The sequence below is a fragment of the Nocardioides sp. NPDC057767 genome (assembly GCF_042798275.1).
Lineage (GTDB): Bacteria > Actinomycetota > Actinomycetes > Propionibacteriales > Nocardioidaceae > Nocardioides.
Genome location: NZ_JBHVKJ010000001.1, coordinates 1 through 57,545 on the forward strand (window position 1 = coordinate 1; position 57,545 = coordinate 57,545).

General features: G+C 69.2%; 49 protein-coding genes (1 of these 49 running past the window's edge). 29 read left to right on the top strand and 20 right to left on the bottom strand.

Annotated features, from left to right (window positions below; genetic code table 11):
- Nucleotides 1–40: 40 nt before the first annotated feature.
- The gene (locus ACFVDI_RS00005) at nt 41–1,384 is read right to left on the bottom strand and encodes an FAD-dependent oxidoreductase (RefSeq protein WP_378899013.1); all 1,344 of its coding nucleotides are present in this window, start codon (nt 1,382–1,384) and stop codon (nt 41–43) included.
- A gap of 308 nt (nt 1,385–1,692) precedes the next feature.
- On the opposite strand from ACFVDI_RS00005, the gene ACFVDI_RS00010 reads away from it, so the two are divergent.
- Both ACFVDI_RS00010 and ACFVDI_RS00015 read left to right on the top strand, forming a co-directional pair.
- Nucleotides 1,693–3,738, top strand: coding sequence for an ArnT family glycosyltransferase (locus ACFVDI_RS00010; protein WP_378899015.1), 2,046 nt, complete (start codon nt 1,693–1,695; stop codon nt 3,736–3,738).
- A complete protein-coding gene (locus ACFVDI_RS00015) occupies nt 3,735–4,964 on the top strand; it encodes a glycosyltransferase (protein ID WP_378899017.1) in 1,230 nt (409 codons plus the stop codon). The genes ACFVDI_RS00010 and ACFVDI_RS00015 overlap by 4 nt, the downstream gene beginning before the upstream one ends.
- On the opposite strand, the gene ACFVDI_RS00020 is transcribed toward ACFVDI_RS00015, so the two are convergent.
- Nucleotides 4,961–5,785: a helix-turn-helix transcriptional regulator gene (locus ACFVDI_RS00020; protein WP_378899019.1), complete on the bottom strand. Its 825-nt coding sequence runs from the start codon at nt 5,783–5,785 to the stop codon at nt 4,961–4,963. The two genes, ACFVDI_RS00015 and ACFVDI_RS00020, sit on opposite strands and share 4 nt — an antisense overlap.
- 101 nt (nt 5,786–5,886) lie before the next feature.
- Here ACFVDI_RS00020 and ACFVDI_RS00025 point away from each other — a divergent pair, with 101 nt between their 5' ends.
- Nucleotides 5,887–6,888: an aldo/keto reductase gene (locus ACFVDI_RS00025; protein WP_378899021.1), complete on the top strand. Its 1,002-nt coding sequence runs from the start codon at nt 5,887–5,889 to the stop codon at nt 6,886–6,888.
- An 8-nt stretch (nt 6,889–6,896) separates the two neighbouring features.
- Here ACFVDI_RS00025 and ACFVDI_RS00030 read toward each other — a convergent pair whose 3' ends face one another.
- Nucleotides 6,897–7,976, bottom strand: coding sequence for a citrate synthase (locus ACFVDI_RS00030; protein ID WP_378899023.1), 1,080 nt, complete (start codon nt 7,974–7,976; stop codon nt 6,897–6,899).
- Between the two features lie 114 nt (nt 7,977–8,090).
- Between ACFVDI_RS00030 and ACFVDI_RS00035 the strand changes: the two genes are divergently transcribed.
- From ACFVDI_RS00035 to ACFVDI_RS00050, 4 genes are all read left to right on the top strand, one after another.
- Nucleotides 8,091–9,092 (top strand): DUF2332 domain-containing protein, encoded by a 1,002-nt coding sequence (locus tag ACFVDI_RS00035; protein ID WP_378899025.1) that lies wholly within the window; start codon nt 8,091–8,093, stop codon nt 9,090–9,092.
- Nucleotides 9,093–9,398: 306 nt separating this feature from the next.
- A complete protein-coding gene (locus ACFVDI_RS00040) occupies nt 9,399–10,928 on the top strand; it encodes a Re/Si-specific NAD(P)(+) transhydrogenase subunit alpha (protein ID WP_378899029.1) in 1,530 nt (509 codons plus the stop codon).
- Between the two features lie 2 nt (nt 10,929–10,930).
- Nucleotides 10,931–12,331: a Re/Si-specific NAD(P)(+) transhydrogenase subunit beta gene (gene pntB, locus ACFVDI_RS00045; protein WP_378899031.1), complete on the top strand. Its 1,401-nt coding sequence runs from the start codon at nt 10,931–10,933 to the stop codon at nt 12,329–12,331.
- Nucleotides 12,332–12,426: 95 nt separating this feature from the next.
- Nucleotides 12,427–13,062 carry a YitT family protein gene (locus ACFVDI_RS00050; RefSeq protein WP_378899033.1) on the top strand — a complete coding sequence of 212 codons (636 nt, stop codon included), beginning with the start codon at nt 12,427–12,429 and terminating at the stop codon, nt 13,060–13,062.
- 8 nt (nt 13,063–13,070) lie between these two features.
- Here ACFVDI_RS00050 and ACFVDI_RS00055 read toward each other — a convergent pair whose 3' ends face one another.
- On the bottom strand, nt 13,071–14,309 hold the full coding sequence (locus ACFVDI_RS00055) for a hypothetical protein (protein WP_378899035.1): 1,239 nt from the start codon (nt 14,307–14,309) through the stop codon (nt 13,071–13,073).
- A gap of 169 nt (nt 14,310–14,478) precedes the next feature.
- On the opposite strand from ACFVDI_RS00055, the gene ACFVDI_RS00060 reads away from it, so the two are divergent.
- Nucleotides 14,479–15,093 (top strand): nitroreductase family protein, encoded by a 615-nt coding sequence (locus ACFVDI_RS00060; protein WP_378899036.1) that lies wholly within the window; start codon nt 14,479–14,481, stop codon nt 15,091–15,093.
- Nucleotides 15,094–17,250: 2,157 nt separating this feature from the next.
- Here ACFVDI_RS00060 and ppgK read toward each other — a convergent pair.
- Nucleotides 17,251–18,006, bottom strand: coding sequence for a polyphosphate--glucose phosphotransferase (gene ppgK, locus ACFVDI_RS00065; RefSeq protein ID WP_378899038.1), 756 nt, complete (start codon nt 18,004–18,006; stop codon nt 17,251–17,253).
- Nucleotides 18,007–18,083: 77 nt separating this feature from the next.
- Between ppgK and ACFVDI_RS00070 the strand changes: the two genes are divergently transcribed.
- The 7 genes from ACFVDI_RS00070 (at nt 18,084) to ACFVDI_RS00100 (ending at nt 29,368) form a co-directional block, all read left to right on the top strand.
- On the top strand, nt 18,084–19,505 hold the full coding sequence (locus ACFVDI_RS00070; RefSeq protein ID WP_378899040.1) for a fatty acid desaturase: 1,422 nt from the start codon (nt 18,084–18,086) through the stop codon (nt 19,503–19,505).
- Nucleotides 19,506–19,532: 27 nt separating this feature from the next.
- A complete protein-coding gene (locus ACFVDI_RS00075; RefSeq protein ID WP_008355812.1) occupies nt 19,533–20,102 on the top strand; it encodes a TetR family transcriptional regulator in 570 nt (189 codons plus the stop codon).
- 61 nt (nt 20,103–20,163) lie between these two features.
- Nucleotides 20,164–21,381 (top strand): M15 family metallopeptidase, encoded by a 1,218-nt coding sequence (locus ACFVDI_RS00080; RefSeq protein WP_378899042.1) that lies wholly within the window; start codon nt 20,164–20,166, stop codon nt 21,379–21,381.
- 51 nt (nt 21,382–21,432) lie between these two features.
- Nucleotides 21,433–23,385 (top strand): M13 family metallopeptidase, encoded by a 1,953-nt coding sequence (locus ACFVDI_RS00085; protein WP_378899044.1) that lies wholly within the window; start codon nt 21,433–21,435, stop codon nt 23,383–23,385.
- 165 nt (nt 23,386–23,550) lie between these two features.
- Nucleotides 23,551–25,233, top strand: coding sequence for a M4 family metallopeptidase (locus ACFVDI_RS00090; RefSeq protein ID WP_378899046.1), 1,683 nt, complete (start codon nt 23,551–23,553; stop codon nt 25,231–25,233).
- Nucleotides 25,234–25,627: 394 nt separating this feature from the next.
- A complete protein-coding gene (locus ACFVDI_RS00095) occupies nt 25,628–27,256 on the top strand; it encodes an ABC-F family ATP-binding cassette domain-containing protein (protein ID WP_378899048.1) in 1,629 nt (542 codons plus the stop codon).
- A gap of 27 nt (nt 27,257–27,283) precedes the next feature.
- Nucleotides 27,284–29,368 (top strand): RecQ family ATP-dependent DNA helicase, encoded by a 2,085-nt coding sequence (locus tag ACFVDI_RS00100; protein WP_378899050.1) that lies wholly within the window; start codon nt 27,284–27,286, stop codon nt 29,366–29,368.
- A gap of 22 nt (nt 29,369–29,390) precedes the next feature.
- Here ACFVDI_RS00100 and ACFVDI_RS00105 read toward each other — a convergent pair whose 3' ends face one another.
- Entirely contained in the window at nt 29,391–30,071 is a 681-nt protein-coding gene (locus ACFVDI_RS00105) for a response regulator (RefSeq protein WP_378899052.1), read from the bottom strand.
- Nucleotides 30,068–31,270 (bottom strand): sensor histidine kinase, encoded by a 1,203-nt coding sequence (locus ACFVDI_RS00110; protein ID WP_378899054.1) that lies wholly within the window; start codon nt 31,268–31,270, stop codon nt 30,068–30,070. The genes ACFVDI_RS00105 and ACFVDI_RS00110 overlap by 4 nt, the downstream gene beginning before the upstream one ends.
- A gap of 167 nt (nt 31,271–31,437) precedes the next feature.
- Between ACFVDI_RS00110 and ACFVDI_RS00115 the strand changes: the two genes are divergently transcribed.
- From ACFVDI_RS00115 to ACFVDI_RS00125, 3 genes are all read left to right on the top strand, one after another.
- Nucleotides 31,438–31,743, top strand: a complete 306-nt coding sequence (locus ACFVDI_RS00115; RefSeq protein ID WP_378899056.1) for a hypothetical protein — start codon at nt 31,438–31,440, stop codon at nt 31,741–31,743.
- Entirely contained in the window at nt 31,730–33,022 is a 1,293-nt protein-coding gene (locus tag ACFVDI_RS00120; RefSeq protein WP_378899058.1) for a cytochrome P450, read from the top strand. The genes ACFVDI_RS00115 and ACFVDI_RS00120 overlap by 14 nt, the downstream gene beginning before the upstream one ends.
- Nucleotides 33,023–33,406: 384 nt before the next feature.
- The gene (locus ACFVDI_RS00125) at nt 33,407–33,793 is read left to right on the top strand and encodes a hypothetical protein (RefSeq protein WP_378899060.1); all 387 of its coding nucleotides are present in this window, start codon (nt 33,407–33,409) and stop codon (nt 33,791–33,793) included.
- 18 nt (nt 33,794–33,811) lie between these two features.
- Here the strand turns inward: ACFVDI_RS00125 and ACFVDI_RS00130 are convergent, their stop codons facing one another.
- Complete coding sequence (locus ACFVDI_RS00130; RefSeq protein ID WP_378899062.1) at nt 33,812–34,126, bottom strand: hypothetical protein; 315 nt, start codon at nt 34,124–34,126, stop codon at nt 33,812–33,814.
- Between the two features lie 452 nt (nt 34,127–34,578).
- Between ACFVDI_RS00130 and ACFVDI_RS00135 the strand changes: the two genes are divergently transcribed.
- The gene (locus ACFVDI_RS00135) at nt 34,579–35,844 is read left to right on the top strand and encodes a hypothetical protein (RefSeq protein WP_378899064.1); all 1,266 of its coding nucleotides are present in this window, start codon (nt 34,579–34,581) and stop codon (nt 35,842–35,844) included.
- A gap of 76 nt (nt 35,845–35,920) precedes the next feature.
- On the opposite strand, the gene ACFVDI_RS00140 is transcribed toward ACFVDI_RS00135, so the two are convergent.
- From ACFVDI_RS00140 to ACFVDI_RS00170, 7 genes are all read right to left on the bottom strand, one after another.
- Nucleotides 35,921–36,499, bottom strand: a complete 579-nt coding sequence (locus ACFVDI_RS00140) for a hypothetical protein (protein ID WP_378899066.1) — start codon at nt 36,497–36,499, stop codon at nt 35,921–35,923.
- A complete protein-coding gene (locus ACFVDI_RS00145) occupies nt 36,493–37,317 on the bottom strand; it encodes a hypothetical protein (protein ID WP_378899068.1) in 825 nt (274 codons plus the stop codon). Before ACFVDI_RS00145 ends, ACFVDI_RS00140 begins: the two co-directional genes overlap by 7 nt.
- Nucleotides 37,314–37,583: a hypothetical protein gene (locus ACFVDI_RS00150; RefSeq protein WP_378899070.1), complete on the bottom strand. Its 270-nt coding sequence runs from the start codon at nt 37,581–37,583 to the stop codon at nt 37,314–37,316. The genes ACFVDI_RS00145 and ACFVDI_RS00150 overlap by 4 nt, the downstream gene beginning before the upstream one ends.
- Nucleotides 37,584–37,643: 60 nt before the next feature.
- Nucleotides 37,644–38,213 (bottom strand): hypothetical protein, encoded by a 570-nt coding sequence (locus ACFVDI_RS00155; protein WP_378899072.1) that lies wholly within the window; start codon nt 38,211–38,213, stop codon nt 37,644–37,646.
- Nucleotides 38,214–38,411: 198 nt separating this feature from the next.
- On the bottom strand, nt 38,412–39,203 hold the full coding sequence (locus ACFVDI_RS00160; protein WP_378899074.1) for an endo alpha-1,4 polygalactosaminidase: 792 nt from the start codon (nt 39,201–39,203) through the stop codon (nt 38,412–38,414).
- A gap of 77 nt (nt 39,204–39,280) precedes the next feature.
- Nucleotides 39,281–40,888 (bottom strand): DHA2 family efflux MFS transporter permease subunit, encoded by a 1,608-nt coding sequence (locus ACFVDI_RS00165; protein WP_378899076.1) that lies wholly within the window; start codon nt 40,886–40,888, stop codon nt 39,281–39,283.
- Nucleotides 40,889–40,933: 45 nt separating this feature from the next.
- Nucleotides 40,934–41,647: a molybdopterin-dependent oxidoreductase gene (locus ACFVDI_RS00170; protein ID WP_378899078.1), complete on the bottom strand. Its 714-nt coding sequence runs from the start codon at nt 41,645–41,647 to the stop codon at nt 40,934–40,936.
- Between the two features lie 108 nt (nt 41,648–41,755).
- Between ACFVDI_RS00170 and ACFVDI_RS00175 the strand changes: the two genes are divergently transcribed.
- The 5 genes from ACFVDI_RS00175 to ACFVDI_RS00195 are packed head-to-tail and all read left to right on the top strand — an operon-like array spanning nt 41,756 to nt 49,204.
- Nucleotides 41,756–44,470 carry a DEAD/DEAH box helicase gene (locus ACFVDI_RS00175; protein ID WP_378899080.1) on the top strand — a complete coding sequence of 905 codons (2,715 nt, stop codon included), beginning with the start codon at nt 41,756–41,758 and terminating at the stop codon, nt 44,468–44,470.
- Nucleotides 44,467–45,129, top strand: coding sequence for a hypothetical protein (locus tag ACFVDI_RS00180; RefSeq protein ID WP_378899082.1), 663 nt, complete (start codon nt 44,467–44,469; stop codon nt 45,127–45,129). Before ACFVDI_RS00175 ends, ACFVDI_RS00180 begins: the two co-directional genes overlap by 4 nt.
- Before the next feature lie 33 nt (nt 45,130–45,162).
- Nucleotides 45,163–45,726: a TetR/AcrR family transcriptional regulator gene (locus ACFVDI_RS00185; protein ID WP_378899084.1), complete on the top strand. Its 564-nt coding sequence runs from the start codon at nt 45,163–45,165 to the stop codon at nt 45,724–45,726.
- 56 nt (nt 45,727–45,782) lie between these two features.
- On the top strand, nt 45,783–47,324 hold the full coding sequence (locus ACFVDI_RS00190; protein ID WP_378899086.1) for a carboxyl transferase domain-containing protein: 1,542 nt from the start codon (nt 45,783–45,785) through the stop codon (nt 47,322–47,324).
- Nucleotides 47,324–49,204, top strand: a complete 1,881-nt coding sequence (locus ACFVDI_RS00195; RefSeq protein WP_378899088.1) for an acetyl/propionyl/methylcrotonyl-CoA carboxylase subunit alpha — start codon at nt 47,324–47,326, stop codon at nt 49,202–49,204. Before ACFVDI_RS00190 ends, ACFVDI_RS00195 begins: the two co-directional genes overlap by 1 nt.
- A gap of 4 nt (nt 49,205–49,208) precedes the next feature.
- Here the strand turns inward: ACFVDI_RS00195 and ACFVDI_RS00200 are convergent, their stop codons facing one another.
- Entirely contained in the window at nt 49,209–49,712 is a 504-nt protein-coding gene (locus ACFVDI_RS00200; protein ID WP_378899090.1) for an RICIN domain-containing protein, read from the bottom strand.
- Nucleotides 49,713–49,839: 127 nt separating this feature from the next.
- On the opposite strand from ACFVDI_RS00200, the gene ACFVDI_RS00205 reads away from it, so the two are divergent.
- The 4 genes from ACFVDI_RS00205 (at nt 49,840) to ACFVDI_RS00220 (ending at nt 54,351) form a co-directional block, all read left to right on the top strand.
- Nucleotides 49,840–50,814 carry a hydroxymethylglutaryl-CoA lyase gene (locus ACFVDI_RS00205; RefSeq protein WP_378899092.1) on the top strand — a complete coding sequence of 325 codons (975 nt, stop codon included), beginning with the start codon at nt 49,840–49,842 and terminating at the stop codon, nt 50,812–50,814.
- A 100-nt stretch (nt 50,815–50,914) separates the two neighbouring features.
- A complete protein-coding gene (locus ACFVDI_RS00210) occupies nt 50,915–52,024 on the top strand; it encodes a hypothetical protein (RefSeq protein ID WP_378899094.1) in 1,110 nt (369 codons plus the stop codon).
- An 86-nt stretch (nt 52,025–52,110) separates the two neighbouring features.
- Nucleotides 52,111–53,142, top strand: coding sequence for a hypothetical protein (locus tag ACFVDI_RS00215; RefSeq protein WP_378899096.1), 1,032 nt, complete (start codon nt 52,111–52,113; stop codon nt 53,140–53,142).
- A 12-nt stretch (nt 53,143–53,154) separates the two neighbouring features.
- Nucleotides 53,155–54,351, top strand: a complete 1,197-nt coding sequence (locus ACFVDI_RS00220) for a hypothetical protein (RefSeq protein WP_378899098.1) — start codon at nt 53,155–53,157, stop codon at nt 54,349–54,351.
- 11 nt (nt 54,352–54,362) lie between these two features.
- Here the strand turns inward: ACFVDI_RS00220 and ACFVDI_RS00225 are convergent, their stop codons facing one another.
- Nucleotides 54,363–54,965 (bottom strand): AAA family ATPase, encoded by a 603-nt coding sequence (locus ACFVDI_RS00225; RefSeq protein WP_378899099.1) that lies wholly within the window; start codon nt 54,963–54,965, stop codon nt 54,363–54,365.
- A gap of 92 nt (nt 54,966–55,057) precedes the next feature.
- Complete coding sequence (locus ACFVDI_RS00230) at nt 55,058–55,756, bottom strand: EcsC family protein (RefSeq protein ID WP_378899101.1); 699 nt, start codon at nt 55,754–55,756, stop codon at nt 55,058–55,060.
- Nucleotides 55,757–55,812: 56 nt separating this feature from the next.
- Here ACFVDI_RS00230 and aat point away from each other — a divergent pair, with 56 nt between their 5' ends.
- Complete coding sequence (gene aat, locus ACFVDI_RS00235) at nt 55,813–56,541, top strand: leucyl/phenylalanyl-tRNA--protein transferase (protein WP_378899103.1); 729 nt, start codon at nt 55,813–55,815, stop codon at nt 56,539–56,541.
- Here aat and ACFVDI_RS00240 read toward each other — a convergent pair.
- A complete protein-coding gene (locus ACFVDI_RS00240) occupies nt 56,538–56,864 on the bottom strand; it encodes a rhodanese-like domain-containing protein (RefSeq protein ID WP_141802158.1) in 327 nt (108 codons plus the stop codon). The two genes, aat and ACFVDI_RS00240, sit on opposite strands and share 4 nt — an antisense overlap.
- Nucleotides 56,865–56,873: 9 nt before the next feature.
- Nucleotides 56,874–57,545 carry the 3' portion of an Fpg/Nei family DNA glycosylase gene (locus ACFVDI_RS00245; protein ID WP_378899105.1) on the bottom strand. The gene runs 192 nt beyond the window's last position, so only the last 672 of its 864 coding nucleotides appear in the window; its start codon lies beyond the right edge, outside the window — the gene reads right to left on this strand; its stop codon occupies nt 56,874–56,876.

Consider the following 57,545-nt stretch of genomic DNA (forward strand, 5'->3'; position numbering starts at 1 on the left):
GCTCGCCGTGTGGTGGCCGGCCCGCTGCGTACTCGCTTGGTCAGGCGTTGGAGATCTGGATCATCTCGTCACGGGGGACGACCTTGATCCGCTCGCGACCCTGGGCCTCGCCGAGGGAGCGCTCGTGGTTGTCGAGCTTCTCCCAGCCCTCGATGGTGGTGAACTCGACGCCCTTGCCGGACAGGTGCTCGAGGACCGCCGCGGGCGAGCCGTGCTCGGCCGGCTCGAGCTTGTCGAGGTCGTGGAGGAGGTTGTCGATGGTCTCCTTGGCGTCGGACTTGGTGTGGCCGATGAGGCCGACCGGTCCGCGCTTGATCCACCCGGTGACGTACGTCCCGTTGATGTGCTCGCCGTTGATGCCGAGGACGCGGCCGCCATCGTTGGGGATGACGCCGTTCTCGCCGTCGAAGGGCACGTCGGGGAGCGCCTCGGAGAGGTAGCCGACGGCGCGGTAGACGGCCTGGACCGGGGTGTCGGTGAACTCGCCGGTGCCGGAGACGGTGCCGTCGCCGTTGTATTCGGTCTTCTCGCTGCGCAGCGCGACCACCTGACCGTCCTCGCCGAGGATCTCGACGGGGTTCTGCATCATGTGGATGACGATCTTGTGCGGCTTGTCGGCGCTGGGCGCCTCCATGTACTTCAGGAGGATGTCGGCCACGAGCTTGGTCGCCTTGTGGCTCTGGATCGCCTTCTCGCCGGCCTCGTCGATCTCGAAGCCCTCTTCCTTGACGACGACCTCGACCGACGGGGAGTGGGAGAGCTCGCGCAGCTCCATGGGGCTGAACTTGATGTGGGCCGGGCCGCGGCGGGCGAAGACGTGGATCGTCTTGGCAGGGTTCTTCCGCAGGCCCTGGTAGACGTTGTCGGAGACCTCGGTGACCAGTTGCTCGTCGGCGGGCTTGGCCAGCATGCGGGCGACGTCGAGCGCGACGTTACCGGCGCCGAGGACGGCGACCTCCTCGGCCTCGAGCGGCCACTCGCGGGAGACGTCGGGGTGCCCGGCGTACCAGCTGACGAAGTCGGCCGCGCCGTAGGACTGGGGCAGGTCGATCCCCGGGATGTCGAGCTCGCGGTCTGCCATCGCGCCGGTGGCGAAGATGACGGCGTCGTAGAACCGGTGCAGGTCGTCGAGCTTGAGGTCGGTGCCGAAGTCGACGTTGCCGATGAACCGGATGCTGTCCTGGTTCAGGACACGCTTGAGCGCCTTGATGATCTCCTTGATTCGCGGGTGGTCAGGAGCCACGCCGTAGCGAACCAGGCCGTATGGGGCAGGCAGACGCTCGATGACGTCGACGCGCGCACCAGGGTGCTCCTTCGTGAGGATGTCGGCAGCGTAGATGCCGGCCGGGCCGGCACCGACGATCGCAACGCGGATGTCACGCATAAGGGAGTTCAACCTTCCGTGGAGTACTAAGGCAAGCCTAAAGGGGGTCGTGTAACCCTCCGAATCCGTTCCACCAGGTGGTTACGTGGCCGCACGCGGGTTCAGCGCTCAATTCTAGAACGTGTTCTCGTTTCGGATGGATGTCGGGGAGTGATCTCCAACACGTACGGCGCGTCGTCGAGCCTTTCTCGATGGTGTTCCGGGGGATCGCCCGGAGTCAAGGGCGGGCCGGCTGTGAAGCACAGCACACAGGACGCGCACAGTCCCGCCGTAAGGCCTGCACAGACCCGCGTCCGAATCTCGTCGGCATGACCCAACTCCTGGACCAGCCCACGAGATCGGCGCCCGAGCCGACCCCGACACCCACGACGAGCCGATGGCGTCCGACCCCCGAGCGGGCGTCCCTGATCGTTCTGCTCGCGCTGACAGCGGTCGCGTACCTGTGGACGCTGTCGGAGTCGGGCTATGCCAACCAGTACTACTCCGCGGCTGCCCAAGCCGGCGGCGAGAGCTGGAAGGCGTGGTTCTTCGGAGCGCTCGACGCGAGCAGCTCGATCACCGTCGACAAGCCGCCGGCGTCGCTGTGGGTGATGGGCCTGTCCGTACGCCTCTTCGGGCTGTCCTCGTGGAGCATCCTGGTCCCGCAGGCGCTGATGGGCGTGGCCACGGTAGGCCTGGTCCACGGTCTGGTCAGGAAGGTCGCGCCGTGGCAGGCGGGGATCGCGGCGGGGGCGTTCACCGCGCTGACCCCGGCGGCGGCGCTGATGTTCCGGTTCAACAACCCGGACGCGCTGCTGCTCCTGATGCTGGTCGGTGCCGGGTTCTCGACGCTCGAGGCGATCGAGAGCGGCAAGGGCCGGTGGATGATGCTGGCCGGGGTGCTGCTCGGCTTCGGCTTCCTCACCAAGATGCTGCAGGCGTTCCTGATCATCCCGGCGATCGCGGTCGTCTACCTGATCGCGGGCCAGGGCTCCTTCGCCAGGAGGATGGCCCACGGCGCCGCGTGCTTCGTGGCGATGGTCGTCAGCGCCGGCTGGTACATCGCGATCGTCGAGCTCATCCCCGAGTCCTGGCGCCCCTACATCGACGGCTCGACCGGCAACTCGCTCCTGGAGCTGACGCTGGGCTACAACGGCGTCGGCCGGCTCAACGGCGGCGACTACGGCGGCCTCGGCAACGCCGGCTTCTCCAGCGCTGCCGGGACCCTGCGGCTCTTCCAAGGCGTCTCCGGCGGCATGGTCTCCTGGCTGCTGCCAGCGGCGCTGCTCCTCCTCGTGACCGGCCTCGTCGGGCTGCGCAAGGCGCCCCGCACCGATCTGAGCCGCGCCACGCTGATGCTCAGCGGCGCCACGACGCTCGTCACCGGCCTGGTCTTCTCCTTCATGGAGGGCATCTACCACGACTACTACGTGGTCGCGCTGGCTCCGTGGATTGCGGTCACCGCGGTCGTCGGCACGGTCGTCATGTGGCGCGACCGCGACAACCTCTTCGCCCGGATCACCCTGGCGGTCGCCATGGCCGGCAGCTCCGTGTGGGGCTGGGTGCTGCTCGGGCAGTCGGGACAGCAGCCGTACGACGCGCTGCGCTGGCCCGTCCTGATCATCGGCCTCGGCCTCGCCGCCGTGTTCATCCTCGCGGACAGGTTCACCCGCCGGGCCGCGGGCGCGGTGCTCGCGGCAGCAGCCGTGACGCTGGGGATCGGCCCGGCTGCGTACGCGATCCAGACGATCGGCACCGCTCACACCGGCTCGATCGTGACGGCCGGTCCCCTCCAGAGCGGGATGGGCGGGATGGGCGGGATGGGAGGGCGCGGGATGCCCGGTGGTGGTCCCGGGGCCCAGTTCAACGGCACTCCGCCGACCGGCACCCCGCCCAACGGCGCGCCCGGTGCAACGAACGGGCAGATGGACGGCCAGCCCCAGCAGCTGCCCGGCGGAGACGGCGGCATGCGCGGCGGTGGCGGAATGATGGGCGGCGGCGAGGTCGACGCCGAGCTGGCCGAGGCGGTCAGCACCAACGCCGGCAACTTCACCTGGGTGGCCGCGACGATCGGCTCTCAGACCGCTGCCGGCCTTCAGCTGGAGACCGGCGAGGCCGTGATGGCGATCGGTGGCTTCAACGGCACCTCGAACAGCATCACGCTCGAGCAGTTCCAGGAGTACGTCGCCGCCGGCGAGATCCACTACTTCATCTCCGGCGGTGGGCTGGGCGGCATGCGCAGTGGCACCGACGAGACCTCCAGCGCCTCCGAGATCAGCGCCTGGGTGGAGGAGAACTTCACCCAGACCACCATCGGCAACAGCACCGTCTACGACCTGGTCTCGACAGGCTCGACCACCGGGACCGACTCGTGACCGCGGGAACGGAGCTCTCGGACGGCGGGTGGCTCCGCGACGAGCAGCGGCTGTTGACGGCGGTCGAGCTGGTGATCCCGGTGCACAACGAGGAGAAGGACCTGGAGGCATCCGTCCGCCACCTCGACGGCTACCTGCGTACCCTGCCCTTCGCCACGACCATCACGATCGCCGACAACGCCAGCACCGACGGCACCTGGGAGATCGCGGAGCGACTCGCCACCGAGTTCACCCGGGTCCGCGCGATCCACCTGGACGAGAAGGGCCGAGGGCGAGCGCTCAAGGCGGCCTGGTCCACATCGAGGGCGGAGGTGGTCGGCTACATGGACGTCGACCTCTCCACCGACCTGCGCGCTCTGCCGCCCCTCCTCGCGCCGCTGCTCTCCGGCCATTCCGACATCGCGATCGGGTCTCGGCTGGCCCGCGGCAGCCGGATCCAGCGGGGCCCGAAACGGGACTTCCTGTCCAAGGGCTACAACCTGCTGCTCCGCGGGGTGCTCTCCGCGGAGTTCACCGACGCCCAGTGCGGATTCAAGGCGATCCGTCGTGATGTGGCCGAGCAGATGCTCCCGCTGATCGAGGACGACAGCTGGTTCTTCGACACCGAGCTGCTCGTGCTCGCGTCCGAGGCCGGGCTGCGCATCCACGAGGTGCCGGTCGACTGGGTCGACGACCCGGACTCCCGGGTCGACATCGTCAAGACTGTCGAGGAGGACCTCCGCGGCATCGCCCGGCTGATGCGTGGCCTGGTGTCGGGCCGCATCGACCTGCGCGGCGTCGCCTCGACCGGTTCGGCCGCCACCGTCGCCGGCCCGAAGCGAGGACTGCCCGAGCAGCTGATGCGGTTCGCCGGAGTCGGGGCGATGAGCACCCTGGCGTACGTCGTCCTCTACTCCCTCCTCCGGGTCACGGTCGACGCCCAGATCGCGAACCTGGTGAGTCTGCTGGTGACCGCGGTCGCCAACACCGCCGCCAACCGCCGGCTGACCTTCGGGATCACCGCGCGGAAGGGTGCCGTCAAGCATCACGTCGCCGGGCTGCTGGCCTTCGGGCTGGGGCTGGCGCTGACGTCGGGCTCCCTCGCGCTCCTCCACCTGGCCTCCTCGATGCCGGCCAGACCGACCGAGCTGGTGGTGCTCGTCGTCGCCAACGCCACCGCCACGTTGGTGCGATTCGTGATCCTGAGGGTGGTGATGGCTGCGCCGCGCTCCGCGATCACGGCCTAGAAGGCCTGGGTGCCGATCACCCGGAGCAGGTCGAGCTTCTCGGCCGCGCCGGTGCCTTCGGCGGGGAAGTAGGCGACCAGCTGGATCTCCTGTCCCTCGCTGAAGAGCACCTCGCAGCGCACCTCGATGGCACCGACCTCGGGATGGAGGAAGGTCTTCCGGTCGGCACGGCGTACGCCCACCTCGTGGCGCTCCCAGAGTTCGCGGAACTCCGCGCTCGCGACGAGCAGATCGTCGACGAGGCCGGTGATGTCGGGGTCGCCGGCGCGACGGGCGTGGGTCGCGCGCAGGTCGCTCACGTGGACGGCCGAGATCCGGCCCCAGTCCTCCTCGGGCATCTGCCGGAAGGCCGGGTCGGTGAACCAGCGCCACACCATGTTCTCGATCTTGCCGCCGCCGCCACGCAGATGTCCCACCAGCAGCTCGGCCATCGGGTTGGTGAAGAGCACCTCGCCGAGGTCGTTGCAGATCATCACGGGCAGGTCGGTGAGCCGGTTGGCCAGAGCGACGAGTCCGGGGCGTACGTGGCCTCGACGGGGCGGTGGGGTCATCCCGGCCAGGTAGTAGAGGTGGTCGCGCTCGTCGAGGTCGCACTGCAGCGCCCGCGCGATCGCGGAGAGCACCGATTCCGAGGGTGCCGACCCGCGGGCCTGCTCCAGCCGTGTGTAGTGGTCGGTCGAGACCCCGGCGAGCGAGGCGACCTCCTCGCGGCGGAGCCCGGGGGTACGCCGCCGCAATCCGTCCGCGAGACCGACATCGGAGGGCCGGAGCAGCTCCCGGCGACGGCGGAGGAAGTCGGCGAGCTCGCGGCGGTCGGTCACGCGCCCATCCTCTGTCGGTCGTGGCCGGTTATCCAGGGACGGCTCGTCCCTGGATGTGCCGTGCCTGCCGCGGGCCCGCCACGCGCCGCAGGCTGGATGGCATGACGACATTCACCAGCCGACAGCTCGGCAAGAACGGTCCCATGGTCACCTCCCCCGCGCTGGGCGGGATGAGCCTCTCCGGCGCCTACGGCGCGGTCGACGAGGAGGAGGGCGTACGCGTCATCCATGCCTATCTCGACGCCGGCGGCACCCTGATCGACACCGGCGACTTCTACGGTGCCGGACACAACGAGATGCTCATCTCCCGGGCGCTGCGCTCACGGAACCGGGACGACGTGGTGCTCTCGGTGAAGTTCGGCGCCCTGCTCACCCCGGTCGGGCTGCCGGTCGGATTCGACGGCCGTCCCGAGGCGGTGAAGTCCTTCCTGACCTACTCGCTGCAGCGGCTCGGGACCGACCACATCGACGTCTACCGTCCCGCCCGCCTGGACCCCCAGGTGCCGATCGAGGACACCGTGGGTGCGGTCCGGGAGCTGGTGGAGGCGGGCTACGTACGCCACATCGGGCTGAGCGAGGTCAGCGCCGCCACCATCCGGCGAGCCGCCTCGGTGGTCCCGATCAGCGACCTGCAGATCGAGTACTCCCTGCTCAGCCGTGAGATCGAGACCAACGGCATCCTCGACACCTGCGACGAGCTGGGTATCGGCATCACCGCCTACAGCGTCCTCGGCCGCGGCCTGATCGGCGGCAGTGGCGCGCTCGGCGGCGCCCTCGCGCACATGCCGCGCTTCCAGGGCGACAACCTCGACCACAACCGCGCTCTGCTGGTCACCCTGGAGGAGATCGCCGCGGCCAAGGGCGTCACCCTGGCGCAGCTGGCGATCGCCTGGGTCGCGGCCCGGGGCGAGCGCATCGTCCCGGTCATCGGCTCGCGTCGGGTGAGCCAGGTCGAGTCCATGGCCGGGGCGAACGCCGTCGAGCTCGACGAGGCCGACCTCTCCCGCATCGACGCCGCTGTGCCCGTCGGTGCCGCGCGCGGCGACCGCTACCCCGCCCAGTTCATGGACCAGCTCGACAGCGAGCGGCCGGCCGCGGGCTGATGCACGGGTCAGGCGGTGGGATCGGTCGCGCGCCAGCGCAGCGGATCCTCCGCGGACTCCTCGGCGACGTGCGCCGCGAGGCCGACCGTGCGGCCGACCTGGAAGAAGAGCTCTGCGGCGGTGTCGGGCAGCTCGCAGGTGAGGACGAGCGCCGCGAGCGCCCCGTCGATGTTCGGCCGGCGATCGGTGCGGTCGGCGATCTCGGCCAGGTGAGACAGGGTCGGCGCGGAGCCGTCGACGAGGGCGAGCCGCGCCAGGATCGCATCGGCCCGCGGATCACCCTCGGGATGGCGCCAGTGCCCGAAGCCGGGCACCGGGCTGCTCGGGTCGGCCGGCGGGCCGTCCCGCAGCACGGCGAGAGCCGACCGGCCGATCCCGCCGTGCAGCTGCCCGGAGAGGGCTGCATAGCCGGCGACCAGGCAGTCGTACGCCGAGGCCCGCGCGGAGGCCGCGACCCGGGCCGCCACCACCGAGGCGGCCAGGCCGTGGTCGACGAGCGCGACCAGCGTGGTGCTGAGCGTGGCCACCTCCCGAGGGCTTCCCGGGCGCCCGGCGACGGCGGCGAAGATCGCCTCGGGCACCGGCCGGTCCGGGCCGGCGCGGCCGCCGAGCGCGCGGGGTGCCGCCCGCAGCAGGCCCTTGGCGGCACCGGCAGCCGCGGCCGGCCCGATCCATTCGCCGTGGGACCCCGCCCACTGCGCCAGTGCGGGGAGCCGGCGGTGGAGCGGCAGCGCGCCCAGATGGTCCGGCACCTCGACGGCCACCGTCGGGGCCGGGCCCAGGACGAGATCGACCACCTCGTCCATCGGCTCGTCGGCGAGGTCGGCGAGGGGCACTCCGCGCACGAACAGCTCCCCCTCGCGTACCTCGCTCACGCTCGAGCGGACCGTGCGCATCGGCAGCACGCCGGCCGGAGAGCCGGGATGGTGACGGGAGCCGGCCAGCGCATCGATCTCGGCGCGGTCGAACAGGCTCTCGCCACCGCTGCGTCGCCGGGTGAGCAGCTGCCGGCTGACGTAGGTGTAGAGCGTCGTGCGCTTCACCCCGAGGCGCTGAGCCGCCTCCCGCGTCGTGATCCACTCCGTCACGACCACACTCTCGCCCACGGACCGGCTCCGGCGCCATGTCGACTCGATCGACATCGCGCCAGCCGGTGCCGCGGCGGCACGGTGAGCTCCCGACCCGTCCGAGGAGGAGGCGCCATGCTGCCGCTGAACGACCTGACCGACATCCGTAGGAGCTATCTGCTTCACGCCGAGGAGATGTCCACCTCGCCCTGCTATCTCGCCTGGGCGAGCGGCGTCGCCGACGACCCGGAGGTGCTCCGGGTGCTGGGCGACCTGCCGACGCTGAAGCAGCAGGCCAACCTCGTCTTCGCCGCGGCTCGTTGGCACGGCCTGGAGCCCGGGCCCTACGCCGACCTGCGGGCGATGCTCCTGGGCAAGGAGTGGCCGGCGGTGCGCGAGACGATCCTGACGCGGCGAACGCAGACCAACGAGGTCGCCCGGCTGACCGCGCTGGCCCCGGCGCTCGGCATGCTCGGGGACGGTCCGCTCGCCCTCGTCGAGCTCGGTGCCAGCGCCGGGCTCTGCCTCTACCCCGACCGCTACGACTACCTCTGGGACGGCGCGGGCGAGCTCCGCGACTCGGGCGGGCCGACGCTCCGGATCCCGTCGCTCGGGCCGGTCCCGGTCCCATCCGCCCATCCGCGCATCACGGCCCGCGTCGGGATCGACCTCAATCCGCTCGATCTGACCGACGAGGAGGACATGAGCTGGCTGCTCACCCTGATCTGGCCGGGTCATGACGATCGCCGCGACCGTCTGGCCGCGGCGATCGAGGTGACCCGGGCCGAGCCTCCTCGGCTCCTCGCCGGGGACATGCTCGACCGGCTGGACGACGCGCTGGAGATCGCCGCCACCTCGGGCGGGACCCCGGTGGTCCATCACAGCGCAGCCGCGGCCTACCTCGACGAGCACGATCGCGCCGAGCTCGAGAACCGCATGCGTACGCTCGTGGCGGCCGGCCGCTGCCACTGGATCAGCCTGGAGGGCCCACGGGTGATTCCGTCCCTCGCCGTCGGGGCGGCGAACCTTCCCGATCGGGACCATCACTTCTGTCTCGCCGTCGACGGCCAGGCGGTCGGCTGGCTCCGGGGCCACGGCACAGCACTCTGCTGGGACGCGAGACGCACCGACGGGTGAGTACCCCAGTAAATAGTGGGTACTCCCGTATCCGCCGATGAGACGCCACGATGGATGCGTACCGCTCGAGCAGCGGCGGGAGCCTCAGCCGTGAGACCGTGAGGAAGACCACAGGTCTTGGACCGATACAAACGCACAACCCTGGTGTCCACGTGCTGATCTGCCCTACCGTTACCGGCCGGTAACCAGCACGGTGGGGTTCCGGTCCGGCGCCGGTCATCCATCGGTCACACGCAGATCGGCTGACCGGAATCCCGCCATGCTGGAGACTGAAGACACTGCGCAGCTAGACCCAAGGAGTCGAGGATGCTCATCGGAGTGACCCGAGAGACGAAGCCCGGGGAGACCCGGGTCGCGGCCACCCCCGCGACCGTCAAACAGCTGACCGGTCTGGGCTATGACGTCGTCATCGAGGGTGGCGCCGGGGAGGCGTCCAGCTTCAAGGACGAGGCGTACGCCGAGGCCGGCGCCCGCATCGGCACGGCCGCCGACGCGTGGGGTGCCGACCTGGTCTTCCGGGTCAACGCCCCCTCCGTCGGCGAGGTCGAGCTGCTCAAGAGCGGCGCCACGCTGGTCGCGCCGCTCGCGCCGGCGCAGAGCGGTGAGCTGCTCGACGCCCTGGCCGCCCGCAAGGTCGACGCCTTCGCGATGGACGCGGTGCCGCGTATCTCGCGAGCACAGTCCATGGACATCCTCTCCAGCCAGGCCAACATCGCCGGCTACCGCGCCGTCGTCGAGGCCGCCCACCACTTCGGCCGCTTCTTCACCGGTCAGGTGACCGCGGCGGGCAAGGTGCCGCCGGCGAAGGTGCTCGTGGCGGGTGCAGGAGTGGCCGGTCTGGCCGCCATCGGGGCCGCGAGCTCGCTGGGCGCGATCGTGCGCGCGACCGATCCCCGTCCGGAGGTCGCCGACCAGGTCAAGTCGCTCGGTGGCGAATACCTGAAGGTCGAGGTCGAGGTCGAGAAGTCGACCGACGGCTACGCCAAGGCGACCTCGGAGGCCTACGACCAGCGCGCCGCGGAGATCTACTCCGAGCAGGCCGAGGACGTCGACATCATCGTCACCACCGCGCTGATCCCGGGCCGCCCGGCGCCCCGCCTGATCACCGCGGCCGACGTGGCCTCCATGAAGCCCGGCTCGGTCATCGTCGACATGGCCGCCGCGATGGGCGGCAACGTCGAGGGCACAGTCAAGGACGAGGTCGTCACCACGCCCAACGGCGTCACGATCATCGGCTACACCGACCTGCCCGCGCGCCTCCCCGCGCAGTCCAGCCAGCTCTACGGCACCAACCTGGTGAACCTGATGAAGCTGGTCACGCCCGAGAAGGACGGCGTGCTCGCCCTCGATCTCGAGGACCAGGTCCAGCGTGGCCTGACCGTCGTGCACGACGGCGGCGTGCTCTGGCCGCCCCCGCCGGTCCAGGTGTCCGCGGCTCCGGCCGCAGCCGCCCCGGCCGAAGTGGCCACCAAGGAGGAGAAGAAGCCGCTCTCCGCCTCGGCCAAGCTCGCGCTGGTCGGCACCGGTGCGCTCGCGCTCTTCCTGATCAACGCGGTCGCTCCTGCCGAGATCACCCGGCACTTCACCGTGCTGACGCTCTCGGTGGTGATCGGGTTCTACGTGATCGGCCACGTGCACCACGCGCTGCACACCCCGCTGATGTCGGTGACCAACGCGATCTCCGGGATCGTCGTGGTCGGTGCGCTGCTGCAGCTGACCGTCTCCGACAACGTGGTGCTGGCGCTCGCAGGTGTCGCCACCCTGCTGGCGAGCATCAACATCTTCGGTGGCTTCGCCGTGACCCGCCGCATGCTCTCGATGTTCCGGAAGGCCTGATCATGGATATCTTCTCGATCGCCGGCGCCGCCTACCTCGTCGCCGCCCTCCTCTTCATCCTGTCGCTGGCAGGTCTGTCCAAGCACGAGACCGCCTCCCAGGGCTGGCTCTACGGCGTCGCCGGGATGGCCCTGGCACTGATCGCGACCGTCATCCAGGTCGTCGACGGCGGCACCACCACCGCCGTGCTGATCCTGGTCGGCGCGGTCGCCGTCGGTGCCGTCATCGGCCTGTGGCGTGCCAAGGTCGTCGAGATGACCGGCATGCCCGAGCTGATCGCGCTGCTCCACTCCTTCGTGGGTCTGGCCGCCGTCCTGATCGGCTGGAACGGCCACCTCGAGGCCGCCGCCGGTCACATCCACGGGGGCGCCATCCACTCCGCCGAGGTCTTCATCGGCGTCTTCATCGGTGCGGTGACCTTCACCGGCTCGATCGTCGCGTTCCTGAAGCTCTCGGCGCGGATGAAGTCGGCGCCGCTGATGCTGCCCGGCAAGAACGTCATCAACATCGGCGCGCTGGTCGTCTTCGTGATCCTCACGGTCGTCTACGTCATCAACCCGACGCTTCCGCTGCTGATCGCCGTCACGGTCGTCGCCCTGGCGCTCGGCTGGCACCTGGTCGCCTCCATCGGTGGCGGTGACATGCCGGTCGTGGTCTCGATGCTCAACAGCTACTCCGGGTGGGCCGCGGCCGCGTCGGGCTTCCTCCTGAGCAACGACCTGCTGATCGTCACCGGTGCCCTGGTCGGGTCGAGCGGTGCGTACCTCTCCTACATCATGTGCAAGGCGATGAACCGCTCGTTCATCTCGGTCATCGCCGGTGGGTTCGGCATCGAGGCCGGGCCGTCCGGTGACGTCGACTACGGCGAGCACCGCGAGATCAACGCCGAGGACACCGCCGAGCTCCTCGCCGGCGCCTCCTCCGTGGTCATCACCCCGGGCTACGGCATGGCCGTCGCCCAGGCGCAGTACCCGGTCGCCGAGCTCACCCGCATCCTGCGGGACAAGGGCGTGGACGTACGTTTCGGCATCCACCCGGTCGCCGGCCGTCTCCCCGGCCACATGAACGTGCTGCTGGCCGAGGCCAAGGTGCCCTACGACATCGTCCTGGAGATGGACGAGATCAACGACGACCTGGCCGAGACCGACGTCGTCCTGGTCATCGGTGCCAACGACACCGTGAACCCCGCCGCCGCAGAGGACCCCAGCAGCCCGATCGCCGGCATGCCCGTCTTGCGGGTCTGGGAGGCCAAGAACGTCGTCGTCTTCAAGCGGTCGATGGCCGCGGGCTATGCCGGTGTGCAGAACCCGCTCTTCTTCCGGGACAACTCGCAGATGCTCTTCGGCGACGCCAAGACCAAGGTCGACGAGATCGTCGGCGCCCTCGCCCGGGTGCCTGCCTGACCTGGAGAAACACAGATAAACACCGTCTGACCAGCGAAAACGTGACGCAGGTCTCGCCCTGGTGAATTCTGCCCGGCTCGGGCACGGCACACAGAATGAGTGTCGTGTCCGAGCCGTTCGCAGATTCCCTCGAGTCGATCCGCGTCCCCCACACCGTGCTGGAGGACGCGCTCGGCTACGTGACCAGCATCGTGGTGACCTCGCTGGGTCTCTACCTGATCCAGTCGGTCGGGTCGGTCACCGGCGGCACTGCCGGCCTGAGCCTGTTGGCCAGCTACTGGACCGGGCTGCCGTTCGAGGTGCTGTTCGTGCTGGTCAACCTGCCGTTCTTCGGCCTCGCGCTCTCCAAGAAGGGCACCTGGTTCACGGTCCGGTCGCTGGGCTGCGTCATCGCGGTCTCGGCGATGACGCGGGTCCATGCCGACCTGCTCCCGCTCGACGGCCTCGACACGATCTACGGCGTCGTCGCCGGCAACCTGCTCGTCGGCCTCGGGCTCCTGGTGATCTTCCGTCACGGCGCCTCGCTGGGCGGGTTCAACATCCTCGCCCTGGTCCTCCAGGAGCGGCTCGACCTGCGCGCCGGGTACGTCCAGATGGGCCTCGACCTCGGCGTCATCCTGCTCGCGCTCGTCGTCGTCTCGCCCGTGACTGTCCTGCTCTCCGCCCTCGGTGCGGTCGTCCTCAACATCATCCTGGCGTTCAACCACCGCCCCGGCCGCTACCTCGCCTGACCCGGTGGTCAGCGGTAGAGACGAACGGACGTCTTGTCGTTGACGTAGAGCCCGTGCTCCGATGCGCCGACTCGTACGTCCTCGGGGTAGTAGTCATCGGCCATCGAGTCCACTCCCTCGAGGTCCAGGGTCCAGGCGGGTTTCTCGTTGCCCCAGGCGCGGTAGCCGATCGTGGACCCGTCGACGGTGTAGGCGCCGTCGTCGAAAGCCACGGTGACGTGGTCATAGCCCTTGTCGATCACTGCGCCGTCGGCATCGAAGAGAGTCCCCGAGGACTGGTGGAAGTTGACCGGTCGGCCGTCGAGCTCGATCACGTCCATGGTGAGGTAGGCACCACTGGTGGCGAGATCGATGTCGCCGATGTGGCCATCCGGTCCGAAGATCGGGAACGGCCCCTCCAGAGGCCGCTTCGATCCGGTGACCGGATCGGGCTGAGCTCTCGGGACGACGACGTACCGGTCGTTCGCGGCGTGGATCACTTCGCCAGACGTCGTCTCAGTCCAGAGCTGCTGCCCGCTGTCCGGGGAGAACGCCAGGAGCGAACCGGACGCGACGAGGAGCATCTGGTCGGAGGCGTAGAGATAGGTCAGGTCGTACTCGTCGAGGCCGTCGTCGTACCCCGCGGGTAGCGCCCTGCGCCACTCCTCCGTGCCGTCGAGGCTGTAGCGGACGATGTCGCCCTGGTCCAGCGCGTAGATCGCAGAGTCGGTCGGGGAGACCCAGGTGCCCTCGATCGTCCAGCTCTCCTCATTCGTCTTCGGATCGAGCTTGGTCATGCTGTCGTCGTCGTAGACGAGATAGTTGCCGTCCTCCTCGATGGAGTAGAGGTCGACCCCCTCGGGCGCTTCCCAGATCTCCTTGCCCTCGAAGTCGAACAGGATCGTTCCGCTGTCGCTGGTGCTGCCGCTGCTCGATGCTTGCGCGACGTACCAGCTCGCCTCGATCAACTGCTCCTTCTCGTGGACTCTGACCATGTTGTACGGGTGTCTCTCGTCCCGCCACACCTCCTTGCCGTTCGTGTCGAGGGCGACGACTCCGTCGTCTTCCCCGCTGAGACTGACGAGCGTTCCGCCAGTCGGCAGGTCTTGCGCGTACGCGACCTCCTGGGCCGAGGTCCAGGACCAGACCTCCTTCGGTTCTGAGGTCACCGGTCCTGGCCCGGACACGTCGCCATCACCTCGCAGCTCGGCGTAGACGAGATTGCCGGCGACGGCGACGATCAGGGCAAGGATCAGACCACCGATCACCCACAGAGCGATGAGGTGTGAACGCCTGGCTGAGTAAGGCCCATCTGGATTCATATTCATATGATTGCCATGGTTGGTAGCTGCTTGAGTGGCAAAACGTTGCATTGCATGAATATGGCCTGTTCGGTCAGCGAGAATGAGACTGGCGTGGATGGTGCAGAGTGGATGCATGACTGCCGCGAAGCGCGCGCCCCAGGCCGGCGCCGAGGACCTGACCGAGCACCTGCGTGACCGCTGGTCGGTGAGCGTCTTCGACCCGGCCCACGAGCTCACCGACGCCGAGACCAGGCTGCTGCTGGAGGCGGCCCGGTGGGCGCCGAGCGCGGGCAACAGCCAGCCGTGGTCCTTCCTGGTCCTGCCCCGCGGGTCGGCGGGGCACCAGACCTTCGTGGCCCACCTGTCCCGCGGCAACTCCGGCTGGGTGCCACGGGCCTCGGCCGTCTTCGTCGCCGTCGCCCAGGTCGGCGTGGGCCCGGACGGCAACGGCCCGAAGTGGTCGGACTACTCCCACTACGACCTCGGCCAGGCGGCTGCCCATCTCACCGTCCAGGCCGCCTCCCTCGGTCTTTCCTCCCATCAGTTCGCCGGGTTCGACCACGACGCCGTGGCAGCTGCCTTCGGCGTACCGGACTGGTGGAAGGTGATGACCGGCATCGCGGTGGGCCTCCACGGTGACCCTGCCGAGGTCGACCCGCGCGATGCCGAGCGGGAGGAACGCGAGCGCGTGCGGCGTCCGCTCGCGGAGATCGCGTACGCCGACAAATGGGGCTCGCCCTGGGCGTGATGCCCTGCGTGGCCGTCCGGGGAGCGGCCGAAAAGGGTCGTACCCAGCGGGGCATCGGTCTAAGGTTCCGGGGTGGAGAGTGGTCAGTTGGCAGGTCGGCTCCGGCGCGTGGCAGCGGGTCTGCTCGTGCTGGGGATGCTGGGTGCTGGGCTGGTGATGACCGCGCCGACAGCGGTCGCCGCGCCTGGTGACGGCGTCGGTGAGTCCTCCCGCACGCGCTACGTGCTCGACGAGAAGGCCAGAACCGTCAAGGTGAAGGCCGAGGTCACGGTCACCAACCAGCAGCCGAGCACGGCCACGACCTATTACTTCCTGACCGGTCACGCGATCCCGATCCCGGCGGGGGCGAAGAAGGTCAGGGCGACCAGCAACGGGGCGAACCTGCCGGTGAGCACCGAGAAGGTCAAGGGCACCGGTCTCGAGGTGGTGACCGTGTCCTTCCCCAACCTCTACTACGGCAAATCGCGCACGATCACCTGGACCTATGAGCTGAAGGGCGCCCCGATCCGGGCGAAGAAGAACCACATCCGGATCGGTGAGGGCTACGCCGTCTTCCCCGTCATCGGCCTCGGCGACGACGGACAGGTGACCGTCGACGTGGTGCTGCCGAAGTCGATGACGTTCACCGCCTCCTCGGGCGACTTCACCAAGCAGACCAAGGGCAACACGACGACCTGGCACTCCGAGGGCGACTTCGTCGACGCCGGCGTCTCGGCCCGCGACCCGAAGGCCTTCGACGAGAAGGAGATCGAGGTCGGCGACACGAAGCTGTCGCTGCAGAGCTTCCCCGAGGACAAGGCCTGGCTCGACTTCGTCGAGAAGCGCGTCACCGAAGGCATGCCGGTGCTGGAGGAGCTGATCGGCAACGAGTGGCCCGGAGGTCTGGAGACGATCCGTGAGGACGGCTCGGCGGAGGCGGTCGGCTACGCCTGGTTCGACTCCGACGCCGACGAGATCGTCGTCTCCGAGGACCTGGACACCGCGATCCTCTACCACGAGATGACCCACGCCTGGATCAACCCCGACATCGTCAACGGCCGCTGGTTGAGCGAGGGCCTGACCGAGGTCATCGCCCAGCGTGCGACGAAGAACGTGGGCGCGAAGGGGCAGAAGTACGACAAGGTGAAGCGTCGCAGCAAGGCCGCGTTCCCTCTCCTGGCCTGGGACTCCGAGGGGTGGAGCCAGGAGAACGATGCGTACGGCTATCCGGCTGCCTACACCGCTGTCTCGGCCATGCTCGCGGACCTCTCCGACGAGCAGCTCACCCGGGTGATCGACGACGTCTACGACGGCCGCAGCGGCTACGACGCCGCCGACGACGAGATCACCCGAGGCCGGGTCGACTGGCGCTTCTTCCTCGACATCGTGCAGAGGTACGACACCGACGCCTCCGCGGAGAAGCCGCTGAAGACCTGGGTGCTCACCCGCGACGAGGCCAAGCAGCTCGAGCCCAGGGCCGAGGCCCGCAAGACGTACGCCGAGATCGACCGCGTCAACGGCGAGTGGCTGCCGCCGCAAGGACTCCGCGAGGTCATGGCCGAGTGGACCTTCGAGGACGTGGACGACGTCGTGGGTCTGATCGGTGAGGCGAACGCGGATGCCGCCGCGGTCCAGGAGGCTGCCGAGAAGGCCGGCCTACCGGTGCCCGCAGCGGCCAGGAAGGCCTACGAGGGGGCCAACGAGGAAGCCCTCTACCGCGAGCTCTCGACGACGCTTCCCCGCACCGCCGAGGTGATCACCGAGGTCGGGGAGGCGACGGCCGACGTCGAGGGCATGCAGAACCCGCTCACCGAGCTCGGCGAGCTGGTGCTGTTCCTCGACGTGGGCGCGGCCAGCGCTCGCGCCGACCTGGACGACGGCTATCTCGAGGACGCCTCGGCCACCGCGGCCGGCGTCCGCGCCCGAGCCGACTGGGCCTTGGTCACCGGACTGGTCGCCCTGCTCGTGCTCGTCGCCGGGGCGTACGCGGTGTTCCGGGTGTTCTGGAACCCGAGGGCGCGGCATCGGCGCGCGGAGCGCAGGGCCTTCCTTGCGCAGGCGAAGCAGACCAGGAGAGCGGGAGCTCCTTGGGAGCACCGCCAGGCGCTGCCGCCTCAGGCCCTACCGCCTCAGGGGTTGCCGCCGCAGATGCCGCCGCAGATGCCGCCGCAGCCTCCGTCAGTCGGTGGCGAGCTCTTCGGCGTACAACGCGGCCCCTACGGCCCCGGCGGTGTTGAGCAGCTTCGCCGGGATGATCTCGGTGTCCAGTTCGAGCAGCGGCAGGAACTCCGCGGCTTCCTTCGAGACCCCTCCGCCGACCAGGAATAGGTCGGGCGAGAAGAGCATCTCCAGGTGGCGGTAGTACTTCTGCAGCCGCTTGGACCACTGCTTCCAGGAGAGCTCCTCGCGCTTGCGGGCGACGTTGGAGGCGCGGGTCTCGGCGTCGTGGCCGTCGAGCTCGAGGTGGCCGAGCTCGGAGTTGGGCACGAGCACGCCGTCGTGGAGCAGAGCCGTGCCGATGCCGGTGCCGAGCGTGGTCATGATGACCAGCCCGCGCCGGCCCTTGGCGGCGCCGTAGCGGACCTCGGCCAGTCCGGCCGCGTCGGCGTCGTTGACCACGTGCACGTCGCGCCCGGTGGCCGCCGTGAAGATCGCGTCCGCGTCGGCACCGATCCAGGACTTGTCGATGTTGGCCGCCGAGTGGACCACCCCGTGGCGTACGACGCCGGGGACGGTCACGCCGACCTTCCCGTCGTAGTCCGGGAACTGCGCGAGCAGGTCCACGAAGATCTCGGCGATGGCGTCGGGGGTGGAGTGTTCGGGGGTCGGGATGCGTACGCGTTCCTCGGCGAACTCGCCGGTCGCGAGGTCGATCGGGGCACCCTTGATGCCCGTGCCGCCGAAGTCGATGCCGAAGGGCAGGCTCGTCGTCATGCGGCCATCCTATTTACAACCACCGACGTGACGTACGACACTTGACAGATCATCCTTAGTTGTCAAGGGGGCCGACGATGGAGACCGCCAACAGCACCGTGCCCGACGGGTCGACCGAGCAGTGGCGCGACAAGAAGCGCTATCTGTGGCTGCTAGGCCTGGTCGTCCCGATTCTCGGGTTCATCGCGATCGGGGGCTGGCATCTCACCGACATCGGCGCGTTCCTGTGGACCGGACCGATCATCATCCTCATCGTGGTGCCGGCGATCGACCTGTTCGCGGGGCTCGACCAGTCCAATCCGCCCGACGACATGATCGAGGCGCTGGAGAACGACCGCTACTACCGCTGGATCGTCTACTCCTACCTCCCGCTGCAGTACGCCGTCTTCGTCGGCGGCATGGCCATCGCCGCCCACGGCGCCCTCGACGGTCACACCCTGAGCATGATCGACCGGATCGGGCTGGCGATCTCGGTCGGCTGCGTCGGCGGCATCGGCATCAACACCGCCCACGAGCTCGGCCACAAGCGCGAGGACGTGGAGCGCTGGCTGTCCAAGATCGCGCTCGCGCAGAGCTTCTACGGCCACTTCTACATCGAGCACAACCGCGGCCACCACGTCCGTGTCGCGACCCCCGAGGACCCGGCATCCTCGAAGGTCGGGGAGTCCTTCTACGCCTTCTGGCCGCGCACGGTCTCCGGCTCGCTGAAGAGCGCCTGGCGGCTGGAGAAGAAGAGGTACGCCCGCCGCGACCAGCATCCGTTCCGGATCGGCAACGACGTACTCAACGCCTGGCTGATGTCCGCGGTGCTCTGGGGTGCGCTGATCGTGTGGCTCGGGCCGGTGGTGATCCCGTTCCTGCTGATCCAGGCGGTGGTCGGGTTCTCGCTGCTCGAGGTGATCAACTACATGGAGCACTACGGGATGCTGCGGCAGAGGACCGGCCGGCGCTACGAGCGCGTCGACCCCAGCCACTCGTGGAACTCCAACAACATCGCGACCAACGTGCTGCTCTACCACCTGCAGCGCCACAGCGACCACCACGCCAACCCCGTACGCCGCTACCAGACCCTGCGCGACTACCAGGAGTCCCCGGTGCTGCCGACCGGCTACGCCGGGATGATCCTGCTCGCGATCCTGCCGCCGATCTGGCGCCGGGTGATGGACCCGAGGGTGCTCGCGCACTTCGACGGCGACATGTCGCGGGCCAACATCGTGCCGCGCAAGCGGGAGAGGATCCTGGCGAAGTATCCGCCGCCTGCCGCCGACCGGGCCGAGGCCGGCGACGACACCGTCGCCCAGGTCATCGCGGCCGAGGTGCTGGCCGCGCGCTGCCCCGGCTGCGGCTACACCTACCGCGTCGAGGAGGGCAACGAGGCCGAGGGGTTCGCCGCCGGCACCGCCTGGGTGGACGTACCCGACGACTGGTGCTGTCCGGACTGCGGTGTCCGGGAGAAGGTCGACTTCGTTCCGCTGGCGTCGGACTCGGTCGAGTCCTAGGGGCCGGGCGCACTAGACTCTGGCCCCATGGCGGCCGGAGTACCTGAAACCACCCGTCAGCGGATCCTCGACGCTGCCGTCGAGATGACGACCGAGACCGGGTGGGCGAGCGTGACGATGTCGCGCATCGCGGAGCGCTGCGGCGTCAGCCGGCAGACCGTCTACAACGACATCGGCGCAAAGCCGGCCCTGGCCAAGTCGCTGATCCTGCGTGAGCTGGAGCAGTTCCTCGCCGTCGTGAGCGCGGCCTTCGACGAGGAGGACGACTTCCTCGGGGCGATCCGGCAGGCGACGTACGGCGTGCTCGACCGTGCCCAGGACAACAAGCTGTTGCACGCGGTCGTCTCGGCCACCCACGGCGCCGACACCGAGCTGCTGCCCTACCTGACCAGTCACAGCGAGGGGCTGCTCGGCTACGCGATCGAGATCATCCACCAGCACATCGACAAGTTCGACCATGGGCTCAGCGACCATCAGGCCGATGTCGCCATCGAGATGGTCGTGCGGGTCGTGCTGAGCCACGTCATGCAGCCCACCAAGTCGCCCGACGAGACGGCCGACGACATCGCCTGGCTGGCGTCGCGGGTCCTCGGCTGACTTACCCGCGAGTTGGGTCGTCACCAACCCTCGCCTAACCTTCCTGCGGGGAGGTGACTGGATGCGACAGGTCTCGTTGAGAGCGGCCGCGGCGATCGGGGCGGTCCTCGTGGTGACCCTGGCAGCCTGTGCGGGCGAGCCGTCCACGTCGGCCTCCTCCCCGAGCGCGAGCCCGAGCACGAGTGCCAGCGGGGCGGCCAAGGACGAGAGCCCCGTTGCCGATCCCTCGCACGCCGTGGAGATGCCCGGCAAGCGGGAGGGCACGCTGCACTCCACGGACCTGCTGATCCTCTCCGAGGACACCCTCTCGTCCGGCGACGTCAAGAAGATCCGTGGGCTCGACGGCGTCTCCGGGGTCGAGCAGATCTCGATGGCCCAGGTCAGTGTCGAGGGACGGCTGGTGAAGGTGGTCGCGGTCGACCCGTCGACCTACCGCAACTTCGCCCCCTTCCAGAGCGCCGACTCCGACGAGGTCTGGCAGCGCGTGGCCGGAGGCGAGGTGGCGATCGATCCCGAGCGCCAGGACGAGCTCCCGGCCGACAAGGACGGCTTCGTCACCCTCGGGTCCAAGAAGGACGCGACGACGATCCACGTCGGTGCCTACGCTCCCCAGCCGCCGGGCCTCGCCGCCGCCGTCGTCAATCACAAGTGGGGCGAGGAGATGGGCATGGAGAAGGGCAACGCGCTCATCGTCTCCACCGCCGCCATCGCCCCCAACCGGGTCGTCGCCCCGATCCAGAAGGTCGTCGGCTCGGACGCGTCGGTCCAGCGCCTCGACGTCGTCGCCCGCGCCGGCCTCGACCCCAACGCTCCCCAGAAGGCCTACGTCGTCGGCACCGTCGCCGAGGCCGTCGGCAACTACACCTACCGCGCCAACGGCGACGGCACCATCACCCCGGCCGCGAGCTGGGTGAGCTCCCACATCGTGACCGCCCAGGTGCCGATCCTCGGCTCGGTGACCTGCAACAAGGTGATGATCCCGCAGCTCCGCGCGGCCCTGCAGGAGGTCGTCGACCGCGGCCTGGCCAGGAAGATCGACCCGTCGCAGTACGCGGGCTGCTACTACCCGCGCTTCATCGCCAACACCACCCAGCTCTCCAACCACGCCTTCGGCACCGCGGTCGACCTCAACACCGCCGGCAACCAGCGTGGCACCGTCGGCGAGATGGACCGCACCGTCGTCTCCATCTTCGAGCGCTGGGGCTTCACCTGGGGCGGCAACTGGAAGTGGACCGACCCCATGCACTTCGAGATGAACCGGATCGTCAAACCGGGCTGACCCTGGGGTTGTTGCCCACCCGCTTGGGGCGCCGCATCTACGCTGGGGCCTGTGACGATTCTTGATGACGCCCGCCCGGGCATGGACGACAACATCCGGCCGCAGGACGACCTGTTCGGGTTCGTCAACGGCACCTGGCTGCGGGAGGTCGAGATCCCCGCCGACCGGTCCAGCTGGGGGCCGTTCGTGATGCTGGCCGACCAGGCCGAGAAGGACGTGCGCGCGATCATCGAGGAGCTCGCGGCGTCCGGCGGCGAGCCGGGCAGCGACGCCCAGAAGATCGGTGACCTCTTTGCGAGCTTCATGGACGAGGCGGCGGTGGCGGAGCGCGGCGTACGGCCGCTGGATGGCCTGAGGGCCGCCGTGGACGGGCTCCGCGACGCGGACGACCTGGCGGCGTTCCTGGGCGAGGTCGAGCGGATCGGCGGTCACGGGCTGTTCGGGTCCTACGTCGACAACGACGACAAGCAGTCCGACCGCTACATCTTCAACCTGCTCCAGGGTGGCCTCGGGCTGCCCGACAAGGACTACTACTTCGACGAGAAGTTCGCCGAGGTGCTGGCGAAGTACGCCGACTACCTGACCCGCCTCTACGAGCTCGCCGAGCACCCGGACCCGCGTGCGGCCGCCGAGACCATCATCCGGATCGACACCCGCCTGGCCGAGGGCCACTGGGCGCGCGAGCAGACCCGCGACAAGCAGAAGACCTACAACCTGCTGACCCTCGCCGAGCTGCGCGAGCTGGCCCCCAACTTCAACTGGGATGCCTACGTCCGCAACCTCTCCGGCTCGAAGCTGACCACCGAGGCGGTGCTCGGTGAGGTGGTCGTGCGGCAGCCGTCCTACTTCACCCACCTCTCCACCGTGCTCGGCGAGGTCGACATCGACGACTGGAAGCTGTGGCTCTACTTCCACGTGCTTCGCTGGGCCGCGCCCTACCTGACCGACGACTTCGTCGAGACCAACTTCGACTTCTACGGGCGCACCCTCAACGGCACCCCTGAGCTCCGGGAGCGCTGGAAGCGCGGGGTGGCGATCGTGGAGGGCGCGATCGGCGAGGCGGTCGGCAAGGAGTACGCCGCGCGGCACTTCCCGCCCGAGGCGAAGGCCCAGATGGACGAGCTCGTCCACAACCTCCTGGAGGCCTACCGCAAGTCGATCTCCGAGCTCGACTGGATGGGCGAGGAGACCAAGGAGAAGGCCTACGAGAAGCTCGACAAGTTCACGCCGAAGATCGGCTACCCGTCGAAGTGGCGCGACTACTCAGCGTTGACGATCTCCAAGGACGACCTGATCGGCAACGTCTCCGCGGCGAGCATCTTCGAGACCGACCGGCAGCTCGGCAAGCTCGGCGGCCCGGTCGACCGTGACGAGTGGTTCATGCTGCCTCAGACGGTCAACGCTTACTACAACCCCGGCACCAACGAGATCTGCTTCCCGGCCGGCATCCTGCAGCGCCCGTTCTTCGACAAGGACGCGCACCCGGCGGAGAACTACGGCGGCATCGGCGCGGTGATCGGCCACGAGGTCGGCCACGGGTTCGACGACCAGGGCGCTCAGTTCGACGGCGACGGCAACATGCAGGACTGGTGGTCGCCGGAGGACAAGGCGGCCTTCGAGGTGAAGACCAAGGCGCTGATCGAGCAGTACTCCAAGCTCTCTCCGCGGGACCTGCCCGGCGAGTTCGTCAACGGTGCCCTGACCGTCGGCGAGAACATCGGCGACCTCGGCGGCCTGACGATCGCTCACACCGCCTACATGCTCGCGACCGGCGGCTCGGCGGAGATCGGCGATCGGCAGCGGCTCTTCCTCAACTGGGCCTACGTGTGGCGCACGGTGCGCCGCAAGGAGCAGGCGCAGCAGTACCTCACCATCGACCCGCACAGCCCGCCCGAGTTCCGCGCCAACATCGCGCGCAACCTCGAGGAGTTCCACGAGGTCTTCGGCACCGCTCCGGGCGACGGTCTGTGGCTCGATCCGGAGGAGCGCGTACGGATCTGGTGACCCGTGTGGGTAGGGGTATCGGTGAATATTCGATAACAACGTAAAGGAGTTACGCGGGAGGGCGGCCTCACAAATTCGCATTGCAGGAACTTGTTTCTCCACGCTATCGATTCTGGTGCAAGGATTCCGTCAATCCTGGCCCCCACAATCGAGGAGAACCCCACGATGCGTACCGTTCGAGTAGCGGGAGCGGCGACCGCTGCCGCTGTTGCAGGAACTGCCTTCATCGCCTCCTTCGGAAGTCCCGCCGGCGCCGCCCCTGCCGACTCCGCCTCCACCATCACCCCGGCGAGCGTCACGGCGACCGGCCTGGCTGCCCAGCAGATCGTCGACGACGAGTCGATCGCGGACAAGGCCATCAGGGCGCTGAGCAGCAAGCCGTCGACCTGGAAGGTCGGCGCAGGCCAGGAGCTGGTGCCCGTGGTGACCCTGAGGGACACCACCGGCGCCACCCACGTACGGATGAACCGGACCTATGAGGGGCTCGAGGTCGTCGGCGGCGACCTGGTCGCCCACCAGAGCAGGTCGGGTGCGGTGACCTCGGTCTCCCAGGGGCTGGCGACGATGCTCGACCTCTCGGTGAAGCCGACCGTCACCGAGGCCGCGGCGACCAAGGCCGCGCTGACCCTGGACGCGGTCACCAAGACGATCACGGGTCTCGCGGCCGACAAGAAGTACGCGCCCGAGCTCGTCGTCGATGCGGTCGACGGCGCGCCGACGCTGGCCTGGCGGGTGACCACCAAGGGCACGCAGGCCGACGGCACCCCCTCGCGCCTCGCGACCTACGTCGACGCGGGCACCGGCACGGTGCTGCGCCGGGTCGAGGGCATCCACACCATCGACGGCGAGGGCAACACCCTCTACTCCGGAACCGTCCCGCTGCAGGTGAAGCAGAACGGCTCGACGTACGAGCTGCGTGACGACACCCGTGGCGGCACCTACACGACCGACATGAACAACGCCCAGGACAGCATGTCGTGTCAGCTCCTCGGCCTCGGCTGTGTCGCCGGCGACGTCGTCACCAGCCCGACCACGACCTTCGGCAACGGCTCCAACGACGACCGGGCGACCGCGGCGGCCGACGCGCAGTACGGCACCAACGTCACCTGGGACTACTTCAAGAACGTCCACGCCCGCGACGGCATCTTCGGCGACGGCTCGGGCTCGTTCAACCGCGTCCACTACGGCAAGAACTACGTCAACGCCTTCTGGGACGGCGAGAAGATGACGTACGGCGACGGCGACGGTGTCGGCTACGGACCGCTGGTGTCGCTCGACGTCGCCGGCCACGAGATGACGCACGGCGTCACCGAGAACACCTCCGGCCTGGAGTACTCCGGTGAGTCCGGCGGCCTCAACGAGTCGACCTCGGACATCTTCGGCACGGCGGTCGAGTTCTACGCGAACAACGCCGAGGACAAGGGCGACTACCTGATCGGTGAGTCCTTCATCCTCGACGGCGGCGACCCGCTGCGCCGGATGGACAACCCGTCCTCCGACGGCAACTCGGTCAACTGCTGGTCGTCCTCGACCGGCAACCTCGACGTCCACTACTCCAGCGGCGTCGGCAACCACTTCTTCTACCTGCTCTCCGAGGGCTCGGGCACGAAGACCATCAACGGCGTCGAGCACTCGAGCACGACCTGCGACGGCTCGACGATCGCCGGCATCGGTCGCGACAAGGCCGAGAAGATCTGGTTCCGCGCCAACTCGACCTACTTCACCTCGACGACCGACTACGCCGGCGCGCGCGACGCGACGGTGAAGGCGGCGTCCGACCTCTACGGTGCCTCCAGCGCCGAGGTCGCGGCCGTCGAGGCGGCGTGGACCGCGGTCTCCGTGAGCTGACCTGCCAACAGAACCGGTCTCGACGGCGCCGTCCCTTCCAAAGACGGCGTCGTCGACCGCTTTTGGTAACTAAAGTACGAATTCGGGCGTGTGGTTATGCCGGTGCGGCGATTGGACGCATACTGGAGAGGCCGGGCCGGTTCTGCGGGTCCCCGTGGGGGAGGACCAACAGCGCCGGCTCGGCGTTATTTCCATCGCCTGGTGAATAACGGTTCGCGTGGACGGTTCGTCCCTGTCTACCCTGGAGGCATGTACTCCGGTATCGCCTACATGCGCCTGCGCTCCGTCGCCTGACGGCGGCGCTGCGAGGCATACTCACGCCGCTGTCCGGCCAGACGCCGGGTAGCTGCTCTCGCTTTCCCGGCTCCCGTACGCGAGCTGGAAGTTCACTTTCGTGTCTGTACAGACCCATCACACCTCTGCCCATCTGCGCGCCGAGGACATCTCGGTCACTCGGGGCGGTCGCCCCGTCCTGCGCGGCGTCTCCCTGACCGTCTCCGCCGCCAACCGGTCCCGGCTGGCCGTCGTCGGCGAGAACGGCCGCGGCAAGACCACCCTCCTCCATGTCCTGGCCGGACTGCTCGTCCCCGACTCCGGGCAGGTTCAGCGGCACGGCAGTCTGGGGATCGCCCACCAAGCCCTGGACGTACGTCCCGGGGACACGGTCGGCACCCTCACCTCCGCCGCTCTGGCGGAGTCCTACGAAGCGCTTCGGATGCTCGACGCGGCTGCCGAGGCGCTCGCCGAGGACCCGACGGACTCCGCGGGGACGTACGCCGCCGCGCTCGAGCGCGCGACCGCGCTGGACGCCTGGGACGCCGAGCGCCGGGTGCAGATCGCGCTGGAGGCGCTCGGCGCATGCACCGATCCCACCCGGGAGCTGGGGACGCTGTCGGTCGGGCAGCGCTACCGGGTGCGGCTGGCCTGCCTGCTCGGGGCGCACCACGACCTGCTCGTGCTCGACGAGCCGACCAACCATCTGGACGCCTCGGGGCTGGCGTTCCTGACCGAGCGGATCCGGAGCCATGCCGGCGGGGTCGTCCTGGTCTCCCACGACCGTCTCCTGCTGCGCGAGACCGCCGTCGAGTTCCTCGACCTGGACCCGAGCGAGGACGGCCGGGCCCGGACGTACGCCGGTGGCTATCAGAGCTGGCAGGAGGGCCGGCGCCGCGAGCGCGAGCGCTGGGAGCAGGACTTCGCGGCGCAGCAGGAGGAGCACCGTCGGCTGCAGGACTCGGTCTCGGCGGCCCGGGACCGGTTGAGCACGGGCTGGCGCCCGCCCAAGGGGACCGGGAAGCACCAGAGGCAGACCCGCGCTCCCGGGTTGGTGCGGTCCTACAACCGCGACCTCGCGGCACTCGAGGCGCACCGCATCTCGGTGCCGGAGCCGCCGAGGTCGCTGCGCTTTCCCTCGCTCCCCTCGGATGTCGGGGGGACGCTGCTGCGTTGTGAGGACGTCGGTGTTCCCGGCCGCCTGTCCGCACCGGTCTCCTTCGCTCTCGACGTCGGTGAGCGGCTGCTCGTCACCGGCCCGAACGGGGCGGGCAAGTCGACGTTGCTGCAGGTGCTGGGCGGCGGGCTGGTGCCGTCGGCCGGGTCGGTGTGGGTCTCGCCGGGGGCACGGGTGGCGCTGGTCGGTCAGGAGGAACCGGACTGGACGCCGGGCCTGACCGCGGCCGAGATCTATGCGGAGCACTGCGGACGGCTGGTCGCCTCCGGGGCGGTGTCCGAGCGGGCGGTCGTCTCGCTCCGGTCGACGGGGCTGATGGACGCGGAGGCGCGGCGTACGCCTGCGGCGCGGTTGTCCCAGGGGCAGCAGCGACGGCTCGAGCTGGCGCTGCGGCTGGCCTCGCGCCCGCACCTGCTGATCCTGGACGAGCCGACGAACCACCTGTCGGCCGGGCTGGTCGACGAGCTCACGGCTGCGCTGCGGGTCACGTCGGCGGCGGTGGTCGTGGCGACTCATGATCGGCAGATGCTGGCCGATCTCGCCGACTGGCCGACGTTGGCGCTGGGGAAGTAGTCGGTGGTCCCTGGTAGACCTGAGTCCATGACTGATCCGGCCAGTGACGTACGTGCTCGTGCAGAGGCGCATCTGCGTGCCCTGGTGGGCCGCGACGACGCCACGCTGCGCGAGGACCAGTGGTCCGCGATCTCGGCGCTCGCCGTCGAGCGCCGGCGGGCGCTGGTCGTGCAGAAGACCGGGTGGGGGAAGTCGGCGGTCTACTTCGTGGCGACGCTGTTGCTGCGTGAGGCCGGTCTCGGGCCGACCGTGATCGTCTCGCCGCTGCTCGCGCTGATGCGCAACCAGATCGCGGCGGCGCAGCGGGCCGGGATCCGGGCGGTGACGATCAACTCGACCAACCCCGAGGACTGGGTCTCGATCGAGGAGGCCATCCACGCGGGCGAGGTGGACGTCCTGCTGGTCTCTCCCGAGCGGCTCAACAACCCCAAGTTCCGCGACGCGGTGCTGCCTCGGCTGGCTGCCGAGTGCGGCCTGCTGGTGGTCGACGAGGCCCACTGCATCTCCGACTGGGGGCACGACTTCCGGCCCGACTATCGCCGGATCCGTACGCTGCTGGCCGACCTTCCCACCGGGATCCCGGTCCTCGCGACGACCGCCACCGCCAACTCCCGGGTGACCGCGGACGTGGCCGAGCAGATGGGCTTGGGGGTTCTCGTGCTTCGAGGATCGTTGGACCGGGAGTCGCTGCGGCTCGCGGTGGTCTCGCTGAAGACCCCCGAGCAGCGGCTGGCCTGGCTCTCCGACCACCTCTCCGAGCAGCCGGGATCGGGCATCGTCTACTGCCTGACGGTCGCCGCGACCGAGGAGATCGCCGACTACCTGCGCTCGCGTGGTCATGACGTGGCCGCCTACTCCGGACGCACGGAGGCGGCCGAGCGGGCCGAGCTGGAGGAGTCGCTGGCGGCCGGGAAGGTCAAGGCGCTGGTCGCGACCTCGGCGCTCGGGATGGGCTTCGACGCGACGCTCGGGTTCGTGGTCAACATGGGCGCGCCCTCCTCCCCGGTCTCCTACTACCAGCAGGTCGGCCGCGCCGGCCGCGGCACCTCCGACGCCTCGGTCGTGCTGCTCCCCGGCGCCGAGGACCGCGACATCTGGGCCTACTTCGCCTCGCTCGCCTTTCCGCGCGAGGAGCAGGTGCGGCAGACCCTGGGTGTGCTCTCCGAGGCGGGGCGGGCGCTGTCGACCCAGGCGCTGGAGACCTACGTCGACCTGTCGCGCTCGCGCCTCGAGCAGATGCTCAAGGTGCTCGACGTCGACGGCGCCGCCCGCCGGGTCGGTGGTGGCTGGGAGGCGACCGGGGTCCCGTGGGACTACGATGCCGAGCGCTATGCACGGGTCGCGGAGGCTCGGCGCCGCGAGCAGGACGCGATGCTCGCCTACATCTCGACCGACCAGTGCCGGATGCGGTTCCTGCGCGAGCAGCTCGACGACCCCGGCGCCGTGGACTGCGGTCGGTGCGACAACTGCGGCGGTTTCGCAGTGACCTCGGCGGTCTCCGAGGGAGCGGTCCAGGAGGCGTCGGCCCGGCTGTCGCGGCCCGGGGTCGTCGTGGAGCCGAAGAAGATGTGGCCGACCGGCCTCGACCGGCTCGGCATCTCGCTCAAGGGCAAGATCAAGGAAGGCCCGCTCGAAGGGCGCGCGGTCGCGCGGCTGACCGATCTCGGCTACGGCCAGGCGCTGCGCGACCTCTTCCGCGAGCCCGCCCAGGACGGCCCGGTGCCGGTGCCGCTGGTGAAGGCGGTCGTCGAGGTCCTGGGCGACTGGAAGCCTCGCGTGGGCGGCATCGTCTACGTCGAGTCGGCGACCCGCCCCACCCTGACCCGCGACTTCGCCGAGGGTCTCTCGCGCTATCTCCGCGTCCCCGTCCTCGGCTCGTGGGCCATCGTCGACCCCGACGTCGGCCCCGGCCAGGGCGCCTCCAACTCCGCCCAGCGAGTCGCCGCGGTCGGTCGCCGGTTCTCCCTCCACGCCGAGGTTGCACCGGGTGCTGACGTACTGCTCGTCGATGACCGCGTCGCGACCGGCTGGACCGTGACCCTCGCGGCCCGCGCTCTCCTCGACGCCGGCGCCGGTTCGGTGAGCCCGTTGGTGCTGGCGACGACGACCTAGGGCGCGCCGGAGGAGCGCGCCTTCAGGTCGCCGGCCGGACGATGCCGTGGTCGTACGCGAAGACGATGGCGGCGGCGCGGTCGCGGAGGTCGAGCTTGGCGAAGATGCGGCCGATGTGGGACTTGACGGTCAGCTCGGAGATGACGAGCCGCTCGGCGATCTCGGAGTTGGTCCAGCCGGAGGCGAGGCCGCGGAGGACCTCGAGCTCGCGATCGGTGAGCTCGGAGACCTCGACCGCGCTCGACGCCGACGGCGCGACCGCGGAGCGGTAGGTGGCCAGGACCCGGCCGGTGATGGCGGGATCGAGCCAGGCGTCACCGAGGGCGACGGAGCGTACGGCCATGACCAGCTCCTCGGCGGGCGAGTCCTTGAGGATGAAGCCGGCGGCCCCGGCGCGCAGGGCCCCGGAGACGAGCTCGTCCTCGTCGAAGGTGGTCAGCACCAGCACTGGCGGAGCCTCCGGCAGCGCGCGCAGCAGACCGGTCGCGGTGATCCCGTCGACCTGCCGCATCCGCAGGTCCATGACGACGACATCGGCCGGGTTGGCCTCGAGCGCCGCGACCACCTCCGAGCCGTCCCCGCACTCGGCGACGATCTCCAGTCCGTCGCGCCGTCGCAGGATGCGGCGCAGGCCGCTGCGTACGAGCTCCTGGTCGTCGACCACGATCACCCGGATCGGCGATGAGCCGTTGACCGGCGTCATGCGAGGGCCTTGCGTACGAGACAGTGCGGTGGGATCACCAGGTCAACCTTCCACATCGACTCCTCGGCCCCGGCCGACAGCCGGCCGCGAAGCTGTTCGGCGCGGGCGGCCATCCCGGCCAGCCCGGACCCCTCGCCGACCCCACGGCGGGTGCCGACGAGCGGGTTCTGCACGGACAGACGTACGCCGTCCGCGACCGCCAACGAGACCGAGACCGGGGCGCCGGGGGCGTGCCGGATGGCGTTGGCGAGGGACTCCTGCAGGATCCGGTAGATGCCCAGCCCGACGCCGGCGTCGATGCGGGCGAGGTCGCCGGTGGACGCGAACGTGATGGTCTGGCCCGCGCTGCGGCCCTCCTCGATGAGCCGGACCACGTCCGCGGCACCGGGGAGCGGCGCCGTCCCGGTGCCGGAGGTCGACAGCGCCCCGATCGTACGGCGGATCTCGGCCATCGCCCGGCGCCCGACGGCCTCGGCCTCGGTGAGCGCGGACACCGCCTCGCCGGGGTCGTCGCCCTCGGCGACCGACCGCCGCGCGGCGGTCAGATGGAGCAGGGTGATCGAGAGCGAGTGACCCACGAGGTCGTGGATCTCGCGGGCGATCCGGGTGCGCTCGGCCTCGGTCGCGCGGGCGTGCTCCTGTGACCTAGCGAGCCGTTCGGCGCGTAGCGCACGCATCTGGGCGAGCATCAGCAGCCCGAGGATCCAGCCGACGGCGAGGAGCAGGAAGTGCACGCCGATGCCGCTGGGCGTGCCCACGGCGAAGATCCACATCGTCACGGCCGAGGCGGCCGCATAGAGCGTCCCGGTCCGGAACCCCTCGCGGATGACCATCTCGAGAGTGAGCGGCACCAGCACGGCCGGCGCGAAGTCGTGCTGTGGCCAGAACGCGGAGGCGGGCTGCGACATCAGCCAGGCCGACCCGGCCAGGGTCGGCAGCAGATCGACGACCCACATGTGGGTCTTGAGCCACTCACCCCTGGTCGGGATGAAGAAGATGCTCAGTGACGGGACGACGATGACCAGGCCCGCGACAACCATGTCGCCGGCGGTGCCGCGCTGGAGCACCGCCACCGTGACCATCGCGACGAGACCGAAGGCCGACAGCAGCGGCGCCCACCAGGGGATGTCGAGATTCTTGCTACGGCAGCGCCGTTCCAGGAAGTCGCGCACATCGCGAGCGGAGTCCTGGACACTCATGCCGCTCAGTCTAGAAACGCGTGAGCCGTATCGCATCCGACCGTGGCAGGCGGCCGCTCTCCTACCAGGGTAGGAACGCAGGTGCCTGCCAGCGTGCGATGCGCGCAGGTGCCGCCGATCACTAGCGTCGAACCATCATCCCAACGACAACGGAGACGGTGAGGACGATGACCTGGAGCCAGACCCACGAGCGTTACCGGCTGCTGAACGAGGTGGAGGCGGAGCTGAGAGCTGGCCTCGCGCGCGAACTGCCGTGGACGCCGGCTCATGAGGAGGCTTTCGCCACTCCCGAGCGGCTGGCGCAAGCCCTGCGCCATCGGTGGCGGATCCGGTTCCAGGCGCAGCTCGATCCGGCGCTGTCGCCGGAGGACTACGAGGCGACCTTCGCCGACCTGCTGGCCGAGCTGGCACCGCTGATGGGGCTGATCGGCACCCACGAGCTCGGGGAGGAGCTGGCCGATGCCTCGGCGTGATCTGCCGCCGATCGAGCGCGGGAGGTCGTACGCCCGCTGGGCCCTCTCCCAGGGCATCAACCGAGCGGTGCTGAGCCTCGCGTCGAGGCGCGGCGACCCGCTCGCCGAGCTGATGTGGTCGCATGAGGTGCCGGACTATGACCGGCTGCGAGCGCGAGGCCCGATTCACGTGAAACCGTTCATGGCCGGCACCGTGTCGTACGCCGCCGCCAACGAGATCCTGCGCAGCAGCGACTTCGGCGTAGGCGACGGCCAGGGCGAGCTCCCGGTGCCGTTGCGGTGGCTGCTCGGCAAGGTGAGCGCGCCCGACGCGCTGGGCCTGGTCGATCCGCCGTCGATGCTCGCGGTCGACCCGCCGCTGCACACCCGCTACCGCAAGCACGTCTCGAAGGCGTTCACCGCGCGCCGGATCAGCTCGATGGCCGAGATGGTCACCGCTGTCGCCGGCGACCTGCTCGACGAGATCGACCCGCGCGAGGGGCGGGTCGACCTCATCGAGGAGTACGCGGCGAAGCTCCCGATCGCGGTCATCGCCGAGCTCCTCGGGGTGCCAGCTGCGGACCGCGCCGACATCCTGCGCTGGGGTGACCAGGCCGCCGCAATCCTCGATCCGGGCTTGTCGTGGCGGGACTACTCCCACGTCGAAACCGCGATGCGCTCGCTTCACCACTGGTTCGAGAACCACGTCCGCCGCCTCCGCGCCGACCCCGCCGACGACCTCCTCAGCGCCCTGGTGATCGCCGGCGACCTCGACGACATCGAACTCCACGCCCTCGGGTTGTTGCTGCTGGCGGCCGGTTTCGAGACCACCGTCAACCTGCTCGGCAACGCCGTCGCTGCCCTCGACGCCCACCCCGCCCAGCGGTCGCTTCTGCTTGCGGACCCGTCCCTCGTCGAGGGTGTCGTCGAAGAGACTCTGCGCTGGGACCCGCCCGTCATGGCCACCGTCCGCCAGGCCTATACGGATACGCGCGTCGCGGGCACGGACGTCGCCAAAGGCACCGCCGTCGCCGTGGTCATCGGCGGAGCCAACCGCGACCCGTCCGTGTTCGAGGACCCCGACACGTACGACATCACCCGGGCCGACGCGGACCAGCACCTCTCCTTCTCCGCCGGCGCCCACTTCTGCCTCGGCGCCAGCCTCGCCCGCCTCGAGGCCCGCGTCGGCCTCCGCATGCTCTTCGAGCGCTTCCCCACCCTCCGCGTCGACGGCGAAGCCACACGCCGCCCCACCCGCATCCTCCGCGGCTACGCATCCCTGCCCGTCGCCCTCGGATAGCGGACCGTGGGTCGACATCGGCGCAGCCTCGAACTGGCAGGCTGGACTGACTGACGAAGGCTTCAAAACTTGCGGGTGAGACGAACTGGCCCACTGGAATGCGCATTGAGAAGACGACGGTGCTCGCGCTCGCGGGCTGGGCATCCCAGTGTGGGAGTCGCCAACCGCGTTCGGCGAGGACGTCACCCCGAGAGGGCGTTGCGTCAGTCACCTACTCTTCGAGACCAGCCGAATCGAGATCCTCGTCCGGTGGTTGCAGGTGCACGGATGGGCCCCGAGGGATCCGTTGGTAAGTTCGTCACGCGCTGACAAACGGTATGCAGGGTGATGTACTGATATTGCGCACCCGGTGGGGGTGCGCACGGATCCAGCGGGAGGGTCAGCATGGGTGACAGCGACGAGATCAGGGCCGACTTCGACAAACTGAATGATGCTCACAAGAACCTAGTCGCGGAACGTGACCTCGTGAAGAGCCTTGATCTTGGAGACGCTCCTGCTGCAGCGGTGTTCGGTGGGTCGGCCTTGGGTCAGTCGTTGGCGCAGACCGTCGCGCGAGCGCATGCGAGCTTGATCGAGGCGAAGCAGGACACGGTGCGTGGTCTAGATAAATACGCCACTGCAACCTATGACGCCCAGACCGACATCATGGCGACAGACGAAGGCCAGGCCGCGGTGGCTCAGACGATGGCCGAGGCACTGCAGGCACTCAGCAACCCACTGGTGATGTTCAATCGGACGGGCACCGCGTTCGGGAAGTCCATGCCGATCTGACACTCCTCGGGTTGTGCCTCAGAGGGTCTTGTACGTCGCCATGATCGGTGCGATCAGCGCATCGGCGGTCTTGCGGTCGATATCAGACTTGTTGAACTCCCAGGTGACTGTGACCTGATCGCGAGTCGTTGACGCGACGGTTCCATAGTGGTCTTGCCAAGTGAACTCGGTCTCGGCGCGAAAGTGATAGAAGGGCGTTCCGTTGATGGTCTCGTCAGGAAGTCGCTCGACCTTGGTGAGGCTGGAGTCTGACTTCAGTTGGCCATGCACGAGCTTCGCAAGTCCTTCAACGGCTTCCGCGAGGTCCCCGTCGGCGCCGTAGGCATCAGCCATGAGTCCACCTGAGCCGGGGGAGAGCCCGACGGAGTTCTTCGGCGCACGCATTGTCTGGGACTGTTTGCGATTGGAGCTGAGAGCCCAGTCCGGAGGAACTTGGAGTTGAGCGACGTCGACAGATGCGACCTGCCAGTCAGCCGGCACAGCCGGTTCGCTGGGGCGTGGGTCGGTGGACACCTCAGAAGCGGAGGCCGAGGTGCTTGTCGTGGGATCGGTGGCTGGGCCTTGGTCGTTCGCGCACCCGGCAAGGACGATACCGAGCGAGCTGGCCAATGCGGCGATGGTCATCGCCCGAGACGTCTTCATGGCCCACGACCCTAGAGCAGTTCCCTGGATTCGCTGGCAGGTCCCGCGATTGCACGGTGTAATTTCGTAAGTCGGGGTGGACTCTGCCCCTGGATTCGTTCTCGGGAGGGGACAACGACATGACGGGCGTACAAGGTCCTTGGATGACTCGGCTCAGGGCGTATGTCGAAGGTGCCGACGTAGCTGCCCTCGACGCGCTGACCGACCGATGGAACGACGGAGAGCGCACGTTCCGCAGCGCAGGGCGCACTCTCCACGAGAACAGCAAGAAGGTCGAGGATGGGTTTTCCTCGGCTTCGGAGTCGGGACAGGCTGCCCGCCAAGGTATGCAGCAGGCGGGCGAGAAGACGGCCGACAAGAGCGACGTGTTGAAGGAAGCTGTTGCGGCGATGCGGCATTACCGAGGCACGTTGGCAACGGCTCGGACGCAGTACGCCACATTAGCTGCGGGCTTGCCGAAGACGCATGGCCCAGCGCCGGATCCGGCGGACTACCCGACCTCCGGGACTGGAGTGGATGGTGAGGCGAACGCGAAGGCATTAAAGGCGAAGCAGGCGGAACATGCTGCCGCTGAGGCGGCGATCGCGCATGCGGAAACCGAGGCTGCCGCACAGGTTGGATATGTCGATGATGCCGTGCGCGAAGACGAGCCGAAGATCCGCGCCCTGTACGACGACGGCACCAACTCCGAGCCGTTGCCACAGGGGACTTCGGCGTCGCAGCCCGGTTCCTACAGTCAGATCCAGGCCTCGAAGTCGCGGATGCAGAAGTACAACTCCGGCACCCTCTACCCCGACGGCTGGGGCCACGAACTGATCGCTCAGGAGAAGGCGAACATCGCGGGGTACGAGGCCGAGAACAAGCCTGAGTGGAACGGCACCGAGTGGATCAACGCTGATGGCACCCCCGCCCCCTCGACGTCGTACGCGATGGTCGAGACGGCTGACGGCCTCGCACCCCTCGCCGGCGGCACAGGCGGCATGTCCGCCCTCGCGATCGCCGGTGGTGGTGCCCTCCTGGGTGCTGGCGTGGCCAAGGCGATCGCCAGCAAGTTCGCCGCCGGAGCGTCCGCGAAAGCAGCGACCGCAGGAGCCGCCTCCCGGTCGGCCGCGGCCAGGTCCGCAGCTGCCAGGGCGGGCGCCGCAGGTGGCCGTGCGGGAGCCGGTGCGCGAGGCACTGGTGCCGGCGGACGTGGCGCCGCTCGCGCTGGCGCTGCTGGCCGCGGCGGAGCCGGTGCAGCTGGCGGCCGCGGTGCCAAGAAGCGGGACCCAAACGGCAGCCAGCCCCAAGAGTGGGAAGCCGACTACACCGACGACTGGACCGAGACCGCCAGCGACGTCTTGGACCCCAACGCCTCCCGCGGCTGGGTCCCGAACGCCGCTCAAGCTGATGACGAGAAGCGACGCTAACCTGGCCTATGGGTAGGTGGTCCACTTCGGCGCCCGCTTCCCGATGGAAGGACGTCCTCCTGGTCAGCCGCGCCGCCTAATTGAACTCGTCCTCCAACTTCTCGCGGAGCGCCGGCAGGTCGTCTGACGGGTCTAAGTCGGCGTCACCGCCTACAGACTTGGTGACCACGCCGTACCCCGTGGTGTCGTTCAGCGGTATCGCAACAGTGGCTTTAAGCGTGCTGGTCGATGCCGTAGCCATCGTCTGCGCTTGACACGATCCGTCCGGCTTGTCGGCGTACTCCATGGAGGAGTCAGCAGCTAGATCGACACACTCCGTTTCCAGCCGGGCGTCCGCTCGCTCCGCGGCGGTGTCGTCGCCGACGTCCCCGAACGTGTACACCTCCACTTCGTAGGAAACCACGCCTTGGCCCTGCGTCCCATGCGCACTGCAGACCGCCATCTCAGACCGGCTTCGGACGGTCTGATGGGTGTGTTGCTGATCATCGAGTGTGACCTCGCTCAGAAGCGGGGCACTGCCCTCGTCGAAGACCACCGCGCACAAGTCCGTGGGAAGAGCCTTAGCCGCCTTCTCTGCGTCACCACAGCCTGCGGAAACCGCTAGCAGCACGGTGATCCCGGCGACAACGCTCACCTTCACTCTGTACCTCACCACGTGCCGGAGTTTTCCATCGTTGCGCCGTCAGTACCGGAGATCTTCGGCCAAGCGTTTCCAGAATTCAATCCGTCGATTCCGTTCTCGGCGATCTTCCAGACGGCAGCGTTGGCCGTGCCGTCTTCGGCAAGGTAGCGCCCCAATTGGTTGGCAAGCTTGAGGACGGTCGTCACGGCTGATCCGATCAACTCCTCGGTCGGACCGATTTCGAGGGTGAGGATCTGACCCGCGTCACACCCATCTTTGACGACCGAGACCGTCTGGCTGGCGAAATCAATGAGCGCGTCGATGATGTCTTGCCACGATGACAAGATGTTGCTGCTGCCTTGGCCGCACATCTCGATAGCCGTCTTCAGACCGTCTTCGACGGCACTGATCGCCGCTACTTGCTTTTCCGCTTGGTCCGCGAATGCGTCGGCGCCTCGGCTGTCCCCTCCCCACGCGTCACGTACATCGCCGATCGCGTCTGGAAGGTCACCTTGCTTGAGGTCGTGCAGGACCGCGCTTGCGGCGATGTAGGAGTTCTGAATGAGGCCCAGCGTGACTGGGTCGCCCTGGACCTGGTTGGCTTGCTCCCAGATCTCCGGGGCCTTCTCCTCGAAGAGGTCCCAGAGTGAGTTCGCGGCTTCCTGAAGAGCATCGATGCCTCGATTGACCGTCCAGTGGAGCCATGGCTTCGCGGTCCACTCGTACCAAGGGATCGCTTCGATCCTCCGGTTGAACTCATCCTGAGCCCAGTCGATGCCCTCATTGATACCTGCTTGCGCCTCGTCCATGTTCCGCTGCACTTCGGCCCAGAACTCGTCGTAGGTCATCATGTGTGCTCCACCCCCTCAACGATCCTCTCCAGCTTCCGGAAACGATCATGTATGTCTTGGTCCGTTGCGCCGAAGTCCTTGGCGACGGCTACAAGAGTCGCCCGGAAGGTCCCTGCGGTTTCGCCGCCCGCAGCAAGTGCAGCCACCATCTGGTTGATGAAGTCGTCGTGGTGTCGACCGCTGGCCGCACCGAGAAGACCGAAGGCCTTGCCCTTACCGACGCCGTCCTCGGCGTGCTTCCTTGCCTCTCGCAGCTTCTCGGCCACCAGGTCAAACTGGAAAGCCGCCCTAATCAGCTGCTCGACGTCTACTCGTAGAGTTCCCACTTAGAACCATTCCCCCGCATCTTCGATCGCCTCACGAATACCCGACTGCAGGTCATGAGACGTTGCCCTGGCCAGCCAGTCCTCATCGACGTTGACGCACATGCTGCCGACTCTCCCAGCTGGCAACTCGACCGAGACGTGCCCGTTCCTCGCCCGACCGATCTTCGGCGGGTCAGGGCGCGGGCGGGACTTCTGTGCCGCTGGCCACTGATTTCCGCTCGGCCCGATGTACCGCCGTGTAGTAGGCCATACGAAGGTGCCGTTGTGAACCGCCTCCGCTCGCTCTGCAAGTTCGTCGCGACGCGGGCTCATCTCTCCCGACAGCATCGCCCGACGTCCGTCAGCTTCTGCATATGCGCCGGCGAACGCAGCTCTGACGCTGCGGCTCGAACCCGCGACGCCATCAAAGTTGTGGACCGTCACCTCGACGAACCTCAGCGCTGCGTCCAGGGTGACTGAGACGTTCTGGTCGTCGTCCGCCCCACGCTGTGGTGGAACATCCTGAAAGTACGTTTCTCCGTACACTTCTTGCAGCCGACGGAGTCGACTGGCACCCATTTCATCAAGCATCCCACCGCACCTTCCGAGACATGACGGGTCCACCCTGAGATCTGCCACCACACGTTTCACCTGAGGTACTAATACCCCAGGATCGCGATCCTAAACGTAAAGTCTTACAGCGTCTGGGACCGGCCGGGGACGTTCAATGTCACGATCTGCCGGAACATTTCCGAGAGCAGCGTGTCGACGTCTCTCCATCTGAACTCTTCAGCAGGCGGCATAGACGTACGCCGCTTCGTCCTGCTCCACGAGATCACGGTCGCGGAGGATGGTGAGCGGGGCGCGGGCGGGATCCGCGCAGACGTCGGCGAAGGAGAGGTCGGCCTCGGCTAGGGAATCGGGGTACTCGACCTGGAGCACGTGGGACCCGTAGACGTCGGTGTAGGCGGCGCACTCGTCGTACGCGCCGCACTCCTCGACGACGGCGAAGTCGAAGCCGAGGTCGTCGTGAGCCGGTCGGGCGGCTTCGGCGGCGTTCTTCTGGGCGATCGCGAGGCCGAGGTCGTGAGCGGCGGTCACATATGCCGATGCCAGGGCGAAGGCGCCGTCCCGGGAGATCGAGTCGAAGCGGGTCCAGGTGTCGAGGTTGTCGATCTCGACGGCGTCGAAGCCGTCGTCCGCGCAGCCTTCGATGATCGGGCCGACGACCTCGAGGATCGCCGCACGAGCGGAGGCGGTGGAGGGGTCGAGGATGAGCTCATCGGGCCAGTCGGGGTCGCGTACGGGATCGCCGGAGGCATCACGGAGCACGGCAGACGGATGGCCGGACCAGTCGGCGCCGGGTTGGGTCTGGAAGCCGTTGACGTAGCAGACGTTGTAGGCGCCCTCGAGGGGCTCGGCGGTGGCGTCGCGGGCGACCACATCGATCGGGGTGCCGTCGGACAGCTGATCGGCGATACCGCCGAGCTGGTAGTCGAAGACACCGTCGGTGGGTGGGAGATCGGGCGCCGTGTCGGTAGACGGCGCAGCGGCAGATCCGCAGGCCACCAAGGCGAGCAAGGCGAACGATCCGACAAGTGCGACGAGGGCCGGGCTGCCGATGACAGCCCGGCCCTGCGTACGTGCGCGTGAGCGGATCAGTGGAGGACCGTCGGAGCGGCGGCTCCGTGCTCGGCCTTGCTCTTGGGCAGGAACCACGCCGGGATGAGGGTGGCGAGCACCAAGATCGCGGCGATCACGAAGGTGGTCGAGAAGGCCTCGGCCATCTCGACCGGGATCGCCTTGAAGACCTCCGGCAGCTTGGCCGGGTCGAGACCCAGCGAGGCAGCGGCCTCACCGACCTTCTGCTGGTTGGCAGGGTCGGCCAGGAACTTCTCCAGACCGCCGGCCGGGACACCGAGCTTGTCGGCGAGGTCGTCCGCGGCGGAGATCGACTCCTTGCCGGACAGGGCGTTGGTGAGCAGCACCGAGAAGAGCGCGGTGCCGGCGGAGGCGGCGACCTGCTGGACGATGTTCACCAGGGTCGTGCCTCGGGCGATGGTGTGCTCGCGCAGCGTCGCCTGGGCGGCGGCGAAGGTCGGCATCATCGTGGCGCCCATGCCGAGGCCCATGATGAACAGCGACACCAGGAGATACCAGTAGGGCGTGGCGTCGTCGAGTCGCGAGAACATGAACATGCCCACCGCGATCGTGGTGAGACCGCTGAGGACGATCTTGCCCGGGCCGGTGCGGTCCGCGAGCATGCCGGCGAGCGGCATCGTGACCATCGCGCCCAGACCCTGCGGAGCCAGCAGCAGGCCGGCGTGGAGGGCGTCCTCGCCCCGTACCTGCTGGTAGTAGAGCGGGAAGAGCAGCGAGGCGCCGAAGAACGCCATCGCGAAGATCGACAGGGTGATCACCGCGACGGTGAGCTCCTTGTTGCCGAAGAGGCGTACGTCGATCAGCGGGTGATCGTTGCGGGCCGAGAGCGCCCACGGGATGAACGCGGCGATGAGCACCAGGCCCGCGACCATGAAGGCGAGCACCTTGGTGTCCAGGATCGTGCCGGCCTCGGGGATCGAGGAGACGCCGTAGAGGAACAGCGCCAGACCCGGGGACAGCAGCACCATGCCGAGGAAGTCGAAGGACTGTGACGGCTCGACGTGGTCCTTCGGCAGGGCGCGCCAGGCGTAGACGATGGCGACGACACCGATCGGGATGTTGATCAGGAAGATCCAGTGCCAGGAGGCCGAGTCGATCAGCGCGCCACCGATGATGGGGCCGAGGATCGGTCCGAGGAGCATGGGTACGCCGAGGATCGCCATCACGCGACCGACCCGCTCGGGACCGGCCGCCCGGGTCAGGATGGTCATGCCGAGCGGCATCAGCATGCCGCCGCCGAGGCCCTGGAGCACGCGGAAGCCGACCAGCATCGGCAGTGTGGTGGCCAGCGCGCACAGTGCCGAGCCGAGCGCGAACAGCACGATCGCGGTCATGTAGAGACGTTTGGTGCCGAACCGGTCGGCGGCCCAACCGGTCAGCGGGATCACCGTCGCCAGGGCGAGGGTGTAGCCGGTCATCGTCCAGGCGACCTCGGCAGAGGTGGCGTCGAACTCGCGCTGGAAGGTCTCCAGGGCGACGGAGACAACGGTGATGTCGAGGATCGACATGATCGATCCGAGCACGACGACGCCCGCGACGATGAGCACGCTCTTGTCGAGGTGATCGTCTGGCGCCTTCTCAGGCTTGGCAGAAATGTCTGTCACGGGTTGACAGCCTACGTGTGGCTTGATAGGTACCCTAGCCAATATTTACTTTTGATCGGTGACCTGGCTCACCCCGTGCCGAGCGGCCGCGGCGAGCAGGAAGGTCTTGATCGCCCGGTAGACCGGGCGGATCAGCCAGCCGGGCAGCGTGCCGTGGCGCTCCTCCTCCCAGACCCGCGCCCGCGGGTGGGACTGCAGCAGCCGGTCGAGCAGCGCCGGGGAGCCTGCCGTCGGAGCGCCGGCGAGCACGTCGATGCGGCACACGTGCTTGATGTTGGCGTACCCGTACTGGGCCGGGCTGACCAGTCGCAACGGCGCCCCGTGGTCGCCGTCGAGCGGTCGGCCACCGAGGCGATCGGCGAGCAGGACGTCCTCGGCCAGGAGGTCTTCGAGCTGGGCCACGAAGTGCTCGCCGTCGAGGCCGCGGACCATCACGTGGGTGACGGTTGTGCCCGGAACGAGGGCTGGTGCGACGTACCGCTGATAGACGTCGGCGAAGGCGGCCCCCTCCCAGTGGAGGTCGGTCACCGACCAGCCGGCGACGCAGTGGAAGTCGGCGTGGAGCTCGCGACGATCGGCGCCGGTCAGCTCGTCCAGGGCGATCTCGACCGGCGCTGTGAGCGCTCCGCCGAAGACCACTGTCGGATCTGCGGGCACGGTCGGTGGGGGCTGGGCGACGCGTCGCCCGAAGCGGGGGAAGAAGTCGATGCGCCGCTGGCCCGGCGGGAGGGCGACGTGCGGATGGGTGGTCTCGGTCATGTCAGCCACCGTGGCAGGGCCGCTGCCTGGCGCGCCTCAACCTCTGGGAGCGGCCCCCTCATCCTCGAGGATGAGAAACAGTCGGTGGTGGCGGCTACGGTCGTGTTCATGTCCTTCGTACCCGTCGCCGGCCGCGCCGTCTTCAGGCCCGCGCAGCCGCCGCGGGACTCGGCCGTGGAGTTCGTGGACTCCCGGCGTTCGGTGTCGTTGCCGATGCGGGCGGCGCTGCCGGTCCTGAAGAAGGCGTACGCAGCCTCCGACCTGCATCCCTCGGTCGCTCTGGTCGCGTCGGCAGCACATCTCGGGCTCCGGTTCGTGGCCGCGGGACAGCTGGAACCCGCCGATGGTTCGTGGGCGGTCCGCTACACGCCGGAGGACGAGGAGCGGGTGCGGCTGCTGGCCGAGGCGCGAGCCTACGAGGACCTCGACGACGAGGCCGCCGAGCTGCTGGTGCGGGAGATCGTGGCCGCGGTGGCGGACGCGGTGCCGACCTCCGCCCCGAAGGCGTCCGGATCGGGTGCGTTCCGGGAGTCGCTGCAGACCCGGCTGGCCCGCTATCGGACCGATGAGGGTCCGGTGACGGCTTCGCTGCCGTCCCTGGTGCGGCTCTCCTTCCGCGTCGAGGCGCCGGAGGAGGACCTGCTCGCCGGGTCGCTGACCTTGGTGCCGCAGGTGCACGACGAGGCCGACCCGCTGCACGTGGCCGATGCCGAGAGGCTGTGGGACGAGGCCGACGATCACGGCTTCGGCCCTCGGGCGCGTACGCATGCGCAGGTCGCTCTCCGTGGGGCGGCGGAGGCCTGGCCCGTGCTCGACCGGCTGCTCGACCTGCCCGTTCCGGTCGGGCTGACCCTGTCGAGCGACGAGGTCGTGGGGCTGCTCGAGGACGGCGTCGAGTGGCTCAAGGAGCGCGGTGTCGACGTGCTCTGGCCACGCTCGCTGTCACGAGACCTGACGACCTCGGTGGCGGTCGACCGGACACCGTCGACGTCCGCTTCGGCGCGCGAGGACCTGATGCGTGAGTCACCGCTCGGCGAAAAGGGACTCTTCGCCTTCCAGTGGCAGGTCGCGCTCGGCGGTGAGCCGCTCGATGCTGCCGAGATGGACGCTCTGGCAGCGGCCGCCGGCCCGATCCTGCGGCTGAGAGGGGCGTGGGCGGTCGTCCATCCCTCGGTGCTCCGCCGTGCGCGCAAGCGGCTGCTCAAGCGGATCAGCGGCGGCGAGGCGCTGGCCGTCGCCCTGACCGGTCAGGTGCCGGCGGAGGTCGCCGAGGCGGCCCCGGGCGAGAAGGTGATCATCGGCGCCTCGATCGCGCGGCTGCGTGATGAGGTGATCGCGGCGACCTCGGGTCCTCCCGTCGACGTGCCGCCAGAGCTGCAGGCGACGCTGCGCGGCTATCAGGTCGAGGGGCTGACCTGGCTGGCCGGGATCACCTCGCTCGGCCTGGGCGGGTGCCTGGCCGACGACATGGGTCTCGGCAAGACGCTGATGACGATCGCGCTCCACCTGCATCGCCAGAAGGAGCACGCCGGACCGACGTTGGTGGTGTGCCCGGCGAGCCTGCTGGGCAACTGGGAGGCCGAGCTCGCCCGGTTCGCGCCGGAGGTGGAGGTGCGCCGCCATCACGGGTCCGAGCGCGACCTCGACGGGGCCACGGGCGTCGTGCTGACGACGTACGGGACGATGCGGCGCGACGTCGAGCTGCTCTCCGCGGTGTCGTGGGGGCTCGTCGTCGCCGACGAGGCGCAGCACGTGAAGAACGCCGCCTCCGCGACCGCGAAGGCGCTCCGCGAGATCCCGTCGCACGCGCGGGTGGCGCTGACCGGCACCCCGGTGGAGAACAACCTGACCGAGCTGTGGGCCCTGCTCGACTGGTGTGTGCCGGGGCTGCTCGGCAGCCGACTCGCCTTCCGGAGGGCGTGGGCGAGCCAGATCGAGGCCGGTGCGGACGTCGGGAAGGCGAAGGAGTTCGCGGCGCTCGTCGGCCCGTTCCTGCTGCGTCGCCGCAAGTCGGACCCGGGGGTGGCGCCCGAGCTGCCACCGAAGACCGAGACCGACCACCTGCTGTCGCTGACCCGGGAACAGACCGTGTTGTACGAGGCGTTCGTCCGAAACGCCATGGAGAGGATCGAGCGGCTCGACGCCGACGACCCGCAGCGGCGCGGACTGGTCCTGAGCCTGCTCACCGGACTCAAGCAGATCTGCAACCACCCGGCGCAATTCTTGAAACAAGGGAGTCTCAATCAGGAGGCCGGCCGGATCACGGGCAGGTCGCAGAAGATCGAGCTCCTCGACGAGCTGGTCTCGACCGTGCTGGCTGAGTCGGGTGCGGTGCTCGTCTTCACCCAGTACGTCGCGATGGCCCGTCTCCTCGAGGCCCACTGGGCCGCCTCCGGGGTGGAGCACCAGTTCCTGCACGGCGGCACCCCGGTCGCGGAACGCTCCCACATGGTCGAGCGCTTCCAGGACGGCGAGGTGCCGGTCTTCCTGCTCTCGCTCAAGGCGGGCGGGGTCGGGCTCAACCTGACCCGTGCCGACCACGTGATCCATGTCGACCGGTGGTGGAACCCGGCGGTCGAGGACCAGGCGACGGACCGGGCCCACCGCATCGGCCAGACGCGTACGGTCCAGGTGCATCGGCTCATCACCCAGGGCACCGTCGAGGAGCGCGTCGCCGAGCTGCTGCAGCGCAAGCGGGTCCTCGCAGACGCGGTCCTCGGCGCCGGCGAGGCCGCCTTCACCGAGCTGTCCAACGCCGAGCTCCGTGAGCTGGTCCAGCTCGGCCCCCAGAAGCGCCGGAAGCGCCGCCGGATCGCGTCATGAGGTCGGCACTGACCTTTACCCGCGAGCCGCATCGGCGTGGGATGGTGCGGGTCGACTCGTGGTGGGGGCGGGCGTTCCTGCGGGCGATCGAGGAGCTGGCCTACGACGACAACCAGCTCACCGGCGCCCGCTCGCTCGCCCGCTCGGGGCGGATCGGAGGCCTGGTCGTCGAAGCCGGCCGGTTCGCCGCCGCGGTCGACGACGAGCGCGGGCTGTGGACGGTGACCGGCACGGTTCCGGTGTTGAGCGCGGACGACGTCGACGCGCTCTCCGAGGTCCTGGGTGCCTCGGCCGAGAGGGCTGAGGCCCTCCTTGTCGGGGAGCTCCCTCTGGATGTGGCCGAGCATGCCGAGGAGGCCGGGGTCGAGCTGGTCCCCTATGGCGAGGAGCTCGCGGTGACCTGCACGTGCGGCCACTGGCATGCGGTGTGCGGCCACTCGCTGGCGGTGCTCCACCAGCTCTGCTGGACGGTCGACCGCGACGCCACTGTGCTGCTTCACCTACGTGGCGCGGAGCGCGAGGAGCTGATCGGGCCTCTGCGTCCGGGACCGGAGATCGTCCGAGCGGCTCCGGTCGGCGAGGCGACGCGCGACCAGGTCGATGACGTCGAGATCGCACTCGACGCGGTGCTTCGGGCGCGTCACATGCTGGAGGAGTGACTCGAACGGGTGAATAGCGGCTAACCTGGCGGAATGACCTCGGCTCCGACGAAGACCAGGCGCGAGCAGATCCTGGACACCGCGGCCGAGCTCTTCGCGGCCCGCGGCTTCCACGGCGTCTCCGTCTCCGAGCTCGGCGCTGCCTGTGGCATCTCCGGCCCAGCCCTCTACAAGCACTTCCCGAGCAAGGACGCGATGCTCGCCGAGATGCTCGTCTCGATCTCCCAGGAGCTGCTCCGCGAAGGACGGGTCCGGGTGAGGGGCGCATCGAACACGGCCGAGGCGATCGAGGCACTGATCGACTGGCACGTCGACTTCGCACTGCGCGATCGAGCCCTGATCGTCGTCCAGGAGCGCGACTGGCAGTCGCTCCCGCACGAGGCCCGGGAGCAGGTGCGCACGCTGCAGCGGAAGTACGTCGACCTCTGGGCCGACCAGCTCCGCGACCGCAACCCGTCGCTGGCCCTCGACAGCGCCCGCGCGATGGCCCACGCCGTCTTCGGCCTGATCAACTCCACGCCGCACAACCGGGTCCTCCCCGAGGAGTCCACCCGCGCGGTGCTCACCAAGATGGCCCGCGCCGCCCTCGCGGAGTAGGGCCGACTTCGGAGTGGGACTTGTCACACGAGGTTAATGAACGTTAACCTCGTGCCATGGCGTCCAATCTGCGCGAGCTGACCCTCGAGCTGCGTGAGCGGCTCGAGCGGGTCCGGCAAGGAGGGAGCGAACGCTCCCGGCAACGGCACACCGACCGAGGGAAGCTGCTTCCACGAGACCGGGTGGACGGGCTCCTCGACCCCGGGTCACCGTTCCTGGAGGTGGCTCCGCTGGCGGCGTACGGGATGTACGACGACGGCGACGAGTGGGCAGTGCCGTCGGCGGGAGTGATCGCTGGCATCGGGCTGGTCGCCGGACGCAAGTGCATGATCGTCGCGAACGACGCGACGGTGAAGGGTGGCACCTACTACCCGCTGACCGTCAAGAAGCACCTGCGGGCGCAGACGATCGCGGCGGAGAACAACCTGCCGTGCATCTACCTGGTCGACTCCGGGGGCGCGTTCCTCCCGAAGCAGGACGAGGTCTTCCCCGACCGTGAGCACTTCGGTCGGATCTTCTTCAACCAGGCCAACATGTCCGCGAAGGGCATCCCGCAGATCGCCTCCGTGATGGGCTCGTGCACCGCCGGCGGCGCGTACGTGCCGGCGATGAGCGACGAGACCGTGATCGTCCGCGACCAGGGCACGATCTTCCTCGGTGGACCGCCGCTGGTGAAGGCGGCCACGGGTGAGGAGGTCACCGCTGAAGAGCTCGGTGGCGGGCTCGTCCACGCCACCAGGTCGGGCGTCGTGGACCATCTCGCCGACGACGACAAGCACGCCCTCGAGATCGTCCGCGGCATCGTCTCGACGCTCCCGGAGCAGGAGGTCTCGACAAGCTCGACCGCCGGGACCGGCTACGACGACCCCGTCGAGTCCCCCGAGACCCTCGTCGACGTGGTGCCGGCCGACACCAGGACCCCCTATGACGTGCGCGAGGTGATCCGCCGCATCGTCGACGGGTCGAAGCTGCAGGAGTTCAAGCAGCTCTACGGCGAGACGCTGGTCTGCGGGTTCGCCCACATCGAGGGGCAGCCGGTCGGCATCGTCGCCAACAACGGCATCCTCTTCTCCGAGTCGGCGCTCAAGGGCGCCCACTTCGTCGAGCTGTGCAACCAGCGCGGCATCCCGCTGGTGTTCCTGCAGAACATCACCGGGTTCATGGTCGGCAAGGAGTACGAGAACAAGGGCATCGCCCGCGACGGCGCCAAGCTCGTCACCGCGGTCGCCTGCTCGGTGGTCCCGAAGTTCACCGTCGTCATCGGCGGCTCCTACGGCGCCGGCAACTACGGGATGTGCGGTCGCGCGTACGACCCGAGATTCCTGTGGATGTGGCCCAACGCGCGCATCTCGGTCATGGGCGGCGAGCAGGCTGCCTCGGTCCTCGCGACCGTCGCCGGCAAGCCGGACGACGAGGAGTTCAAGACGCCGATCCGGGACCAGTACGAGACCCAGGGGTCGCCCTACTACGCCACCGCGCGGCTGTGGGACGACGGCATCATCGACCCCGCCGACACCCGGCGGGTGCTGGCCATGGGGCTCGCGGTGGCGGCGAATGCGCCCACGCCCGAGCCCAACTACGGAATCTTCAGGATGTGATGGCCGTGTTCGAGAGTGTTCTGGTCGCCAACCGAGGCGAGATCGCGCGCCGCGTCTTCCGGACGTGCCGCGAGCTCGGCATCCGGACGATCGCGATCTACACCGCGCTCGACGCGGACGCACCCCACGTACGTGACGCCGACGAAGCCGTCGAGGTGGCCTCCTACCTGGACGCCGACGCAGTGGTCAACGCTGCCGCCGAGGCCGGTGCCGAGGCCGTCCACCCGGGGTACGGCTTCCTCTCCGAGCGGGCCGAGTTCGCCCGCGCGGTCGCGAAGGCCGGGCTGACCTGGGTCGGTCCGACGCCCGAGGTCATCGAGCAGATGGGCCGCAAGGATGCGGCCCGCGAGATCGCGGTCGCCGCCGGCGTACCCGTGGTTCCGCGCGGTGAGGACAGCCCCTACCCGCTCCTGGTCAAGGCCGCCGCGGGCGGTGGCGGCAAGGGCATGCGGATCGTGCGCTCGCCGGAGGAGCTCGACGAGGCGCGGGCCGCCGCCGCCCGCGAGGCGCTGAGCGCGTTCGGCGACGAAACCCTCCTGATCGAGAAGTACGTCGAGCGTGGCCGCCACATCGAGGTGCAGGTCTTCGGCGACACCCACGGCAACGTCATCCACCTCTTCGAGCGCGACTGCTCGACCCAGCGTCGCCACCAGAAGGTGATCGAGGAGGCCCCGGCCCCGACGCTCACCGACGAGCAGCGGAACCTGGTCCTGACCAGCGCCGTCGCGCTCGCGAAGCAGGTCGGCTACACCGGTGCCGGGACCGTCGAGTTCCTGCTCGACGACGCCACCGGCGACGCCTACTTCCTGGAGATGAACACCCGCCTCCAGGTCGAGCACCCCGTGACCGAGGAGATCACCGGTGTCGACCTCGTCGCGCTCCAGCTCCGGGTCGCGGCGGGTGATCCGCTCGGCATCATGCAGGACGACGTACGTGTCGACGGCCACGCCATCGAGGTGCGGGTCTACGCCGAGGACGCCTTCGAAGGGTTCCTGCCGCAGGCCGGCCGGACCTCGATCGTGCGCTGGCCCGGGAACGCCCGGGTGGAGCACGCCCTGGAGAGCGAGCAGGTCGTCAGCACCGCCTACGACCCGATGCTCGCCAAGATCATCGTCCACGGCGCCGACCGCGAGGAGGCCCGGGCCGCGATGGTCGCGGCGCTCGACGAGACCGCGGTCCTCGGGCTGACCACCAACACCGGCTTCCTGCGGGTGCTGGCCGCCTCCGACGCCTTCCGCGACGCCGAGATCGACACGGCCTGGCTCGACCGCAACGACGTGCCCGTTCCGGACTCCGACGTGCCGCGGACGCTCGTCGCCTGGGTGAGCGCGATGCTCGCCGCGGTCTCGGACACCACGACGCCGTTCCGTGCCGACGGGTGGCGGCTCGCCGGTTCGCCTGCACCGACGATCGTCGACCTCGACCGCAGCGTCACCGTCGACCGCCCCTCCGGCCGTGTCGACGACCATCTCGTCCGGCAGATCAGCGCGGCCGACCACGTGCTCGTGGCCGTCGTCGACGGCGTACGTCACCGGGCGGTCGTGGTCTCGACGAGCTCGACCACCGGGGGCCGCCACGCCGAGATCGTCCACCAAGGACAGCGCTTCGACTTCTCCCCGCCCGACCGTGTCGCCGGCGCGGCCGCCCATCACAGCGACGGCGCGGTCGAGGCCAAGATGCCCGGCACGGTCATCGACGTACGCGTCCAGGTCGGCGACACCGTCGAGGAGGGTCAGGTCCTCGGTGTCCTGGAGGCGATGAAGATGGAGGTCTCCCTCAAGGCCCCGTTCGCCGGCACCGTCACCGTCGTCGGTGCCGGTACCGGCTCCCAGGTGCCGCTCGGGGCGGAGCTGTTCGTGGTGTCGCCCGATGCGGAGTGAGCGGTCAGTACCAGCTCTGGTTCGTGCTGCTGTCGCACGCCGCCAGTCCGCCGACGTACGGGTCCTGGATGCACCAGCCGTAGGCCTCGTTCTGGAACCGGATCGTCCCGTCCGCCCAGCGCTTGATCCACCAGCTCTGCTGCTCGCTGTCGTTGCAGGGGAGGCTGCGCAGGAAGATGACACCCGTGCCGGTGCCGAGCTGGGCGTGCAGGCACTCGCCGGTTCGGCCGTTCTGGAATCGACGCGTGCCGTCGTTCCAGGCCGTCACGATCCACTGCTGGGTGGACACTCCGGTGCAGGCCGCGGTGCGCGGCTCGGTCGTGGTGTCCTCCAGGCACAGGCCGGTGGCCTGGTTCTTGTAGGTCTGGGCCGCGGCCGACGCAGGCGTTGCGAAGCCTGCGATCAGCCCGACGGCGGTGATGATGGTCGTTGCCACAGCGGCCAGGAGAGCAGCTGCGGAACGCTGCGGACGGTGCTTCCACAGCATGGTGAGAGTCGGGTTCGTCATGTGAGGACCTGCCTATCAACCAGGCTCGGACCTGGATGCCCGAGCGTCGGATCGACCGTGTCAGAGGCCGCTCTCAGATCTCTGTCTCGTATCTGTCAGGTTCCCCACGAGGATTAGGTTGGCAAGCATGAGTGACCCTTCGACAGGCAACTCGACAGGCAACGGACACCGCCTCCCCGCAGTCGTACGCCACGACGACCTGCCCAGCAGGATCACGATCTACGAGGTCGGTGCGCGTGACGGCCTCCAGAACGAGAAGACGGCGATCGACACCGGCGTCAAGGCGGAGCTGATCACCCGGCTGCTCGACGCCGGGCTGAGCCCGGTGGAGGCGACGAGCTTCGTGCACCCGAAGTGGGTGCCGCAGCTGGCCGACGCGAAGCAGCTCATGGAAGAGCTGGTCGACCGCCTCGGCGACAGGGCGCGAGAGCTCCCCGTCCTGGTCCCCAACGAGAAAGGTCTCGACCGGGCGCTCGAGCTCGGGCTGAGGCACATCGCGATCTTCGGCAGCGCGACGGAGACGTTCGCCAACAAGAACCTCAACCAGACCTTCGACGGCCAGTGGGCGATGTTCGAGCCGACGATGAACCGGGCCAAGGACGCGAACATGACCGTCCGCGGCTACCTCAGCATGTGCTTCGGCGACCCCTGGGAGGGTCAGGTCGAGATTGCGAAGGTGGTCGAGGCCGGAAAGCGGCTCCTCGATCTCGGCGCCGACGAGCTCAGTCTCGGCGACACGATCGGCGTCGCCACCGCGGGCCACGTGAAGACGCTGATCAAGGCGTTCGAACAAGAAGGCGTCCCGACCGAGCGCCTCGCGCTGCACTTCCACGACACGTACGGCCAGGCCCTGGCCAACACCCTTGCCGGGCTCCAGTGCGGCGTGACCACCTACGACGCCAGTGCCGGCGGTCTGGGCGGTTGCCCCTACGCGAAGAGCGCGACCGGCAACCTGGCCACCGAGGATCTGCTCTGGATGCTCGACGGTCTGGGGATCGAGCACGGGGTCGACCTCGACAAGGTCGCCGACACCAGCCGATGGCTCGCCGGCCATCTCGGCAGGCCGAGTCCCTCGGCCGTCGTACGCGCCCTGCGCTCGTAGCTGGCAACACGCCCTAGACTGCACCCAAGAGTGACGGCCGGGTGACAAAAGACGGACCGCCGCGACAATCTCTACTAACTTGGTGCAGAATAGCGGGACCATGGCGCGCAAAGTCTTTCTCCACGTCGGCGCTCCGAAGACGGGGACGACGTACCTCCAGGACAGGTTGTTCCACAACCGGGTGTCCCTGGAGAAGCATGGTGTCTTCTACCCGGTCGGCGGCCAGCCCGACTTCTTCCGGCCGGCGCTCGACCTGATCGACCGTCCCTGGGGCGGGATGAGGAAGACCGTCCACGGCGAGTGGGACGCGCTGGTCAAGCGCGTGCGCCGCCACGAGTCCGAGACGATACTGATCAGCCACCACCTCTTCGCCGGTGCCAGGCCCGACCGGGTGGAGAAGGCGATGACCGACCTCGGCGAGGGCGGTCGCACCGAGGTGCACATCGTCTACACCGCCCGCGACGTCGCGCGCGTGCTGGCCGCGGAGTGGCAGGACCAGGTGCAGCGCGAGCGCAAGGTCACCTTCGCCCGCTACCTCGAGCGGATGCAGACGGCGAAGCAGTCCCGCTCGGCCGCCTGGTTCTGGCGTACGCACGGCCTGCCCGACGTGCTCAGCCGGTGGGGCCGCAACCTGCCGCCGGAGCGGGTGCACCTGGTCACCGTGCCGCCCGACGGGGCGCCGAGCGAGCTGCTCTGGCGTCGGTTCTGCGAGGTCGTCGGCATCGAGGAGGCCTGGACCCCGGTCGACAGCGACCGCCACAACCAGTCGCTCGGGCGTGCCGAGGCGACGCTGCTGCGCCGGCTCAACGCGCGGCTCGAGTCGCAGGAGCTGCCCCGTGAGGACTACCGCCATCTGGTCACCGAGGTGATCGCCAAGCACACCCTCGCCCACCGCGAGGGCCGTGAGCGGGTCACCCTGCCGCCCTCCGCCTTCGACTGGGCCGACCAGGTCGCCGAGTCGTGGATCGAGTGGGCCGAGCTGGCCAAGGTCGACATCGCCGGCGACCTCGACGACCTCCGCCCGCAGCGGCCCGAGGCCGACGTGGAGTGGGTCGACCCGGACGCGCCCCGCACCAAGGACGTCGCCGATGCCGCGATCGACGCCCTGGTCGCGGTCGTCGTCGAGGCCGCCCGCACCGACCCGCCCCAGGGCCCGGTCGCGTCTCGCGCCGCCCGGGTCATGCGCCGGGTCCGGGGGCGACGCTCCTGATGCCGACACCCACGAGGGGTTGGGGGTGGGCCGCACACCTGCGCGAGGGTGGGACGACCCCGTGGTCGTCCTGGTCCGAGCCGGCCGTGCCCTTCACGACCGACCACCTGCCGGGTGCCGAGATGCTCGAGCTGCTGCGGCAGCTCAACGCGACCGGCCCGTCGGAGCCCTCCCGCGTCGATGCGCTGCTGCGTACGAGCCCACCGGGCCGCGGTCGTCGTGACCTGCCGCTGCTCGGGGATACCGAGATGAGGACGTACGGTCCGCTGCCGGTGGATCCGGAGACGCTGTCGCCTCGGGAGCTGCTGAGGGCGGCGAGCGTGCGACTCGCCGAGGACCTGCTCGACACCGTGGAGCCTGCGCCCGTGCCGCGCCCGCGGAGGTGGCGACGCCGACGCGCGAAGGTCGAGCCCGACCAGCAGAGATTCCCCTACCGCCTGGTCGGCTCCCCGTGGCTCACCCTGCCCATCCGCGAGGAGCTGGAGCGGCAGGGGAGGCTGCCCGGTGGCGACGGCTTCACGGTCTACGTCTTCGGCGGGCCGCTGGACGAGATCGCCGCCGCCGCGTGGAGGTTCCGCACCTTCACCAACCGGGTCAACCCCTGGCACATCTGGATGCGCGACGCGCAGTGGCGCGGCTGGTTCGGCCCGCGTGCCGACCTGCCCCGGATCGCCCGCTGGTGGGCCGGAAGGGTCGGGAGGCACCGCGTCGAGATCGTCACCGACCCTGCTCTGCTGCCCGGCCTGCTCGGCGTCGACAGTCTGCCCGGGCCCTGGTCGATCTCGGCCGAGGGCCACGAGGTCGCCCGCGTGATCGGGCAGGTGCTCAGCGTACGCACCGATCTGGAGACCCAGCGGAAGCTGCTGGTCGACCAGCTGCGACCCCGGCTGGAGAAGCTCGAACCGCTCCTTCCGGGCGCTCGGGAGGTCGGCGTACCCGAGGAAAGTTTGGATTGGGTCGAAACACAGGCGCGGGCCCAACGTGATGCATTGGTGGAAGCCGGATACGCTCTCCACGGAGACCCTGACCGGCTGCTCCCCTCGGGGAGGGCGACGCAGGGTCCCGATGAGCGCCGGGCGCTGGCGCTCGCGTTGTCATTGCTGGCGGGGCGTTCCTAGAGGAGTAGAACGTTGGAGACTGGGCGGCGCGTGCTGCTTCATGTCGGCACCCCGAAGACGGGCACTTCCTATCTTCAAGACGTCCTCTTCCACAATCGGGAGTCCCTCGCGGAGCAGGGGGTTCACTACTTCGCCGACCGCTTCGACGCCCATTTCCTGGCGGCCCTCGATCTGATGGACCTGCCCTGGGGTGGCATCGAGGAGGAGGCGACCGGCGCCTGGGACGCTCTCGCCGCGAAGGTGCGCGAGGTCGAGAACGGCACCGTGATCATCTCCCACGAGATCCTGGCGAGCGCGTCCTGGCAGCAGGCCAAGCACGCGCTGGACTCGCTGGGCGACTCCGAGATCCACATCATGCTCTCCGCGCGCGACCTGGCCCGGCAGATCCCGGCCGAGTGGCAGGAGAACGTCAAGCACCGCTCGGTCGTGAGCTACGCGGAGTTCCTCGAGGAGATCCGTGACCCGGCCCGCGAGGGGCGCATCGGGTCGTGGTTCTGGGGTGTCCAGGAGTTGCCGGACATCCTCGACCGCTGGACCCAGGGCATCCCGCCCGAGCGCGTCCACCTGATCACCGTCCCGCCGCCGGGGTCGCCGTCGACGCTGCTGTGGGAGCGCTTCTCGACCGCCTTCGGCCTCGACGACCTGACCATCGACTTCGAGGGGATCGACCGCGGCAACCCGTCCCTCGGCGTGCCCGAGGCGGCCCTGCTCCGCGAGATCAACCTGACGGTGGTGCCGGTGCTCGAGCCGGCCGACTACCGGCCTTTCGTACGCGAGTTCCTGGCCCACCGCACGCTGGCCAAGCGCCGCGACTCCGCCCGCTTGGCGCTCTCCCCCTCCATCCTGCCCTGGGTCGAGGCGCTCTCCGAGGGCTGGGTCGAGGCGCTGTCGGGACGCGGCTACGACGTGGTCGGCGGGCTCGAGGAGCTCCTCGTGCCCGAGGACCTGGCGGGCAAGCCGTTCGTCGACCCTGACACCGTCTCCTCGCGCGAGGTCCTCGACGCCGGCGTCGCCACCATCGACGCGCTGCTCCAGGAGGCCATTCGGCTGCGCACGTCGGAGGCTCGGCTGGAGGACGAGGTCGCCGAGCTGCGCGCCGAGCTGGAGCACACCCGGTCGCTGGTGCCGAAGCAGCGCGCACGTGAGGGTCTCGAGCGACGCTGGTGGGGTCGCGCGGTGCTGAAGGTCTACCGTCTCGTCCGGCGCTAGCCGCGAGCTGCTCAGAGGAGCGTCTCGAGCGCTCCCGCGGCGCGGGCCCGGTCGAAGACGTGGACCCGGTCCCAGGCGCTGTTGGTGTCGCCGAACGTGGCCGCGGTGAGGAGTCGCGGCTGGTCGTCGAGCCAGCGGCACCAGTGACGGTCGAAGGACTCCGGACGGACCAGCCGCCCGCGCGCGTACTGGCCATCGATCGCCGCCACTCGTGGCACGTCGATCATGACCAGCGACGTACGCCAGCCGCGGGCGCGGGCGATCCGGCCGAGCAGCTCACGCCGGCCGGGCCGGGTGGCCGGGTCGTGGACGAGGAGCGTGCGGTGTCCGGCCGTCGGGCCGAGCACGACCAGGACCAGGGTCGCGATCGCGTGCCACAGGTGCACCAGGGGCCGGTAGAGACGGTAGGGCACCTCCGGCAGACGCGCCGCGAACCATCGCGTCACCGTCTCCGGGTCGAGGGTGCGTACGTCGTGGTGCCGGTCGGCCACCTGACGGATCAGGGTGCTCTTGCCGGCGCCGGGTACGCCGCCCAGGAGGAGCAGATGCGGCCGCTCGTCGACCCCGGCAGCGCGGGCTGGGCTGATCGGGGCGAGAGTCGTGTCGAGGGTCATCTGCTGCTCCTCCCAAGCGGACACCAACAGTGTGGAGCCCTGTGCTCGGAGGAACGTCGGACGGACCTGTGAAGTTCCTGTGAGCCCGGGGGTCAGCGGTTGTCTGAGGGGCGCGGCAGCAGCTCGCGCGAGGCGTAGCGACCGATCTGGTAGGTCATCCAGCCGTCGGTGCCGGCGCCGACGACACCGCCGACCAGCGGAACCCGCTTGGCCACCATGGAGACCATCCGCTTGCCGGCGACGCGGGCGATCAGCTCCTGGGCCACCTCGGCGGCGACGAGGTCGTCGACCGCGCGGTCGTAGGCCGGTGCCGTCGCGACGGCCATGGGCGGAGCGGGGAGCTTCCTGTCCCGGATCTGCTTGCTGACCTTCTCCTCGCTCAGGAGGGTGAGCAGGATGGCGTTGCGGACGCGCGGATCGGTCAGGTCGTAGCCCCGCAGATGCGCGATCGCGGCCACCATGCGGCACTGGATGATCGCCATCCCGGTGATGTTGGCCGGCAGGGTCAGCGCCTGGGTGACCAGACCGCCGATGTTGGTCGCGAAGCCACCCACGCCGGCCAGCCGCACGTGGTTGTCGATGACGTGCTTCACCGCGAGCTCGACGTCGTTGCCGTGGTCGGCGAGATGCTTCTCGGCGGCTGCGGCCGCCGCCGGGAGCGGGCCGACTCCGACGATCGCGTGGTGCAGCGCCTGTCGGACCACGTTGGTGGTGACGCCCGGCGCGGACTGGATGACCTTGGGTGCGAGCCGGCCAGCCGCACTGGTGAGCACTGACTTGGGACCGATCATGAGGCAAATCTTAAGTGTGTGGTGGTTGCGGCCGTGCGGGGCGATAACGTTTCGTCGTGGCGAATCTTGGGGGTCCGATCGAACCGGAGCCGTCGCCGTGGGCCTTCGCCGACCTTCGGGACCCAGGCGCGGGCCACGGCGGGGCTGATCTGGACGATCTGGTGGGCATGGGCGCGGACGTCGCGCCCGGGACACTCCTGGCCGCGTACCGGCACGGGATCTTCCCGATGCCCGGGGAGTCCCCGCGTGACCCGATGATGTGGTTCTCGCCGGTCAAGCGGGGCGTACTGCCGCTGGACGGGCTCGTCGTCTCGCGGTCCCTGCGCCGGTCGGTGCGGGACTTCGAGATCAGGATCGACACCAGCTTCGACGAGGTGGTGGCCTCCTGCGCCGACCCGCGTCGGCCGCACGGCTGGATCGACAGGCGGATCCGGCGGGCCTACGGCAACCTGCACCGGCTCGGTTGGGCGCATTCGGTCGAGGCCTGGCAGGACGGCCGTCTGGTCGGTGGTCTCTACGGCGTCGCCATCGGCGGCCTGTTCGCCGGGGAGTCGATGTTCCATCGGGTGCGCGACGCGTCCAAGGTCGCCCTGGTCGGGCTGGTCGCCGCGTTGCAGGAGGCGGGATCGATCGACCAGCGGATCCTGGACGTGCAGTGGCGCACCGACCATCTTGCCTCGCTCGGCGTGGTCGAGATAGATCGCAACGACTACCTCGACCGCCTGGAGAAGGCGCTCAGACTGCCGCTGCCGGAGGCGTTCGGCGGTCCTTCGGCAGAGGCTTAGAGGACGTACGCCTCGGCGCCGGTCTCGCTGACCATCGGTCGCCCGGCGGCGGCCCAGTCGAGCATGCCACCGGCGAGGTTGACGACCTCGAAGCCCTGCTGGGCGAGGTAGTTGACCGCCTGGGCGCTGCGTCCGCCGACCTTGCAGACCACCAGGGTCTGGCCCTCGGGAAGGTCGCCGAGGCGCGCCGGGAGCTGCTGGAGCGGGATGTGGGTCGCGCCCTCGATGTGCCCAGCGGCCCACTCGTCGTCCTCGCGGACGTCGAGGACTGCCACGGGCAGGGGATCGGGCACGCCGGCGATCTCGACGGTGGGGATGGTCACGCGGGAATCCTACTTGAGAAGGCGGGACATCCGCCGATCGGCGAGCGGCTTGCCGCCGGTCTGGCAGGTGGGGCAGTACTGCAGGCTCGAGTCGGCGAAGCTCACCTCGAGGATCGTGGAACCGCAGACCGGACACTTCTTGCCCGCCTTGCCGTGCACGGCGAGGTTGGACTTCTTCTCGCCCTTGAGCTCGCTCATCGCCAGGCCGGAGTCGCGCTCGACGGCCTCCTCAAGGGTCGTTCGCAGGGCGTTGTAGAGGCTCTCCGACTCCTCGTCGGTCATCTCGGCGGGCTTGAAGGGCGACATCTTCGCCGCCCACAGGATCTCGTCGGAGTAGGCGTTGCCGATGCCCGCGATGATCGACTGCATCCGCAGCACGCCCTTGATCTGCTTACGGCCCTGACCTGCGAGGATCTCGCGGAAGCGGGCCAGGGTGAAGTCGTCGGCGAGCGGGTCGGGACCCAGCGAGGCGACTCCCGGGACGTCCTGCGGGTCGTGGACGACGTAGAGCGCCAGACGCTTCTTGGTGCCGCCCTCGGTGATGTCCAGCCCGGTGTCGTCGTCGAGCACGACCCGGATCGCCAGCCCCGACTTCGACCCCGGGCGTGGCGGAGTCGCCGGGACCTCGTCGCGCCACCGGATCCAGCCGCCGCGGGCCAGATGCAGCACCAGATGGATGCC

Bases quoted from the DNA above. Each gene is read 5' to 3' on its own strand.
- ACFVDI_RS00195 (WP_378899088.1), top strand. From the start codon at position 47,324: ATGGCCGTGTTCGAGAGTGTTCTGGTCGCCAACCGAGGCGAGATCGCG.
- ACFVDI_RS00170 (WP_378899078.1), bottom strand. From the start codon at position 41,647: ATGACCGAGACCACCCATCCGCACGTCGCCCTCCCGCCGGGCCAGCGG.
- ACFVDI_RS00040 (WP_378899029.1), top strand. From the start codon at position 9,399: ATGCTCATCGGAGTGACCCGAGAGACGAAGCCCGGGGAGACCCGGGTC.
- ACFVDI_RS00175 (WP_378899080.1), top strand. From the start codon at position 41,756: ATGTCCTTCGTACCCGTCGCCGGCCGCGCCGTCTTCAGGCCCGCGCAG.
- ACFVDI_RS00205 (WP_378899092.1), top strand. From the start codon at position 49,840: ATGAGTGACCCTTCGACAGGCAACTCGACAGGCAACGGACACCGCCTC.
- ACFVDI_RS00110 (WP_378899054.1), bottom strand. From the start codon at position 31,270: ATGAGTGTCCAGGACTCCGCTCGCGATGTGCGCGACTTCCTGGAACGG.
- ACFVDI_RS00100 (WP_378899050.1), top strand. From the start codon at position 27,284: ATGACTGATCCGGCCAGTGACGTACGTGCTCGTGCAGAGGCGCATCTG.
- ACFVDI_RS00135 (WP_378899064.1), top strand. From the start codon at position 34,579: ATGACTCGGCTCAGGGCGTATGTCGAAGGTGCCGACGTAGCTGCCCTC.
- ACFVDI_RS00005 (WP_378899013.1), bottom strand. From the start codon at position 1,384: ATGCGTGACATCCGCGTTGCGATCGTCGGTGCCGGCCCGGCCGGCATC.
- ppgK (WP_378899038.1), bottom strand. From the start codon at position 18,006: ATGACGACGAGCCTGCCCTTCGGCATCGACTTCGGCGGCACGGGCATC.
- ACFVDI_RS00025 (WP_378899021.1), top strand. From the start codon at position 5,887: ATGACGACATTCACCAGCCGACAGCTCGGCAAGAACGGTCCCATGGTC.
- ACFVDI_RS00185 (WP_378899084.1), top strand. From the start codon at position 45,163: ATGACCTCGGCTCCGACGAAGACCAGGCGCGAGCAGATCCTGGACACC.
- ACFVDI_RS00060 (WP_378899036.1), top strand. From the start codon at position 14,479: ATGACTGCCGCGAAGCGCGCGCCCCAGGCCGGCGCCGAGGACCTGACC.
- ACFVDI_RS00075 (WP_008355812.1), top strand. From the start codon at position 19,533: ATGGCGGCCGGAGTACCTGAAACCACCCGTCAGCGGATCCTCGACGCT.
- ACFVDI_RS00080 (WP_378899042.1), top strand. From the start codon at position 20,164: ATGCGACAGGTCTCGTTGAGAGCGGCCGCGGCGATCGGGGCGGTCCTC.
- ACFVDI_RS00125 (WP_378899060.1), top strand. From the start codon at position 33,407: ATGGGTGACAGCGACGAGATCAGGGCCGACTTCGACAAACTGAATGAT.
- ACFVDI_RS00200 (WP_378899090.1), bottom strand. From the start codon at position 49,712: ATGACGAACCCGACTCTCACCATGCTGTGGAAGCACCGTCCGCAGCGT.
- ACFVDI_RS00180 (WP_378899082.1), top strand. From the start codon at position 44,467: ATGAGGTCGGCACTGACCTTTACCCGCGAGCCGCATCGGCGTGGGATG.
- ACFVDI_RS00105 (WP_378899052.1), bottom strand. From the start codon at position 30,071: ATGACGCCGGTCAACGGCTCATCGCCGATCCGGGTGATCGTGGTCGAC.
- ACFVDI_RS00190 (WP_378899086.1), top strand. From the start codon at position 45,783: ATGGCGTCCAATCTGCGCGAGCTGACCCTCGAGCTGCGTGAGCGGCTC.
- ACFVDI_RS00210 (WP_378899094.1), top strand. From the start codon at position 50,915: ATGGCGCGCAAAGTCTTTCTCCACGTCGGCGCTCCGAAGACGGGGACG.
- ACFVDI_RS00050 (WP_378899033.1), top strand. From the start codon at position 12,427: ATGAGTGTCGTGTCCGAGCCGTTCGCAGATTCCCTCGAGTCGATCCGC.
- pntB (WP_378899031.1), top strand. From the start codon at position 10,931: ATGGATATCTTCTCGATCGCCGGCGCCGCCTACCTCGTCGCCGCCCTC.
- ACFVDI_RS00230 (WP_378899101.1), bottom strand. From the start codon at position 55,756: ATGATCGGTCCCAAGTCAGTGCTCACCAGTGCGGCTGGCCGGCTCGCA.
- ACFVDI_RS00115 (WP_378899056.1), top strand. From the start codon at position 31,438: ATGACCTGGAGCCAGACCCACGAGCGTTACCGGCTGCTGAACGAGGTG.
- ACFVDI_RS00120 (WP_378899058.1), top strand. From the start codon at position 31,730: ATGCCTCGGCGTGATCTGCCGCCGATCGAGCGCGGGAGGTCGTACGCC.
- ACFVDI_RS00225 (WP_378899099.1), bottom strand. From the start codon at position 54,965: ATGACCCTCGACACGACTCTCGCCCCGATCAGCCCAGCCCGCGCTGCC.
- ACFVDI_RS00035 (WP_378899025.1), top strand. From the start codon at position 8,091: ATGCTGCCGCTGAACGACCTGACCGACATCCGTAGGAGCTATCTGCTT.
- ACFVDI_RS00155 (WP_378899072.1), bottom strand. From the start codon at position 38,213: ATGCTTGATGAAATGGGTGCCAGTCGACTCCGTCGGCTGCAAGAAGTG.
- ACFVDI_RS00070 (WP_378899040.1), top strand. From the start codon at position 18,084: ATGGAGACCGCCAACAGCACCGTGCCCGACGGGTCGACCGAGCAGTGG.
- ACFVDI_RS00145 (WP_378899068.1), bottom strand. From the start codon at position 37,317: ATGATGACCTACGACGAGTTCTGGGCCGAAGTGCAGCGGAACATGGAC.
- ACFVDI_RS00010 (WP_378899015.1), top strand. From the start codon at position 1,693: ATGACCCAACTCCTGGACCAGCCCACGAGATCGGCGCCCGAGCCGACC.
- ACFVDI_RS00130 (WP_378899062.1), bottom strand. From the start codon at position 34,126: ATGGCTGATGCCTACGGCGCCGACGGGGACCTCGCGGAAGCCGTTGAA.
- ACFVDI_RS00090 (WP_378899046.1), top strand. From the start codon at position 23,551: ATGCGTACCGTTCGAGTAGCGGGAGCGGCGACCGCTGCCGCTGTTGCA.